The organism is Neobacillus sp. S1227 (genome assembly GCF_055385255.1).
The window spans coordinates 2,784,127-2,841,797 of sequence record NZ_AP038276.1 but is presented as its reverse complement, the minus strand read 5'-3'; the positions used below and the strand labels follow the sequence as shown (position 1 = coordinate 2,841,797).

Genomic DNA, 57,671 nt, shown 5'->3' with positions numbered 1-57,671 from the left:
CTATTAAAAAGGGTGTTTTTTCGAAAACGGTTGGTCACGTTAAGGCAGTAGATGGGGTCGACTTTTATATTAACGAGGGTGAAACACTCGGATTGGTAGGAGAGTCGGGCTGCGGGAAATCAACCATCGGGAAAACGCTTGTCAGGCTGGAAAATGCCTCAGAGGGTAAGGTGTATTTTCAGGAGAAAGAAATCACCACTGCTAACAGAGATACGATGAAAGGTCTGCGCCGGGACTTGCAAATTATTTTTCAAGACCCATATTCCTCTCTGAATCCAAGGAAAAGAATCAAGGATCTCCTTGAAGAACCGATGAGAATTCATCAAGTAGTTGAAAAGGGAAAAATTCCTAAACGAGTAGACGAGCTTTTGGAACTGGTCGGTCTGCCGAAAAGCTATAAAAATCGCTACCCGCACGAATTCTCCGGCGGCCAGCGGCAGCGGATCGGAATTGCCAGAGCCTTGTCCCTAAATCCAAAACTAATCATTTGCGATGAGCCGGTATCTGCATTGGATGTATCCATTCAGGCACAAATCCTAAATTTATTGAAGGATCTTCAAAAGGAATTTAACCTTACTTATTTGTTTATTGCTCATGGATTAGGAGCTGTTAAGTATATCAGCGACCGGATTGCAGTGATGTATTTAGGAAGAATTGTCGAGGTTGCAAAAACGGAAGAAATTTTCAAAAATCCGCAGCATCCTTATACAAAAGCGTTGTTAAGCTCTTATCCGATACCGAACCCTGAATTAAGATCGAAAGAAAGAATCATTATAGCTGGCGATGTGCCAAGCCCAGCTAACCCACCGAGCGGCTGCAGCTTTCATACCCGATGCCCGATTGCAACGGCGATTTGTCGGGAGCAAAGACCTGTTCTCAAAGGAAAGGAACATAGTATTGCTTGTTTTGCTGTTAACGATGCATAAATTTTAGTTTTTGAAAGAGGGTGAAAATTTGGTTCCCTATATTATCCGCAGACTTTTAATTGCCATCCCCGTGTTATTTGGGGTTATGGTTGTCAATTTTATCATTATTAATATGGCGCCGGGAAACCCGGTTGATATGTATGTCGACCCCAATTCTTCACCTGAACTCTTGGAGATGAGGAAGGAACAGCTGGGCTTGAATGATCCGCTTTACATTCAATTTTTCCATTGGCTTGGTAATCTTGCACAAGGCAATTTAGGCTACTCCTTTTCAACCTATGAACCAGTATCAAAGATGATTTTCGAAAGGCTTGGCCCAACATTTGAACTAATGGGACTTGCCCTTCTAGTCGGGTTAATCATCGCCCTGCCGCTTGGGATTTTAAGTGCAGTCAAGCAATATAGCAAACTTGACTATTTGGCGACAGGGACCTCGTTCTTTGGAATTTCGATCCCTCATTTTTTCTTAGGCTTGGGCCTTATTTATATCTTTGCCGTCCAATTGCAGATTCTACCTGCAGGGGGCATGTCGACCCTCGGCAGTGAAGATAATTTCTTTGATAAGGTGCAGCATTTAATTCTCCCGGTGGTTGTGCTTGCAGTCGGAATTTCAGGACAATATGTCCGCTATGTCCGGGCAAGTCTCTTGGAGGTCCTTGGCCAGGATTATTTACGGACTGCGAGAGCAAAGGGATTAAAGGAATTTGTTGTTACCAATAAACACGCTTTAAAAAATGCTTTGATTCCGATTATTACGATCATCGGTATGGAGATTCCTTTCTTGCTTGGCGGGGCGGTCATCACCGAACAAATATTTCAATGGCCGGGAATGGGACAGTTGACCATTCAGTCGATCATGTCCAGGGATTATCCAACACTGATGGCTCTTAATCTACTAACAGCTTTTATGGTACTGTTTGCAAATCTATTAACAGATATTGTTTATTCGTTCGTTGACCCTCGCATTAAGTATAAATAGGAAAGGAGGAACAAGGGATGTCATTGCTTGAAACAAATCTCAAAAAAGAAGTAGAACCTCCCATTTCCCATCTAGAGACTGGGGGAGAGGAAACCCCCTTACAACTTATTGTCAAACGTTTTATGAAGCATCGTTTGGCGGTAGCAGGCAGTATTTTGATGTTATTAATCATCCTGATCGCGATATTTGCACCGGTTATTGCTCCAAAGGATCCGTATCAGGTTTATGACGAGTTCTCTGCACCGCCATCTGCTGAGCACTGGTTAGGAACCGACCAAGTCGGCCGAGATCTTTTCACCCGTCTTATCTATGCTTCAAGGGTCTCGATGGCAGTCGGACTAGGGGCAGTACTTATTTACACCCTTATTGGAACAATCCTAGGTGCGGTTTCCGGCTATTTTGGCGGATGGGTCGATATTGTATTAATGCGATTGACAGACGTCTTCATGTCATTCCCAGGATTGATGTTAATTCTTGTGGTAGTTAGTATTTTGGGGCCAAGCCTATTTAATATCATCTGGATTTTGGGACTCCTCGGCTGGCCAGCTGTTGCCAGATTGGTTCGCGGAACGGTACTTTCGCTGAAACATGTTGATTATGTCAAATCGGGCGTTGTGCTTGGGTTAAGTACACCAAGGATTTTATTCCAGCATATTTTACCGAATGCGATTGCACCGATACTTGTCCAGGCTACATTTGGCATAGCAGCAGCCATTATCGTAGAAGCATCTTTAAGCTTTCTCGGGATGGGGGTACAGCCGCCGACAGCAAGCTGGGGGAATATGCTTACAGATGCCCAATCTTTAACGGTATTAACCGACCAGCCGTGGCTATGGGTTCCTCCTGGGGTTATGATTGTCCTGGTCGTATTAGCCATCAATTTTATCGGTGATGGCCTGCGGGACGCTCTGGATCCGAAAACATTGAAGTAACTTTAAAGTATTTAGCGCATTAACGCAGTGGGGGTCATCCCCTCATCACATTAATGCGTTAAACAATTGGAGGCCTTGCCCCCAATGATATATCGCAATCCAATATCAAACGAGAAGAGGGACGTGAATGAAGAAGCTAAAAGGAAAATTTTTAACGGTTTTATCGGTTGCTTTATTATTATTTTTAAGTGCATGTTCAGGTTCTAATAATGCATCAAGTACAACGAAGGAAAATGGGAAGAGCGGCGGCTCAGGACAATTTGGTGATACCATTGTCGTAGGTGTTTCAAACGCTATTGGTGCGATCAATCCGATTAATACCCGTGACTTGGGTGCCATCACATTGGCAAATATTCTATTTGATCCTTTCTTTGAACCAGATGAAAACATGAAATTTCAAAATAAATTAGCAGAAAGCTTTGATACAAAGGATAACCAAGCGTTTACGATTAAAATCAATTCAAAGGCAAATTGGACAGATGGAAAACCTGTTACATCTGAGGATGTTAAATTTACGTTTGACCTGCTGGCAAATCCTGTCGTTCAAAGCTCCGGCTTGAAAACTCTTAATGTGATTGATGGCTTAGATGAAAATGGCCAGCTTCCTAAAGGAGAAAAGACAGTTAAGGGGATTGAAGTGGTTGATGACAAAACTTTTGTCATTCACACGAAGAAACCGACTGACCCGAACTATATAAAAGGGAGCTTAATCAATTTCCGAGCTGTACCAAGCCATATTTTGAAGGATAAAGATCCGGCAACACTTCATCAAGATCCATTTATGTTAAAACCAACGGTTTCCAATGGCGCCTATACACTCGTTAATTTCAGCGGGGAATCAAGTGTAGAACTTAAGGCCAACCCAGATTATTATCGCGGTGCACCAAAAACAGCAAAGCTTTTCTTTAAGGTGGTTCCGCAGGCAAATATAACAGCGCAGCTGCAGACCGGTGAAATTCATATCAACTATCCTTCTACCGGCGCAATTGCGATTCAAGATATTGAAAAAGTGAAAAATATGGCGAATGTCACAACAAATGATCCAAAGGGCTATGATTGGCAGGAAATCTACCTGAATACAAAAACCTTTGATCAGAAGATGCGCCAAGCGATCGCTTATGCGATTAACCGTCCGCAACTTGTTGAGAAGCTTTTAAAAGGAAAAGCAGAAATCATTGATGGACCGTACACAAGTATTCATCCATATTTTGATAAAGACATTAAGAATTACCAGTATGATCCAAATAAAGCTAAGAAACTTATTGCAGAATCCGGCTGGGATAAAAGCAAGCCAATTCGTGTCAATGTTCCAATCGGGAACCAGGTTCGTGAGCAATCCGCCGTTATTATTGCAGAAAATTTAAAAGCAGTAGGGCTGAACGTTCAGGTTCAAAAGTTCGATTTCCCAACGCATATGCAAAAAGGTGCTAAGCATGACTTTGATATTATGTTCCTAGGAATCCCGTACCAAATTGATCCGGATGTAAGTACATTCTATGCCACTGGTGCAACCTATAATTTTGCTGACTATAGCAATCCTGAGCTTGATAATTTGTTAACGCAAGGTAAATCAGAACCAGACCCAAAAAAGCGCAGAGTGATTTATGACAAAATCCAAGAAATCCTTCACGAGGATCTACCAACATTCTCACTATATTCTGACTACCTACAGGGAGCTGTAAATAAGAAAGTCAAAGTAGGACAACCAAAGCAATTCGGCATGTTCTATAATGTGCATGAATGGCAGATTGAAAAATAAAAAAAATAATAGACTTGGATTATTACAGCATCAGCCTTAGTGGCTGCATGCTGTTTTTTTTGCGCTGTTTCCCTAAACAAATTAGCAGAATAAATAAACTGAATAATCCGTCCCAGCCTATCATACACATTACTATCTTCCAAAATCCACAACAATTCACATGACATTCCACAACTTCATGCAATTTGGATATTTGTATTTTGTTGTTTTAATAAAAGCCCATTCAGATTTAAATGGTAAAGGAGCTGTTAAAATGTATAATTCATTGCAGGGTAAGACGGTAATCGTTACGGGTGGCAGCAAAGGGATTGGGAAAGGAATTGCCCGAGTATTTGCCAGGCATGGTGCGAATGTAGCGGTTGTGGCCCGAGACTTGGAGGCTGTCCAAGCGTGTGCAGCTGAACTTAGCGGTGAGAGTGTAAAGGTTGTGGCATTCCAAGGTGACGTCCAAAATCGTGATTCGATGAAGGCTGTAGCGAAAGAGGTCCATGAAACATTTGGCGGTATTGATGTTTTGTGCGCAAATGCCGGGATTTTCCCTTCCGCATCCCTTGAGTCAATGACAAATGAAGACTGGGATACTGTGATGAATACCAATGCAAAAGGGACATTCCATGCGGTACAAGCGTGTATCCCTTATCTGAAACAGGCGGAATACGGAAGGATTGTCATCACTTCCTCCATAACCGGTCCAGTTACCGGATATCCAGGCTGGTCTCACTATGCAGCGAGCAAAGCCGCACAATTAGGATTTATGCGGACTGCCGCGCTGGAGCTTGCGGGTGAGCAAATCACCGTCAATGCAGTGCTGCCAGGGAATATCCTGACAGAGGGTCTCGAAGGAATGGGGGATGACTACCTTGAAGAAATGGCCACCGCCATCCCAATGAAAAAGCTTGGCACTGTCGAAGACATAGGCTATGCGGCCCTATTTTTGGCCACCAAGGAAGCAGGCTTTATCACTGGGCAGACCATCATTGTCGATGGGGGACAAATATTACCGGAAAATTAACTTCCAGTTATTTTTTGCAAAACTAACACCTTTAAAAAAGAGGAAAGGTTCCAATTCTGTGCTTAGTAGGTGGTACTTGATATGTCTTTATCCTATGAAGAACGAAAAACAACCATAATGGAATCTTTAGAAAAAGAAGACAAGGTCCAGGTGCGCGTCCTGGCCGCTCTTCTCCAGGTTTCCGATGAAACAATCCGCCGTGACCTGGACCGACTTGAAAAGGAAGGATATTTGAAAAAAGTATATGGCGGTGCCATCAAAAATAAGATTCATAGCTGGGAACTGCCCTTTGATGAAAAAACAACGATTAACCAAAAAGAGAAACGGGCCATTTGTAAGGCGGCAGCAGACTTAGTGGAAGATGGCGACATCATTATGATCGGCAACGGGACGACCCCGCTCGACATGATCCCGTTCCTTTCGGATAAACAAGACATCACCCTGATTACTCACTCTGTTCCCGTCATGCTTGGAGCCATGGACAGTTTTAAAGGCCGAGTCATTTTTATTGGCGGCGAAATTGAAAGAAACCAGAAATATATGAGCGGCCCGCTCTCCGAACGGATGCTGGAAATGCTTCGCGCCGATAAAGCCTTTGTTTGTGCAGGCGGGATTTCCATTGCCAACGGAATTACCGATTATGATATCAGCGGATCAAGCATCTCTCGGAAAATGATGGACCGTGCTGAAGAAGTCATTGTTCTTGCTGACCATTCTAAGTTTGGAAATACGACGTTTGCTTATATGTGTTCCATTACAGATGCATCTAAGATTATCACGGATCAAAGCTGCCCCGAAGAATGGAAAAAAATAATCTCAGCACGGGGTGTTGAATTAATCGTGGCAAATGATGCTTAAGAGAGTACCCGAATTCCCAAAGTTAATGACATCATAACAGTCCTTTCAAAAATGTTTTAAAGAGAGATGAGGAGAAATCATATGATTGAATTTGGAAGTAAAAAAACCGTCCTTGACCGCTCCATCCAATGGTGGAACCCAGGGAAAACCAGCCAATGGCAAAAAGACGGCATTGACTTGGTGATGGGGAAACGGGAAGGGTATTACTTTTATGATATGGAAGGCAAAAAATTAATGGATGTCCATTTAAATGGCGGGACTTATAATCTTGGTCACCGCAATCCAGAAATTATTGCCACTTTGAAAGAAGCATTGGATGAATTCGATATCGGTAATCACCACTTTCCGGCCATGACTCGTGCACGCCTTTCTGAAAAACTCTCACAATGTACACCTGACAGCCTTCACTATTCCATTTTATCGGCAGGCGGAAGCGAGGCGATTGATGTAGCCTTGAAATGTGCCCGCTATGCAACGAAACGTAAGAAAATTGTTTCTATTATAAATGGCTACCACGGTCACACAGGCCTCGCCGTCTCATTGGGAAATGAACGGTATTCCCGAATGTTTCTAAGTGAGGGTGACCCGTCGGAATTTATTCATGTTCCCTTCAATGATTTGGATGCTATGGAACGGGCACTCGGAAATGAAGATGTCGCCTGTGTCATTATCGAAACCATCCCTGCAACCTATGGGTTCCCGCTGCCGGAACGCGGCTATCTATCAGCTGTAAAAAAGTTGTGTGAAAGATTCGGGACTTTATACATCGCAGATGAAGTACAAACTGGTTTAATGCGGACTGGTAAGCTTTGGGGGATTGAACATTATGGGGTCGAACCGGATATTCTCGTGACCTCTAAAGGCTTTAGCGGGGGAATTTATCCAATTGCTGCAACCGTCGTCAGCAAACAAGCCGGGAATTGGATGAATGAAGATGGTTTTGCACATATTTCGACCTTCGGGGGATCAGAATTAGGCTGTATTGTGGCCCTGAAGGTTCTTGAAATTTCGCATCGTAAAGAGGTTCAGCAAAACGTTGATTTTGTGGCCCGATACTTGCGGACTGGATTAGAAACCATTAAGAAACAGCATCCAGACTTTTTTGTCGGCATCCGTCAACTGGGTGTGGTGATGGGGCTTGAATTCAACCATCCGCAAGGTGCCATCTTTGTGATGCAGGAGCTGTACAAAAATGGCGTTTGGGCCATTTATTCCATGCTCGATAACAGGGTCCTTCAATTTAAACCTGGTTTGCTTTGCGATAAAGAATATTGTGATGAGTTACTGTCAAAATGCGAGGCCAGCATCAAACAGGCAGCGAAAATGGTCTATAGCTATAGTTAACTAATTGAAAGGAGTAATGATCATGAGCAGCTCCTCAATTGATCCATTACAGGAATCATTGGAAAAATTTAATCAAATTGCTAATGCCGCCATTCCTTCCTACACTTTTTTATCGCAGCCTACTATTCAACTATTAAACTATTCCGAAAATGCTACTTATCTTATTAGAGACACTGCAGCCAAGGAAAAATATATTTTGCGGGTGGGCCGCCCAGGGTATCACACAAAAATAGAAGTGGAAAGTGAACTAGAGTGGTTAAGGTCGATTGATCAACATTCGTCTATCCAGGTTTCTTTGCCGGTGTCCGGGGTGAATGGTGAATATATTCAAGTCGTCAACCATGAAAATATAGACTACCACTGTACACTTTTCAAGTTTTTAGATGGAGAGGCACCAAATGAAGACAACGAGGATGAGCTAATCGGCCAATTTGAAATGCTTGGTGCGATTACAGCCCAGCTGCATGAACACAGTATTGCCAATTGGGAACAACTCCACAAAATCCGAAGGCTTACTTGGGATTACGATTCCATTCTTGGCCAATCTCCAAAATGGGGCAGATGGCAGGATGGACTGGCGATGACGCCAGAGCGGGCAGAATTGTTCACTAAAGTGTCCGAAAAGATAAAAACAAACTTGGAGCGATTTGGTAAAGCCCCGACCCGTTACGGCCTCATCCATTCCGATTTACGGCTTGCAAATCTTTTAGTGGAGAGCGGCCAAATTAAGGTAATCGATTTTGATGATTGCGGATTTGGCTGGTATTTGTACGACCTTGCCACTTCATTAAGCTTTATTGAGCATAAGCCATATGTACCGGCACTCATAGAATCATGGTTAAAAGGCTATCGAAGTGTCCGTCCGCTCTCGGAGGAGGAAGAAAAGGAAATTCCAACCTTTATTTTGATGCGGCGGCTTCAGCTAATTGCCTGGGTTGGCAGCCGCGATAATGAGACAACACGAGAATTGGGTAGTGGCTTTACAGAAGATACCGATGAATTAGCAGAAAAATATTTACGAGATGGAAAAATATAAGAAACCTCAGGTAGTTTTAGGTGGTGAAACAATGGATGCTGAATTGGTAGAAAAGATTACCAGATTAGTTCTTTCGAAACTGGAAGAATACGCTGGTCCGTCCCAATCCAACGGTTGGAACACAAGTCCTCAGGAAGAAATCGAAAGACCGGATTATCCACCGTTGTCAGATTATGATTTAAAAAAATGGAAAGAAATTTCTTCGGCTATAGGTTTTTCTAAGGAAAGAACCCACCTCACTCCCCTGTCAGAGGAGGAAATCAACATTTGGAATAATATTTCCGCTTCAATTGGTTTTAACAGAAGACCACAGGCAGAAGCGGACCAGCTGTCTGATCATTCCCCCTTAACGGAGGAAGAACTATTAAGTTGGCAACGTTTAGGGTCTAAGACTCAAAGTTTGAAACAGGGACTAGGTCAGGTGAAATTTTTCCCGCATCATGATTAACAAGTTAGATGAAGGGAGGGAGTATGATTTTGAGATGGATACAGATTTGAATTCTATTCAGGAAATGAAGGAAGCTGTAAGCAGGGCAAAGGAGGCGCAAGCAAGGTTTCAGGAATTTACCCAGGAACACGTCGACCACATCGTCAAGCATACAGCGCAAGCAGCCTATCAAGCCTCTGAAAGATTAGCGCGAATGGCCGTTGAGGAAACGGGAATGGGGGTGGTTGAACATAAAAAAATTAAAAACGAATTAGGTTCAATGGGAGTCTATGAATCTATAAAAGATGAAAAAACGGTAGGTATCATCAGAACAGACAAAAAAGAAAAAATCACGGAAATCGCCTGCCCATTCGGGGTCATCGCCGGTATCATCCCTACGACGAACCCTACCTCGACAGCATTTTTTAAAACACTTATTTCATTAAAATCGCAAAATGCGATTGTCGTCAGCCCGCATCCTTCGGCGGTAAAATGTACGGTGGAGGCGCTTAGAGTTTGCCGGGATGCCGCCATTGAGGCAGGCGCACCTGAAGGGTTAATCGGCTGGATCAGCAGACCGACAATGGCAGCAACGACGGAACTGATGCACCATCAGGATATTCAACTGATTCTGGCTACAGGAGGCGGCGGTCTGGTCAGGGCCGCGTACAGTTCGGGTAAACCCGCCTACGGTGTCGGGCCTGGGAATGTTCCTGTTTATATTGATCGTTCAGCCAATATCAGCAAAGCAGTCAAGATGATTGTTGATAGCAAGACGTTTGATAATGGCACGATTTGTGCGACCGAACAGGCGATTGTTGTCCACAAAAACGTGAAAGAAATGACGATAAGAGAATTAAAAAACAATGGTGCCTACTTTTTATCTGGTTCGGAAAAGGCATTGGTCGAAAATGTGATTTCTCCGACACGTGGAAAATTGAATCCAGCCATTGTTGGAAAACCTGCCATAAAAATTGCCCGCATGGCTGGTGTGGAGGTTCCGAATGAGACACGGTTATTGATTGCCGAAGAAAGTCTGATTGGAAAGGAAATCCCTTTTTCGATTGAGAAACTTTCTCCAATTTTCGCTTTATATACAGCAGCTGATGTGGAGGAGGCGAAAAGAATCTGCCAGGAATTATTGAATATTGGCGGCAGGGGGCATAGCCTCGCCCTTCATACGAATGACGAGAGTACTGCCAGAATGTTTGGCCTCGAAATGCCCGTTTCTAGAATTTTAGTAAATACGCTGGCTTCAATCGGGGCTGCGGGGGCAACGACAGGATTGACCGCCTCGCTTACATTAGGGTGCGGGTCATACGGCGGAAACATTACCGGGGACAACATCACGGCACGGCATTTGATCAATATTAAACGAATTGCTTACGGAATAAAGGATGTCTCCATTCCCAAGCCCGTCCAATCGATTGAAAAAGTCGACAGCAGTGAGAAAATCGTCGAGCAAGTATTGAAAATGACGAGCAAAAACCGAATGGAAATAGACGAAGAAATGATTACTCAGTTAGTCAAGAGTGTATTAGAACAAAATCAAAAATCTTAGTTCATTTAGGAGGAAGATGGCATGGCAATAAATGGCGCACTTGGCATGATTGAAACTAGGGGATTAGTAGCTTCATTGGAAGCAGCGGATGCGATGGTTAAGGCTGCCAATGTAAATCTTGTGGGAAAGGTCCATGTTGGGGGCGGAATTGTGACTGTATTAGTAACTGGTGATGTTGGAGCAGTTAAAGCTGCAACAGAAGCAGGCAGTGAAGCAGCGCAGCGTGTGGGCGAACTTCTCTCAGTTCATGTCATTCCAAGGCCGCATACTGAACTGCAGCTGGTATTACCGAAGATTGAGGGATAATTCCAGAGATGAAAAAATGAGGTAAATAGGATGAAGGAAGAACTTACACAACGGATTGTTGAGGAAGTGATAAGGCGGCTGCAGCAGAAACCTCATGAGGTAGCCAGTATTCCTATTGGTGTATCGGCACGGCACTGTCACTTACAGGAAAAGGATTTGGAATTCCTATTTGGCAAAGGTTTTCAGTTAACGAAAAAGGCTGCATTATCACAACCCGGGCAGTTTGCCGCTTCCGAAACCGTGATGATTGCTGGCCCGAAGGGGAGTATTGAAAGAGTTCGGGTTCTTGGGCCATTACGGAGGGAAACACAGGTAGAGGTAAGTCAAACTGACGCGATAAAACTTGGATTAAAGCCTCCCATACGAGAATCAGGGGACTTGGAGGGATCTTCGCCGGTAACTATTATCGGCCCGAATGGCAGTCTATTTTTAGAAAAAGGATTGATCATCGCCCAGGCACATATCCATATGCCATTAGAGCAGGCAGCCCAATTTGGTGTGGAAGATGGGGAATATGTCGCCGTGGAAGTTGATCATCAAATTCGGCCTATCAGATATGAAAGGGTGCAGATTCGAGTTTCACCAAAATATATTTTGGAAATGCATATCGACACAGATGAAGCGAATGCCGGATGTATTGTAAGCGGGCAGACAGGGAAATTGGTAAAAAGAGATGGGGAAGAGGTGAGGCGAGTTGGCAAAAGCTTTAGGAATGATTGAAACTAGAGGGCTCGCTACTTCCATTGAAGCATTGGATGTGATGGTAAAAACCTCATTTGTCCAACTTGTCAAACAAAATATGGTCGACCCGGCCCTCGTGACAATAGTGGTCGAAGGGGATGTCAGCGCGGTAAAGGCAGCAGTTGATGCAGGGGTAGAAACTGCCAGAAAAAAAGGAGCGTTAATTGCCTTTAATGTGATCCCCCATCCTGATGGAAGCCTGCCGCAGCTATTAATGGAACAGCCCATTACTAGAAAACAAGAAGCTAAAATAGATTCGAACTTAGAATCAAAAACGGAGTAGATAAGACCGTTGAGTAAGGAGGTCATGTATGTCCTTCACACGGAAAAAGTTTGCAGTCATAGGAGCAGGAAATACTGGTACGACAATCGCTCTCATGCTTGCGCAAAAAGAATTGGGGGACATTGTCTTATTAGATATCCCTGGTCAGGAAAATCCAACAAAAGGGAAAGCATTGGACCTTCTCCAAGCAGGTCAGGTCCAGAAATATGATTCTATGATAATAGGATCCTCTGATTATGGGGATATAAAAAATGCTGATCTAATCATTATTACAGCAGGGGTCGCCCGTAAGCCCGGCATGAGCAGGGATGACTTGGTTATGATCAATGCCAAAATTATCAGGGAAGTGTCTGAGCAAATTGCCGCTTATGCTCCTAACAGCTATGTTTTAGTCCTGAGCAATCCAGTTGATGCCATGACCTATGTTTGCAACAAAACTACCGGGTTTCCTAAAAACAGGGTGATTGGGCAGTCGGGAGTGCTCGATACAGCCCGGTTCAATACCTTTGTTGCACAGGAATTAAATGTTTCAGTGGAGGATATATCCAGCTTTGTCCTGGGCGGGCATGGTGATACGATGGTTCCCTTGGTCCGTTTTTCGTACGCAGGTGGAATCCCCTTAGAACGTATTCTTTCTGCTGAAAAAATTGCCGAGATTGTAGAACGGACACGCAATGGCGGCGGCGAAATTGTAAGTCTCCTTGGCCAGGGCAGCGCTTATTACGCACCTGCTGCGGCCATTGTACAAATGGCCGAGGCAATCGTGAAGGATAAAAAAAGAATCCTCCCTTCCATTGCTTATTTGGAAGGGGAATATGGGTATAAGGACATTTACTTAGGAGTCCCTGCGATTCTTGGCGGAAAGGGTATTGAAAGTATTATAGAATTGCCGCTCACAGCTGATGAAAAAGCAGGCATGGACGTTTCCGCTCAAGCCGTAAAATCGCTGATAAAATTGTTAGATTAATTTTTTCAAGAGGAATTTAATCTCAAGGGGGTGACTGCCAGGAAGATCCTCTTTTCTCAGGAAACAAGTCGTCTTTGATGTGGATAGGTTCGCCACTGTGTTTTTCTAATATTTTGGCTCTTTTCTATATTTGCCGCTATTGGGAGTTCGCAAATAAAAGTGATAGATTCGCAAATTCAATCTAAAAACCCTCCGAAAGAAGTATAAAATTATCCTTTTTAAAGCCAGCTCTCAAAGAAATCCGCAGCAATATATAAAAACAGCCGATATTTTTAAGGAAAGAAGGGTGAAACGATGTCTAAAGCAGGTCTAGCATTGTTTGAACAGAAGTCAACAGGTGGAATTGCCAGGCAGATCAGTCCAATTGACACGATGATTTATTCCGCTGCCAACCCGGGATTGATGTTCGCACTCGTGTATATAATGTGGGCACCATTTTTATATCCTGGTGCTCATATGGTATGGGCGATTTTGACGGTAGCGCAGATGTTTATTATCGCCGGCCTTTATTGGCTGCTTTCAGTCTCGATGCCGCGCTCGGGCGGAGAATATATTTATATAAGCAGGATTCTGCATCCGTCGCTTGGGCTGATGGCAAGTTTTATGATAACGTTTACATCGATTTCTTGGACTGGAATTCTGTTGAATTGGATTATCAAATGGTCGATCGTTGAATTCTTCTATTCGATTGCACTCATCAACGGAAATGACGAAACATGGCTGGGACTGGCCGAGTTTTTCAACGGTAATATCATGCATGCGATTATTGGAACTCTTCTTTTGGCGTTCATTTACTTTATCTATTATAAAGGAACCAAATGGATGGTGAGGCTGGCATATTTAACTCTCGGAGCAACGTTGGTAGGAGCCGTCGTCTTTATCATTGCCAACCTTATTACCGGGCAGGGAACATTTGCGGCCAATTTTACAGAAATGACAGGATTGGCCTATGGCGATGTGATCAAATTAGCGGCTGCAGACGGCTATACAACGAAATTCCTATTTGGGGCTACTGTGATGGCCGGTTCTACCTACATCATTCTCAATACACTTGGTTCTACCTTTGGCGCTAACCTCGCTGGTGAAGTCCGTAACGTGCAGAAATCACAGCTTCTAGCCTTATTTGGCTCGCTAGCAATTTTAATGGTAGTTTGGGCAATTTTCTATGCGATGTCTTATATTAACTTCGGGGATATTTGGTCGAATAGCTTGTATTATCTTTACAATGCCGGCCATGAGGCCTATCCGTTTAAGGGATATGATCCATTTATCACCATCATGATTGGAATTATGACGAAGAGCCCTGTGTTTGTCTTTTTGATTGCTATCTGTTTCGCAGTGGCGACCTTTGGCTCAGCGGCGGGCCTTGGATTCGGACCTTCACGAAATATTGTCGCGTGGTCATTTGACCGCTTGATTCCCAGCAAATTTATGGAACTCAACAAGAAAACGAATTCCCCAACCTACGCCTTAAGAACGGTCATCATCGGTGCCTGGTTTTTCTTAATGCTCGATATTTTCATGCCTTCTTGGACGGCTAATATCGCGTACACCATTTTCACTTGGTTCTTAGCTTGGATTTTCCTAGGGATTTCCGGAATTGTCTTTTCAACCCGCAAGAAGATTTTGTTCAACTCCTCACCGCCAATTGTAAAAACAAAATTTTTAGGAATGCATTTAATCACCATTCTAGGCTGGTTAACCCTGGCAATCAGTGTATCAATTTGTTACTATCTTCTGATTCCGTTTTTAAGAGGCGACTTGCCATTCACCATGATTGTAGTATCGCTCTGCTTAATGTTTATCCCAATTATCGTCTATTTCGTGATGAAGCGGTCCCATGCGAAGAAGGGAATCGATATCGATATTCAGTTCCAGGAGATACCTTCGGATTAAATAAACATTTAAAAAATGTAGCGGGGTGAGGTATGTGAAAGTTTTTTATGCGGCAGATCTGCATGGCGCTGAAACAGCCTTTCGAAAATTCACGAATGCCGGGAAGTTTTATAAAGCTGACTTAGTCATTTTCGGAGGGGATTTTACCGGAAAAATGGTTGTTCCGATTATAGAAAAATCCGGCGTTTATACTTGCCGGTATTACGGCTCAACCGTCAAAGTGAAAAATGAGAAGGAATTGCCAGACTTGGAGCGAAATCTTAGGGATGCCGGATTCTATCCCTTCTTAGTTTCAGAGGAAGAATTGAATCGTTTAAACGAAAATGATGCCGAGCAGATCATCAAAGAAAAGCAGATTGAAGTCCTGCAGGAGTGGATTCGCTTGGCAGATGAGCGATTTTCAGCTGCGGGAATTCCCTGCATCATGATTCCTGGAAGTGTCGATGATTTTTATTTAGATGAACAGATCAACGCGGGAAGTTTTATCGCAAACGGTGATGGAAAAATTATTGAAGTAAACGGGTTTGAAATTCTCTCTGTGGGCGGCGGAAAGCCTAGTGTGTTTAAGTACCCGCGTGAATTTAGCGAGGAAGAATTGGCAGCGAAAATCGAACAATTGGCCGCGCAGGTGAAGGACATGAATCGCTGCATTTTTAATATTCATATCCCTCCTTATGATACTGACTTAGATCAAGGAACTTTATATGATGATGAATTAAAGCCAGTGCTTGATGGGGATTCCCTGGCAACCGGTCCAACAGGTAGTAAAGCGGTGCGCGAGGCGATAGAAAAATACCAGCCGCTCTTATCCTTGCACGGGAATGTTCATGAAAGCCGCGGTGTGACGACATTAGGGAGAACCATTTGCATTAACGCCGGTACGGACTATGATCAAGGCTTGCTCAGGGGTGCTTTGGTCGATGTCGATACTGATGGCAAGGTATCTTATACGCTGACAGCAGGTTAATTTTAATAGGGGAGTTGTAATGATGGAAATAATTCGCAAGGAACAAGCGGTACTGACGATGTCAGCTAAGAATCCGCCTGTTAAAAAGGTGCAGCCGGGCAGTAAAGTTGTGTTTGAGACGTACGACTGCTTTAGCAATCAAATACAAAGGGAGGACCAGCTTTTCAGCTCAGTCGGCTGGGAACAGATCAACCCTGCCACAGGTCCTTTGTATGTAGAAGGGGCAGAACCAGGGGACATCTTAAAAGTGGAAATAATGGATATTAAAATCGAGCAAAAAGGTGTCATGACGACGACGCCTAAGCTTGGTGTTTTACGGGATTACGTGTCGGGGGAAACGACAAAAATTATTTCAATCCAAGACGGAAAGGCTATTTTTAACGATAAAATTCATATTCCTATCAAACCGATGATTGGTGTGATTGGTACAGCGCCTGTAGGGGAGGAAATCCCAACCGGTACACCGGGTGAACATGGAGGAAATATGGATTGTAAACAGATCATCAAAGGCTCGACTCTTTATTTACCGGTAAATGTCCCGGGCGCCCTTCTATCGATGGGCGATCTTCACGCCGTGATGGCGGACGGGGAGATTGTCATTTGCGGTTTGGAAATACCAGGGGAAGTAACCGTCAAGGTGGATGTTTTAAAAGAGGAATCTTATCCATTGCCAATGCTCGTAAGCGAAGAGAAGTTAATTGCCATCGCTTCGGCAGAAACTTTAGATGATGCCGCGAAACAGGCTACTGTCAATATGCATCAGTTCTTAGTTCAGCAGCTTGGAATTGATGTTGATGAAGCAGGCATGCTTCTATCCTTAGTGGGTGACCTTAGAATTTGCCAAATTGTTGACCCGCTCATGACTGCCAGGATGGAGATTCCACAGTGGATCCTGGATAAATACGAATATAAAATAAAGTAAGAACAAGCTGAGGGGGCCGCTGCACTCTGTAAATCTTAATGAGTGGATTGAGCCCTCTTTTGTTCGCAGTAAGGAGAGTTGTAAATATGAGAAAAAAGCGTGCTCGTGATCTCGGCCTGCCATTCCCAGGTGTGACAGGAGAAAATAATGCTTTGACCGATGTACCGGGAGTAGAAGTTGGTTTTACAACCATTATTGAAGGGGAAGGGCCGGTTCAAATCGGCAAAGGCCCTATTCGTACTGGAGTGACGGCCATCCTGCCCCGCGGAAAAAAAGATACGATGCAGCCAATTTGGGCGGGTTTTTACAGTTTAAATGGAAATGGTGAAATGACGGGAGTTCATTGGGTGAATGATGCCGGATATTTCTTAAGCCCAATTTGCATCACCAATACTCATTCAGTAGGTATGGCTCATCATGCTGCGACAAAATGGATAATCAACCATTATGGTGATCAGTTTAGCAATGAACATTTATGGGCTATGCCCGTCATTGCCGAAACCTATGATGGTGTCCTAAATGACATTAACGGACAGCATATTTCTGAAGAGCATGTACTTTCGGCAATTGAAAAAGCAAAATCGGGACCCGTTGCCGAAGGAAATGTTGGCGGGGGAACAGGGATGATTTGCTACGGGTTTAAAGGAGGTACAGGTACTTCCTCTCGAATTGTTACCATCAACGGCCAGACATATCATATAGGGGTTCTTGTCCAAGCCAATTTTGGTTTACTTGAGTGGCTTACAATTCTAGGTGTCCCGGTTGGAAAACATATGATGAAGGACAAACTATTTGATAAAGAGCAAGGCTCCATTATTGTCATTATTGGGACTGATATTCCGATGCTTCCCCATCAGCTAAAGCGGATTGCCAAACGAGCAGCGATTGGGATTGGGAGAAGCGGCAGTCCTGGGGGAAATAGCTCAGGTGATATATTCTTAGCATTTTCCACAGCAAATGAAATGGAGATTCCTCAATCATCACCGGAAAAGCTAAAAATGGAGTTTGTAAATGACGAAGTATTGGACCCCACCTATGAGGCCGTATGCCAGGCAGTTGATGAATCTGTCGTAAATGCCTTAATTGCAGCCGAAACAATGACAACCGTTAAACCTTATGGAAAAAAGGTCGAAGCAATTGACCATCAAGAGCTATTGCGGATTATGAAGGAGTATAATAGAGTCCAACCAACTTAAAGTGGAATGCTGATATTTTGATCTATGTGCTCGAACCTCTGATTTTTTGGAGAGATGGGGCACGTAGAAAGGTTCTATCTCCCTGAACTTTTGATTTTTGGGAGCATTGGGGCACGTAGAAAGGTTCTATATGCCTAAACCTTTGATTTTTGGGAGCATTGGGGCACGTAGAAAGGTTCTATTTGCCCGATCCTTTGATTTTTTGGAGAGATGGGGCACGTAGAAAGGTTCTATGTGCCTAAACCTTTGATTTTTAGAAGCATTGGGGCACGTAGAAAGACTCTATCTGCCCGATCCTCGGATTTTTCGGAGAGATGGGGCACGTAAAAAGGTTCTATCTGCCCGATCCTCGGATTTTTCGGAGCGATGGGGCACGTAGAAAGGCTCTATCTGCCCGATCCTCGGATTTTTTGGAGAGATGGGGCACGTAGAAAGGCCAGCGGAAGTCAGACCTTCGCTGCTTTAATTTTTTATAAAAATTGTACTTCCAGCCATTTTCTTACACTGTTGATAAACCAGACCTTTGTGCATTTTTCAAGGTCAGCAGTGGTTAACTTCTTTTCTTGGATTTCACCATTTTTAAGTAGTTCATTTCGAAATGTGCCTGCCAATAAGCCGCTATTAACCGGGGGAGTATATAACACTCCGTCTATTTCTAGTACAACATTCCCGTTTGTAAATTCTGTTAGCTCACCGTCCTCGTTCCAGAGAAGTACATCAAAAGCTTCAACAGGCTTCCTAGTTTGGAATTGAGTATAGATATCGCGACTGGTTGTTTTATGGTACAGGAAAATATGATCCCGGTTCACTGGTTTATCAGCAAGGACCGCATTCACAAACGGCCCCATTTGATTTATAGAAACCCCTTCAATTATTATCTGCCCGCACTTATCCAATAGAACTCGAACCTTCCATTGACCACTATTATGCCTGTTTGCAAAATCATCCAAAGACTTTTGGACGACATCCCTATCAATCTGGAAACCGAAGTATTCCGCTGAATTTTTCAAGCGGGTAAGATGCTCATCTAACAAAAAGTAAACTCCATCCTCTAATAACAGGCTTTCCAGCAATTGAAACTCCGGACTGTCCGCTTCAAGCAAACTTGATTTAGCCAGAATTTCTTCATACTCGCCATCAGAAGTAGAATCCCAAGTGATTCCACCGCCAACTCCGTAGGTCGCCTTACCCGAAAGATGTTCAATCAAAACAGTTCTGATCGGAACATTAAAAATTGCCTCCTTGTGCGGGGTGATATAACCGATCGCTCCGCAATAAACATCACGTGGTTCTGTTTCTAAGTCAGAAATGATTTTCATTGTGCTTATCTTAGGTGCACCTGTTATGGATCCGCATGGAAAAAGGGCCTTAAAAATATCATAAACATTGATAGTATCAACAACCTTTGCCGTTATCGTGGAAGTCATTTGATGGACAGTTGGATAACTTTCAATTTCAAAAAGCTTGGGTACTGATACAGTACCCGCTTCCGCGATCATTCCTAAATCATTTCGCAACAGGTCAACAATCATGAGGTTCTCGGCCCGGTTTTTTTCCGAATGAAATAGCCAGTTCGCGTTCGCTTTATCCTCCTCAAATGTTTTTCCTCTTTTTATCGTTCCTTTCATCGGTCGGGTAGTGATACTACTGCCCTGCCAGTGAAAAAACAATTCAGGAGAGGCTGATAAAATACTATGTTCACCGGTATTTATGTAAGCACAATAATTTGAAGACTGGGCCTTTTTTAGCTTTTCAAAAAAAGCAAGATCATCTCCTTGAAAGTTTGAGCTTAACCGAATCGTATAGTTGGTCTGGTATGTATCTCCGCATTCAATCGCTTGTTTTATGAAATCTATTGCTTGATAATACTGGTCCATATTAACGGAAGGGACCCAGTCAGTATGTGTATAAGTACTGTTACTGCTATACTGCTGATTTAACGGCTCTTGAAATATTCCAAACCAAAGCAATGGAAATGTGCTTGCATTGGTTACCTTAAAAGCAGAATCGAAGGCGGGTGCACTTTCGTAAGAAAGAAACCCTGCTGCATAATAGCCCTTGTCAACCCATTCTTGCAGGCGTTGAAAGTTGGATACCACTTCGTCGATGGAATGAGCCGAAATCACTTCCAATGGCTTTTGAAATGTATATGGCTTAATGTTTCCGGATGAATCCGCAAATTCGAAGGTTAAAAGAGGAGCTTTATGTTTCATTTATCTTTTCCTTTATAAAAAAATTTTGCAGCATTTCCATTCCGTTTTCCGTCATAATGGATTCCGGATGGAATTGAACGGCTTCCACTTTATATTCCTTATGGCGAAGGGCCATAATTTCCCCGTCCTCACTTCTGGCACTAATCTCTAAGCTGGAGGGGAAGGAGGATTCTTCGACAATTAATGAATGATATCGTGTGACTTGAAATGGTGAAGGCAGTCCTGTGAAGACACCACGTTTATCATGCCTGATGAAGGAAATTTTTCCATGCATGGGTTTAGCCGCTTTAATAATGTTTCCACCAAATGCTTGGGCAATGATTTGATGCCCGAGGCAGACACCTAATATAGGAATGTCCTGATGAAATCTTTTTACAACATCTAAACAAAGACCCGCGGTATCAGGATTACCTGGCCCTGGAGAAATCAAAATAGAATCCGGCTTCATCAATTCTATTTTTTCCAACGTTAGCTGGTCATTGCGAATCACGACTACGTCTTCGCCAATATTTCGTATGTATTGGACTAAGTTAAATGTAAATGAATCATAGTTGTCGATAACTAAAATCACTGTATTTACTGTCACCACCTAAATTTATATCATAAGTACATTTCAAATAAGAGTATACAGTCACAATAAGGAATTAGTAAACATGTCCTGTTTTTTCAGCGTAACCTAAAAAAACAATTTTCAACTTCTTGCATGAATTGAGTATTTTACCAATATTGAAATAAGCAAATAGTCCTATTGGCGCAAGAAATCGTCATTTTGCTTTGATGCACCTTTGTTGAAAGTTAAATTTATTATACCTATAATCTTTTAAGTAAACGTTTTTAAATTAGATAAAGAGGTGTGTGACTGGAAAATGAAATTCGTAGCAATTGTGGGAAGTTTGCGAAAAGGTTCTTATAATAGGGGTTTGGCGGAAACGATTAAGGAAAGGTTTACTCAAAATTTTGAACTAGAGATTCTTGAAATCGGACAACTTCCGCATTATGACCAAGATGCTGAAAATAATCCTTCTGAAGCAGTAATTGAGTTTAAAAGGAAAGTTAAAGAAGCAGATGGTGTTATTATCGTTACTCCTGAATATAACTGGTCTATTCCTGGCGTGTTAAAAAATGCGCTTGATTGGCTGTCTCGCGTTGATAAAGTATTGATTGGAAAACCGGTTATGACTGCCGGCGCAGCTACTGGCATAGCTGGAACGCTGCGTGCCCAATTGCATATTCGTCAAATCTTGACAGCACTGCAGGTGAAACTGCTGCCACCTGCTGGAAACGAAATTATTATCAATTTGGCTGCATCTAAATTTGATGAAGAAACTGGTCTTCTAAAAGATGAAGCAACACTGAAATTTGTCAGCGATGTCGTAGAACGATTCGTTGCTTTTGTAAAAGAATAAGCTCATTTAAACAGTTTACCGCCGGGGACGAAACCCCCGACGGTTGATTTAGACACCAAAAAAATACTGAATAATGGTTATTCCGGAAAGAAACGCAAAGTTATAAATGCTGAATTTTATTAAGTATTTCTTGTTTTCCTCCGGAAACTCCCTAATGAATAGTTTATATGAAATGACGCTTGCCAGCGATGCAATAATGGTGCCAAGTCCTCCAATGTTGACCCCCATTAATAAAGGCTGCCAATCCATCGTAAATTTTGCAAGAAGGAGGGAGGCAGGGACGTTGCTGATCACTTGGCTTAAAATAATAGAAGTAAAGAAAACAGAAGGTGAACTGTCGAGAATTTGATTAGCAAAACTGTTTACAATACTTGTATTGGATATATTTCCTATGAAAACAAAAAAGCAAATAAACGTAATAAGCAGGGTATAATCTATTTTTCTCAATAAATGAATATCTAGTAAACAAACTGCAGCTACCGTCAAGAGCAATGCAAGTTTGTCACTAACCAAACCAAAGATAGATGCTATGATGACAGCAAACACTACTCCCCAAATCACAGCTTTTTTTCTGCCCTCTAATGTGGAAGACGGGAACACAACATTTAATTCTTTCCCTTTTAGCCTTATTAAAAGAATTCCAAGCATAACGCTCCCAAAGACAGCTAATAGAAAAATTGCCTCGAAAAACTGCATTGGTTTTATTCCGAAATAAGTAAAAATGAAAAGGTTTTGCGGATTTCCCATTGGTGTTAGACTGCTGCCTAGATTAGCCGCGATGGTCTGCAGGACAATGGTTTCCATCATGTTCATCTTCGTCTTTTTGCTAATAATCAGTGTCAACGGTACGAATGTTATTAAGGCAACATCATTGGTAACGAACATCGAGCAAAAGAAGCATAAAAAAACAAGAATCACAGATACTTTTTTGCTAGTATTGCATTTATTTAATATCGAAATTGCGAATTTGTCTAATAGTTTCAGTTCCTCAAAAGCCTTAATGACTAGCATAAGGTTAAATAAACATATAATAACCTTGAGATTAATATATTCAAGTTTTGGAGGATGCAGAAAGCAGCTTGATAATGCTAATATAAGTGAAACTGTGAATACGATGTCTTTCTTTAAAAAAGTAACGGGTAAACTTAGTCTATTCTTTTTTCGAACAACAACAAATTCTTTCATAATGATCACCAATGAGGTTAGGATTTTTTCAACAAAGATAACATTATGATTAAAAGCGAATCCTGTCAATGAAATATTTAAGGTGAAAAGAAACGGGGGACTGCCTCCCAAGGTGAGAGACAGCCCCCTATAAAAAACATCACTTTATTCTACTGTAACTGATAAGGACTTAATTAGCAGGGACGGCGAACCAACTGGTGAGAGTGGGAAGGTAAGGTCGGATCCTATTTTCTCCACATCCGCCAAAAGCTGGTAAAAATTTCCCGCGATCGTCATAAGATTTACCGGAAATTGGACTTTTCCATCCTTAACATAAAACCCATTAGCGGCAACCGAAAAGTCACCTGAGATTTGGTTTGCTCCAGAATGTAAGCCGGATAAACCGGTAATTAACACGCCTTCGTCCATCGCAGAGACCAACTCTTCCAAAGATGATGCTGAAGGAACAATATAAAGATTGGAAGGCCCAACCTTGACGGCACCTTTATAGGAATCTTTCTGGGCATGGCCGGTTGTGACGGTTTGGTCCTTTTTCGCTGTTTTTAGATTATGGAGGAAGGATTGCAAGACACCCGATTCCACCAAGGTAAGTTTCTCCGTTGCTACTCCTTCACTGTCAAAATTCCTGCTGCCAAGCCCATCTTCAAGGAACGGGTCATCGACGATAGTCACTATCGAACTCGCAATTTTCTTACCCAGTTTATCTTTAAGCGAAGATAACCCTGCTTGAGTGTTTTCCGCAGAAAAATTATCGGAAAAAGCAGCCAGCAGGCTGGCGGCCGCATCATTACGTAACAGGACAGGGTAATCCATGCTCGTAATATTTCTTGAACCCAACTGTGATAAGGCTTCCTCAGCTGCTCTTTTAGCAATTTCCTTGGCATCCAAACTATAGAAATCCTTTGTTACTTTAAATTCAAAGGATGTCTTTGTTTCCTCGCCATCCTTCACAATTGCTTCCACCATCACATACAAATAATTCACCTGATCACGTAAGGACAATCCTTTATTATTAGAGAGGCTTTTGGTTACCGATGTAGTACGAATCAAACAATAATCTGTCGCCACAATTCGCGGGTCCACTGCCAGCAGTTCACTTTCCACATGTTTGATAAATTGAATCTTTTCCGGAATGGTTACTTCATTTAAGGCTCCGGAATAAAAGTTCCGGTTCTCATAAAAGCTGCTGCCAGCAAATATTTCTTCAACATCTTCGTCAGTCATAGACTCAGCATTTTCTTTAGCATTTTTTAATAGGAAGGGGATTGAGGCATCATCTAATTTTTCCGTATAGGCGTAGCCCATTTTCCCGTCAATGGTACCACGGAAAGATACCCCGCCATCTTCCGCGATTTCGTATTGGTCGATTTCGCCTTTAAAAATTTGGCAGCCAAAAACTTCTTTCATTTCATAGTAAACCTCAACATCTGTAAAACCAGTTGAGGCGGATTCATTAAAAAGTTTCACCTGAAAATCCTGAATCTTCATCTTTTATTCCCCCTTTGTCCCGCCAACAGTGATTTCACTTACCCGAATCATTGGCTGGCCGACGTTCACCGGGATACTGCCGCTCAAGGAACCGCACATTCCCGCACCATGGCCAAGATTGTTCCCGACCATATCGACAAGCTGCAGGGTTTTCGGGCCATTCCCAATTAAAGTGGCACCTTTTAATGGCTTTCCGATTTTTCCGTTTTTTACCTGGTACGCTTCCATGACGGCAAAGTTGTAATCGCCTGTTGCTGGGTTGACCTGGCCGCCGCCCATGTACTTGGCATATATTCCATTTTCAGTCGCCGCGATGATTTCTTCCGGTCTTGAATTGCCTGGAGCGATATACGTATTGGTCATCCTTGAGGTAGGGGCAAACCGGAAGGACTGCCTTCTGCCGGAACCGGTAGATTCCATTCCCATCCGGCGAGAATTAAATTTATCAATTAAATAGCCTGTTAAAATCCCATTTTCGATTAACACATTTTTTCTTGCCTTTTCACCCTCATCGTCGATGTTAATGGATCCCCATTCATTCGGAATTGTGCCATCATCAATGTACGTAACGATTTCCGGAGCCACTCTTTCCCCGATGCGATTAGCGAAAACAGAATTATTTTTCGCAACGGCGGTAGCCTCTAAGCCATGTCCGCAGGCCTCATGAAAAATTACACCTCCGAACTCATTATCAATAATGACAGGGAATTTGCCGCTCGGGCACGGGCTGGCATCGAGCATGGTTACGGCAATCCGGGCAGCTTCGTTGGCATAAAGATCAAGATTTAAATTGTCGATAAATTCAAACCCACTATGGGCACCAGGTCCGTAAAAGCCAGTTTCCATTTTATTGCCGCTGACAGCAACAGCTTGTATCGCGAGTCTTGAGCGGACTCGTTTGTCTTCGATATATTTTCCTTCAGAATTGGCAATAAGCACATTTTGCTCCTCATCCATTACACGCACGGTTACCTGAGAAATACTAGAGTGATAGCTTTTAGCCATATCTGAAGCATTTTTCATGACCGCAATTTTTCTAGATTTAACTACCTCTTGCGGCAGCAATTGGATCGGGTGGAGTGTACCATACGACTCTTGGACAAATGGGGCAGGGGAGATGACAGTGTTTCCTTTAATAGCTTGTGCCGCATTTTTCGCAGCCTTTACCAGACCCGCCTTGCTGAAATCGGTGGTATAGGCATAGACACTTTGCAATCCTTTAAATACACGGATCCCAACCCCAAAATCACGTCCGGAGAGAGCGGCTTCAATTTTGCTGCTTCTAAGGGTAATATTATTGGTAAACCGATCCTCTGCGAAAATCTCAGCAAAATCGCCGCCAGTGGATAAAGCTGCTGTCAGTACGTCTTCAATTAATGATTGGCTTAGCATGATGACCTCCTATGTATTTTATTTTTCTACCTTAATATTTAAACTACAATGTAATAGTCGGAAGAGGGCATGTCTTGGTTTCGCATTTAAAATGTTTTTTTATCGACAATTATTTCAATTTTTGTTCAAAAAAATCTGTTTACAAAACTAATGGAATTTTGTGAAAATTTTAAAATATCTATTGGATTTACCAAATAAAAATGATACTATGTTTTTGTGGATTATAACTGCTTAATTTACGAATAAACTATGTTGAGTAAAGGTAGATAGTTTTATGAACATTTAAGTGTCGACAGACTACAGAAGGTGGTGACGGATAATGGATTCATTTTCCATTGAAAAACCTGTCCGATATTATGATCAAGTCTATAACACGCTTAGAGAAATGATTGTTCAAGGGGACTTAAAACCTGGTGATAGCATATATGAAGCGAGAATCGCCAGAGATTTAAATATCAGCAGAAGCCCTGTCAGAGAAGCGGTACGAGCCTTGGAAAAAGAGGGGTTATTAGCCATTGATGAAAAGTCAAGAATCACTGTCTATAAACCAACTTTGAAGGATATCGTGGATATTTACGAGTGCCGGATGGTCTTGGAGTCCTTGGCTGCTAGATTGACAACAAGACTTGCCACAGCCCAGGAACTGCAGAATATCGAAAAAACAGTCATTGATTCGAAGCAATATTTGGACGTAGAAGGGGAGCGGAACAGACAGGCTTTGATTGCCGAAAATGGACGTTTTCACGAATTAATCATTAAATACAGCCAAAATAGAAGATTAAAGAAACAGCTGAGAGATCTTCATTCATTAAGTCACTATTTCAGAACCCTAAACTTCCAAGGTGAGAATAGGGAATGGATTGTATACAACGAACATCAGGATATTTTATCGCAAATGAAAAGGAGAGATGAAGACAAGGCGGCATTTATGATGAACAAACATCTCGAAACCGATTTGGAGCATCTGAAGGAAATTTTCTCTAAATACACTAATGAATAAAAAATAAGAAGGTCATCACAAGGATAAATGTCTCATAAATTAAACTGTCGACAGACTACAGATAAGGGCTTATTGCTCTATGCACATGCGATTGAATCTGTCGACAGGCGACAGATTTATAAAAAATCCACACGAAAGGATTGAAGACAAGTTGAAAACCATTATTCAAAATGGAACGATCGTTACCGCAACAGACATTTATAAGGCAGATATCCTTATTGAGAACGGGGTGATTTCCGGAATTTCAAGCCATTATGCAGCAGACCCGGATGCCAATGTTATTGATGCAAGCGGGCAATATGTTTTTCCCGGAGGTATAGATGTACATACTCATCTTGCTTGGCCATTCCAAAGCACTGGAACAGCAGACGATTTTGTAAGCGGAACCAGAGCGGCGGCGGCAGGCGGGATTACCAGCATTATTAATTTCACCAATCCTAAAAAAGGCCAGACACTCTTGGAGAATTTACAAGAATGGAAAAAAAAGGGGAAGTCGTCGCTAATCGATTACGGTTTTCACTCCATAATTAGCGAATACAACGATCATGTTTTGGAGGAACTACCAATCCTCGCAGATAAAAAAGGTGTTACGTCTATTAAACTATTTATGGCCTACAAGGGCGAGCTGATGGTGAATGACCGTGAAATGTATAAAATTTTGAAAAAAGCGGGGGAAGCAGGAATTATCACAAATGTCCATGCCGAAAACGGCGATATTATTGATGAATTGATTACGGAGTCTCTCGCAAATGGAAATACCGAACCAATCTATCATGCCTGGACAAGGCCGCCGATTACTGAATCAGAGGCAACCGGAAGAGCACTTGCCATCGCAGAAGCAGCCAATGCTCCAATTTACATCGTTCATGTTAGCTGTGCTGATGCACTTCAAAAAGTAGCAGAAGCAAGAAAACGCGGGGTGCAAGTAACCGCAGAAACATGCCCTCATTATTTAGTCCTTGATGAAAGCTATTTAAAACTTCAGGATTTTGAAAGTGGAAAATATGTCTGTTCCCCTCCGCTTCGTGAAAAATGGAATCAGGAGCATCTTTGGAAGGGTATTGCCGCCGGTCAAATTTCAACGGTAGGGTCAGACCATTGTCCATTCCTTTTTGAAGGACAGAAGACTTTGGGAAGGGACAATTTTGCAAAGATTCCTAACGGTGTACCTGGCCTAGAGGATATTTTCTCCATCGTTTATCACTTCGGGGTTAATGAGGGAAGAATATCACTCCAAAAATTTGTTGAGGTTATCTCCACTGGGCCTGCCAAAACATTTGGTCTCTATCCGAAAAAAGGAAGTATAGGAATTGGTTTCGATGCTGATCTTGTTCTATTTAATCCGAAAGTTTCAAGGGTCATTACCCATAAAAAACAATATCAAAATGTTGATTACAACCTTTATGAAGGTACAGAGGTCAAGGGAACCATTACTCGGGTGCTGTCACGCGGCGAGGAAATTGTCCGCGACGGATATGTCATTGGGGAACAAGGCCGAGGAAAGTTTTTGTTTAGAAATAAAATCTCAAAAGTTCAGTCAATTGTATCTGCAATATAAAACTTATTAATAACCCCCCCTAAGATGTGTTATCGAATATGAAAGGAGGTGAGGGCTGACAAGTAATTCGATAGTCGCAAAACACATCGTACATTGGTTTCGTTTTTTGTGGAAAAATGAATGAAATCTATTAAAGGGGGATTTTTATGCAAGGTGGAACTGGTCTTAAAGTTTCCAAAAATCCAAATGCGGCACTCGCAGCCAAACCAACGAATGTCCGTTGGCGCGTATTTATTATGCTTTTAGCACTTGTCACGATCAACTATGTGGACCGAGCAGTTCTATCGATTGCCATGCCGGCTATTCAAAAGGACCTTGCGCTGGACCCTGCTATCGTCGGAGTCATCTTAAGTTCTTTCTTCTGGGGTTATGCCCTCATGCAAATTCCATCCGGCTGGCTGTCTGACAAAATCCGTCCTGATAAAGTCGTGTTCGGGGCAGCGCTAGGCTGGGGTATTGTCCAAACATTAACAGGTTTCATCAATGGACCGAAAATGCTGATGACGCTCCGTGTGTTATTGGGAATAACAGAAGCACCTGTTATGCCAGGATCATCAAAATTGCAGGCTATTTGGCTGAGCAAAAGCGAACGGGGCCGCGGCGCAACCATTATTGATAGTGGTGCACCGCTGGGAACAGCTGTAGGCGGACCGATTATTGTTGCCTTTATGGCATGGTTTGGCGGCTGGCGAGGTGCATTGATTGGCGCCGGTATTTTAACCATCGTGGTTGCCTACCTTGTCTGGAGAGTTATTAAAGGTGGACCTAATGCCAACCCAAAAGTAAATGAAGCAGAGCGCGAATATATCAGAAATGCACTTGAAGAAGAATACGAAGAGCATAAGCGCAATGCCACTGGCATAAAAATTGGTCCAAAGGACTACTTGGCCGCAAGGAATTTCTGGTGCATGTGCCTTGGCTGGTTTTCGTTTAATACCGTTTTCTATGGGCTGATGACTTGGGGACCATCCTATCTGGCGCAAACACAAAACCTGGATATTAAAGCGATTGGCGGATCGATTTTAATTATTTTTGGTGCCGGGTTTATTGGTGAGATTATCGGTGGATTGATTACAGATAAGTGGCGCGAAAAAGGTGGAAATGACAATACTGTTATGCGAACCATGCTTTCTATAGCTGGTATTATGACTGCAATTTCGATTTTCCTATTATCGAAGTCAACTTCCGTAACCATGGCGATTACGACGCTTTCCTTTGCGTTGTTCTTCCTGCGCTGGGGTGGTTTATATTGGAGTGTTCCTGCAGCCATTTCGCAGCGCGAGCATGTCGGAACTGTCGGTGGATGCATGAACTTTGCTGGGAATATTGCTGGCGTCATCACTCCTATTTATATTGGGATAATTGTATCGACTACAGGTTCCTATTTCTTAGCTCTAATGGTGTTTGTCTTTGCTGGGATTCTCTTGGCAACCGTATCAAGCTTAATTAACTACAATAAGAAAATTGGCACAATCAATTAATGAAGGAGGAAAAAGTATTATGTCAGAACCAAAGAAAATCGGAATGCTCACTCCGTCATCCAATACGGTTTTAGAGCCAATCTGCTCAAGAATGTTATACAATGTACCTGAAGTGACCTGCCATTATGGCCGTTTTGAGGTAACAAAAATCTCACTGGAACAGGATGCTCTCAGTCAATTTAACTTTGAACCAATGCTGCAAGCAGCAGAACTGTTGGCCCATGCGGAAGTAGATGTGATTGCCTGGAACGGAACATCTGGCGGATGGCTTGGCTTTGATATGGATTATAAACTTTGTGAAGAAATTACAAAAAGAACAGGCATCCCAGCAACAACGTCTATGCTGTCACAGGTTAGAGCATTCAAAGAACATAATATAAAAACGATCCACATGGTTACGCCATATATCCCAGAAATCAATAAATTGATTGTTGAACAATATAAAAAGCATTGTAATGTAGAGACGGTTAATGTTTCTGGACTTGCCCAAACTGTCAACCGTTCTTTCAGTCAAGTTTCACAGGAAAGAATTGAGGAGCAGATTAAGGAAGTGTGCGTGACGCCTGCAGATGCACTAAGTGTGGTGTGTACAAACTTCCCTGCGGTAGGAAAAGTAGAATACTATGAGGAAAAGTATGAAATCCCCTTGTACGACACAATAAACGTGCTAATCTGGGAGTGTTTAAAAATGGTCAATGTCGATCCTGCCAAAGTAAAGGGTTGGGGAAAACTGTTTTCAAGGGTAACAGTAAACAACTAATACTTTTTCATGAGCATTTCAACCTGGCGGGGTTGGAATGCTTTTTATTTATAAAGAAGCAATTGGGTGCCGCATGGTGTTTTTTCGTCTTCACTGACGACTCCATACATTTTACGGGACAGAAGTTTGGCGCCCCAACCCCGATGTATACCACTTTCAATGACAGTACCAATATAAATTATACAATAATAAAGAACACTTGAAAATTTTTTGGAAAATAAATTCTATTATTACAAAAACGGAGGGAAGGCAATGATCTCGTTAACTTTTTATAAAGGAGAAAAGCTGTACCTGGGTATTAAGACAGAAAGAGGAATCTTGGACGTAGAGGCAGCCGCTAGTAAACACCCCCATATTCAATCAGCGCCGAAAACAACAGCTGAACTAATTGCTTTTGGAACAGAAAAGATCCGTGAGTTATTAGATTGGTCCAACAAGGAGGATTCCCTGCACTTAGACGAGGAGTCATTGACAGTTGGCCCTTGTGTTACTGAACCGCAAAAAATCATTGGTGTTGGACTTAATTACAAGGATCATGCAGCAGAGTGCGGGCTCTCATTACCGCCTGTCCCAATTATCTTCAGCAAATTTAATACAGCCATCCGGGCCCACGGGGAAGACATCTTGTTGCCAAAAAATACAAAGCAAGTGGATTATGAAGGTGAAATAGCGATTATTATTGGTAAAAAGGCCAAAAATGTGAAGAAGGAAGAAGCCCTTTCCGTTATCTATGGATATTGTATTACCAATGATTTAACAGCCCGTGATCTTCAAAAAGTAACCGGACAATGGCTTTTAGGCAAATCCTGCGACGGATTTTGCCCGCTTGGCCCATATCTTGTTAGTAAGGAAGAAGTAACAAATCCCAATAATTTAAGGATTGTTACGAAGCTTAATGGGGAAATTTGTCAGGATTCTAATACTTCCAACATGATTTTCCCATGCGAAGAACTCATCAGTTATTTATCAGACCACTTTACCCTTCAACCTGGGGACGTCATTTTGACCGGTACACCAGCAGGAGTCATACTCGGTAAACCTGAAAAACAGCAGGTTTGGCTAAAGGATAGTGATGAAATATCAATTGAAATAGACAAGTTGGGCACTTTGAAGAATAAATTTAAATCTGAAGGAAATAGCAGTTCCATAGTAGAATAATAATGTGAATGAAATTGAATTGTTGGAAAATTTATAAATAAATATTGAATATAGTATCTGAAAATGCTAATCTTTAATTGTGTAATATAACAGATTAAATAAATAATCTCTGTATTAATAAAGGTTTCTGTAAATATATTTTCGTATTTAGGTTGTTAATCCAAACATTTATAGTTTAGGATTTTAAATAACTACTAGTTTTAAGGAGGAATTATAGCATGTCCAACTATGTTAAGGCGGGGAATTTACAGGTTGCAGAAATCCTTTATCGATTTATCAATGAAGAGGCGCTTCCGGGTACCAATCTTGAAGTTGATGCATTTTGGTCCAATTTCGAACAAATTATCGAAGACCTGGCACCAAAAAATCGCGAATTACTTGCCAAGCGGAATGTAATCCAAGACAAAATTAATAAATGGCACAAGGAAAATAAAGACTTTGATGCCCAAAGTTACAAACAATTTTTAAAAGAAATTGGCTACATAGAGCCTGAAGTGGAAGATTTTCAGGTTACAACTGAAAACGTGGATGAAGAAGTTGCACTAAAAGCGGGCCCTCAGCTAGTGGTGCCGGTGGATAATGCCAGATACGCCCTTAATGCGGCAAATGCCCGTTGGGGAAGCCTTTATGATGCGCTGTATGGAACAGATGCAATTAGCGAAGACGGCGGGGCAACACGTGAAGGAAGTTATAATCCTGTTCGTGGTGAAAAGGTTATTACATTCGCACGAGAATTCCTTGACAAGTGCGTTCCTTTAAATGGCGGAAGCCACAGAGATGCCGTTCAATATGCAGTTGAATCAGGGAAATTAGCTGTATCTTTAAGCAATGGAACTACTGTTGGTCTTCAAGATGAAGCTAAATTTGCGGGCTATCAAGGAAACTCAGTTGCGCCATACGCAATCCTATTGAGAAATAATGGCCTTTATTTTGAAATTCAAGTGGACCGCAGCCATCCGGTCGGTAAAACTGATAAAGCAGGAGTCAAGGATATCCTGTTAGAATCAGCATTAACCACCATAATGGATTGTGAGGATTCGGTAGCAGCGGTTGATGCAGAAGACAAGGTTGGCGTTTACAGAAATTGGCTTGGATTGATGAAAGGGGATTTAACAGCAAGTTTCCAAAAGGGAGATAAGATACTCACTCGCAAATTAAACCCTGACAGAGAATATACTTCACCAGATGGAAAAATCATCACACTTAAGGGTCGTTCCCTAATGTTTGTAAGGAACGTGGGCCACTTAATGACAAACAACGCGATCCTGGATAAGAACGGCAATGAAGTTCATGAAGGCATCATGGATGCAGTAGTGACAAGTTTACTTGCAAAGCATACATTGCTAGGGAACGGTACCTATCAAAATTCCAGCAAAGGTTCCATTTATATTGTAAAGCCGAAGATGCATGGATCCGCAGAGACAGCGTTCGCTAATGAACTTTTTGAACGCGTAGAAGAAATTCTCGAACTTAAAAAGAATACCTTAAAAATTGGTGTAATGGACGAAGAGCGCCGTACCTCTTTAAATTTAAAGAATAGTATTTATGCAGTAAAAGAAAGAATCGTCTTCATTAATACAGGCTTCCTGGACCGAACAGGTGATGAAATCCATACTTCGATGGAAATCGGTCCAATGATCAGGAAAAATGAGATGAAATCATCGCTATGGCTGCAAAGCTATGAAAAGTCAAATGTCTTTAATGGCTTAGCTGCAGGACTGCAAGGCCGCGCGCAAATCGGTAAAGGAATGTGGGCAATGCCAGATTTAATGGCAGAAATGCTGAAGCAAAAAATCGGCCATCCGAAAGCCGGCGCAAATACTGCATGGGTTCCGTCGCCAACAGCTGCCACCCTGCATGTGCTGCATTATCACCAAGTGGACGTTACGAGTGTTCAGGAACAATTAAAAAGTGAAATTAAGGATTTACGAAACGATATTTTAGAAATTCCTGTCTCGCATAGCCGTAATTGGACAGCTGAGGAAATCCAGCAGGAGCTCGACAACAACGCTCAAGGCATCCTCGGATATGTTGTCCGCTGGATTGACCAAGGGGTTGGCTGTTCTAAGGTTCCGGATATTAACGATATAGGTTTAATGGAAGACCGTGCGACGCTGAGGATTTCTAGTCAGCATATCGCCAACTGGCTTCATCATGGAATCTGTAAGAAAGAGCAAGTATTAGAAACACTTAAGCGAATGGCAAAAGTGGTAGATGCCCAAAACGCTGGTGATGCTAACTATTCCCCGATGGCCGACAATTATGAGGAATCAGTTGCCTTCCAGGCCGCCTGTGACCTCGTTTTTGAAGGATACAACCAGCCAAACGGTTATACCGAACCGATCCTTCACCGCCGCCGGCTGGAGTTAAAAGCGAAATTATCCGTTAAAAATTAATCTGGGCGTTATGGTCCCTCAATGTGAATAAATGAAAAAGGCTGCCCAATGTGTGTATGGGCAGCCTTTTTGCATGAAATCAAAGGTTATTGGCCTTGTTGATTTCGTAATGCTTGCTCAGCGTAAGCAACGAGACGTTTTGTCATTTCGCCGCCGACTGAACCATTGGCTCGTGCGGTCGTATCAGCACCAAGCTGCACTCCAAACTCGTTGGCGATTTCTTCCTTCATTTGATCCAGAACATTGCCTGACCCAGGAACCAATAGTTTGTTTCTAGCCATGATACATCACTCCCGACGATAGTTTTGAGCAATAAAAATTGCTCGTATATAATGTATCCAATTTGATAAAGCTAATTCGTGGTGCCAGCCGCATCTCAATGTAAAAGGCCTGCCCCCTAGTCCTTTACAATCGTAAAGTAAGGGTCAGGCCGGCTTTTCCTTTGATTATTGTTTATTTTTGGCTGACTAATTCCTTATTTGAAACCACGTTCGCCTCGGCTAAATAATCATGAACTACCTCTGTGCGCGGGAGAGATAGGTCAGTAAGAATATGGGATGCTGAGACAACTTCCAGCACAGGAAAGTCAGCCAGCGGTGCAAGAGCATGGGCAAATAATTGCAAGCGGGCAGGGGATGTCCAAGCACCCTTGATCGTAATGTCCTTGATCTCACCACGGACAAGCTCGCAAATACGCGGTTTTCCATTCTGCCCTCGAATTAGCTTAAGCATATAGTATGGCTTACAAATTTCTTCACGAGCAGCTTCCAAATCGATTTGTTGGTGCTTATATCCCATCGTAGCGGTTGCTACTCGTAAGGCACCATAATCCAATGTACCTACAAGCGTGTCAGAATCTATGTATAAACTTGGTTTACCCAGCTTCTTTGGATACGCTCCGACTTCACGGCCTGCAGCAATGGCAGGATGATTATCCACATACATGCAGTGTACATAGTCACCTTTTTCACCATTGTAATTAACCTGAATGACTTGACCACATTCCGTATAAGAGCCTAGACCGGTAACATCTGGCATCTTGATCACTTCAAACTTCACAAGCGGCTCTTCGATTTCAAGCGGTTCTGGTACTACCTTTCTCAATGCCTCAATATCTGTACGGTAGACAATGTTTAAGTATTCACGATTATTAAATCGATATGGCCCGCGTGGGAAAGCAGGAGCGTCCAGCGGAGTGGAGATTTGTTTTGCAACTTCTTCTAACTTCATTTCAATCATCCTTCCAACAATTAATAGTAATGAAAATTTGTAAATTAAAATAATAAAAACCTTTTAGAAATATAAAAAAATGAATAATAATACAATTTTTATTGTACATGCTAAAATAGCTTTGTCAACACAATTTGCAGATTAGTCTAAATTTTTGGAAATATGTCGAAAAAACTCGAAAATGTTGTATTATCAACGTTTTGTTCAATACTTATTTTTAAAATCTTAATCTTCCAATATTTCAATGGAGTAGATTTACGATAAAAAAATATTATTCTTAAAAGATAAAAAAATTATTAAAAAGCCAATTGACAGAAAATTGATTCTTGTCATATTATTTAAATGATAACATACCAACCGGTTGGTATAAATGATAACATACCAACTGGTTAGTATAAAAGCAAAATATTAGTAATTCAGAGGGAGCATGGATGATGAACGATACGATTGAACAGATTCAAACGAAAGTCCAGTTTTTAAATGCCGAGGAGGCAATCGGGCAAATTCCAGAAGGATCCAGCATTATGGTAGGGGGATTTGGATTTCCCGGTATGCCTCGTCAACTTTCCAGAGCATTAGTTAAACGGGAAGACCTCACTAATCTAACTTTAATTACAAACAGTCTTGGAAGTGTATCCATACTAAATGATTTGTTTATCCAAAACCGCATCAAAAAAGTGGTAGGGAGCTTCTTTTCAACGAATAAAGAACTAGTAAAAGCCTATCGTGAAGGAAGCGTTGAGATTGAATTACTGCCGCAGGGAACATTTACTGAAGCAATTCGTTTAGGCGGAGCGGGGATTCCGGCATTTTTCACCCCAACTGCAGCGGGAACAGACCTTGCACGCGGGAAGGAAACTCGTATTTATAACGGCAGAGAGCATGTCCTAGAGCAATCGCTCACTGCTGATGTGGCCATCATTCGTGCTCATAAGGCTGATAAAGCGGGCAATCTCGTTTATAAAAAGACAGCCCAAAACTTTAACCCAGCCATGGCAACTGCAGCTAAATTAACAATTGTTGAAGTAGATGAAATTGTTGAAATTGGTGAATTAGATCCAGATAAAATTGTAACACCATTTATTTTTGTTGATATTGTTGTTAAAAGGGAGGAAGTAAAATAATGAGTGACTCTGTAAAACGCTATATCGCATGGCGCTGTGCACAAGAATTATCAATGGGGTGTGTAAATCTCGGGATTGGAATTCCAACCTTGGTGGCTGATTATTTACCAAAGGGACTTGTTACTCTACATTCCGAAAACGGTATTTTAGGCGCTGGACCAGAACCTGGACCTGATTTTGTTATTGATCCTGAGAACATGGATTTAGTTAATGCCTCAGGCGTTCAGCCAATTACCGCATTGCCGCATGCTTCATACTTTGATAGTTCTCTTTCATTCTGTATTATGCGCGGCGGTCATCTTGATGCGACTGTTATCGGAGCACTGCAGGTCTCCGAAACCGGTGATCTTGCCAGTTGGGCCGTACCGGGTAAAGACGTTCTTGGTGTAGGTGGTGCAATGGACCTCGTTGTTGGTGCAAAACGAGTCATTGCTGCGATGACACACCTATCGCCTAAAGGAGAGCCGAAAATTCTTCCGGAGTGTACATATCCTTTAACTGTAAAAAATCGCGTCGACACAATCGTAACGGAGTATGCTGTCTTTAAATTCCGAGAAGGGAAGCTTTATCTGGTAGAAATGGTAGATGAACTTACTTTCGAACAAATGAAGGAAATGACACCGGCTTCCTATGAAATTGCAGATGATTTTAAATGGGTAAATAGGAATTCCGTTACTGAAGAGGAACTTGTTTTAAAATAGAATTGGTATCTTAAACATTATCATATTAATAAAATACGAACCTTCAAAGGTTCCTTAGATTGCCGAGAAAGTATTTTTCTCGGCAATTTTACATTTTGTCTAAAGCATTATTGCAAGTTGATTTCCGCTCCGGACACTCTCCTTTACGTGGGAAATCCACGAAAATCACTCGAAAAGGAAGAGGAAGTGTCCGAACCAGGGGAGCCTGCGGACAAAATCGCTTGAAAGAGAGGAGAAAGTGTCCGAACCAGTGCCGCCTGCGGACAAAATCGCTTGAAAGAGGAGAAAGTGTCCGAACCAGTGCCGCCTGCGGACAAAATCACTTGAAAGAGAGGAGAAAGTGTCCGAACAAGTGCCGCTTTCGGACAAAATCGCTTGTGATAGAAGAGAAAGTGTCCGAACCACAGTTATACAGAAGTTTATCCAAACCAAGTAAAATAAAAGGCCATCGAAGTTTACTCGACAGCCTGAGAACCCTCTTGGATTCCTTTATAGTAGTGCCATACCTGCCCGGAATATAATTAATGGGGGGAAATGGGTTATTTTGCATAAAAGTTTTCTGTATAGTAAGGTTGCGACTCATTATTAAATGCGACGCCTACACCAAGATAGCGATATCCTTCACGCAGAATATTTTCCCGATGGCCGAGTGAATTCATCAGCCCTTCATGGGCGAAAATACTGCTGAATTGACCGTAAGCAAGATTTTCTCCGGCCAAGTGAAAAATAGTATGATCCTCTTTCATCCGATCAAACGGAGATTGTCCTTTCAAATTTGTATGGTCAAAATAGTCATTTACAGCCATATCCGTGCTGTGCTTTCGTGCTGTCTCCCTGACATGCTCATCCCATGTCAGAACAGGCAGCTGATGGGTGACCCGTATTGCGTTGGTTAAATCAAATAGCTGGTATTCAAACCCCTCTTTTAATGCAGGGCTTGCTTGTGTGTAAAAATCTGCTTTTCGCTGCTCCATATCTTTTCTAATGATCTGCATTGCAGTTACAGTATTTCCCTCATGTTTATCATAAAAAATGGTCACATAGGCATTATCCTTTAAATACACATCATAATCCCTGTCAGCTTCAAACTGATAAACATACCGTCCCTTTTGAATTTGCTTTAGAGGATTGCCCAGGATTGTATGAACCTCGTCCTTTGTGCTTCCGTGCTTAATCCCACTTGAAGAAGAGATTAAATCTTGATCCGTATATACTCCAGAAGCTTTATTGTTTTCATCGTACATCACCATAAAAAAATTATGGTAATTATTGTGGTAGGCGTACCAATCGCTCCCATACTCATTAAGGGAAGACCGTTTGGCTGCTCCTGCATTCATTTCTATTTGTTCCTTTGTCTGGCCTAGTTCAATATTTGATATAGAAAATAATTGTTTCTCTGGTGTTTGCAGCTTAATTTTTTCAATAGGTTCTTCTTTTATTGGTGTCTTCGGAACTTCCTCTAAATTTAGGTTTAACTTTTTCAGTAACTGTTCAACTTGGGCAAACATTTGACCAATCGTTGACATGATTTCCGGAATATTGACCTCTGATTGGATCTTATCAACTGCTTGAACCTTGTCAGTATGATCTAATTTTTGTTCAATAAGCGGGGCTGAATAATTAAATAAAAATAATAATGAAATAATAGCTAATATTCGTGTCAAATTTTCCCACCTCCATCACTTTCACATTCTCGCCAATCCTGCTGTAATCTATAAGTGTCTCTATGGGTTTAGTTCCTATTTTAACAGAAATTGTTGCAAATTAGCTTATTCTTAATTTTTTGGTACCTTCATATCATAAAAATAAAAAGGTCGGACAAGGTGATTACTATATTTGAGAAATTTTTTGCTACATTAATAGGAAGTATGCTGCTAGGTATTGGGGTAAATGGGTTCTTCATTCCTAATCATTTAATCGATGGCGGTATTTTAGGAATTGCCCTCATTATTTATTACTTTTTTAAATTTCAAACTGGAATTTCGATGATTTTATTAAGTCTCCCAATTTGTATACTGGCTTTGATAAAAGAAAAAGCCTACTTTTTAAGCAGCATTCAAGGATTGCTTGTTTCATCTTTATTTATTGATTTGCTTGCGCCGCTTAGAGACGAATTTTCCGTTTCGAGTTTGACGGGTGCGCTGGTAGGAGGAGTCATCATCGGAATTGGTGTAGGACTCATGCTTCGTCATAAAGCTAGCACAGGGGGTACGGATTTACTGGCTAAACTTATATCAAGAAGCTTTTCTACCAATCTTGCACTAACTATTATTTTCCTGGATGGGCTGATTGTATTGGCAGGATTCACCGTTCTCGATGTTCATCACTTTCTTTATTCTTGTCTTGCCATAGTAACGGTTGGCATTATCACATCAATAATTGAAGGTTATTAACTTTATGTTAATTGATGAATGCTGAATCAAAAAAGGCTAAAAGCGAGAACTTAATAATAATTAGCTTAGCAAAAGGAGAAAATGTCATGAACGAAAGTAAAGAAACACCGCATATCAAACCGAACGGGGTGGAAATTGCGGAAACCATCCTTTTACCTGGTGACCCATTACGCGCAAAATTTATTGCGGAGACGTATTTGGAAAATGCTCAGCAATTCAATTCCGTTCGGAATATGTTTGGATATACTGGAACCTATAAAGGGAAGAAAATTTCCGTCATGGGGACAGGAATGGGAATGCCAAGCATGAGCCTTTATTCCTGGGAATTGATACATATTTTTGGAGTGAAAAATTTAATCCGGATTGGAACCTGCGGAGCCATTCAGGATCATATGAATTTATATGATCTTGTACTGGCGATGGGAGCATCAACTGACTCTCGATATGTCCACCAATTCAATTTACCCGGAGAATTTGCCAATATTGCATCTTTTGAATTATTGGACAAAGCAAAGAAAGCGGCCGATCAAAAAGGGCTCCCAGTGCATGTTGGAAATATCCTGACCAGTGATATCTTCTACAATGCTGACCCAACCGCACTGGAAAAGTGGCAGAAGATGGGGATTCTCTCAGTAGAGATGGAGACGGCCGGACTTTATCTGAACGCAGCCTATGCAGGGGTGAATGCCCTGACGATCCTAACAGTCAGTGACCATATTCTTCGACGTGAACAAACAACCCCCGAAGAAAGGCAGACTGCTTTTACGAACATGATGGAGGTTGCGCTGGAGTTGGCATAATTAAATGTAGAAATTTTCCATATTGTTGAACTATAATATATTTAATAACAGGAATCCAAGGAGATGAGGGGAATGAACATAGTAAGGCCACCTTGTTAATCCAAACAACTTAAAATCCGTCCACCACCTTTTCTATTTGTAAAAACAAATTACAAATAGTGGAGGAGAGGTTAACTGGGTTATTCTAAAAATGTTCATAAACTGTATTTCATTGTATTTTTTCGGAGTCTAATACCTGCGTATGTAATAGAAAGGTTGTTTTGGCAAGAACGTGGTATGACGGTATTAATGGTGGTTTTCTGTGAAATCATTTATGCCGTGACCATTGTCATTTTGGAAATTCCAACAGGGATTGTAGCTGATAAATTTGGCAGGAAAGCACTACTAGTGGTTGGTTCCTTTTTATCGATGCTGGAATTTATCATCCTTCTGTTTGCCTTCAGCTTCTGGACGTTTGCCCTTGTTGTGTTTCTTGCCGGAATTTCAAGCGCCTGCCGGAGCGGTTCATTGAATGCTCTTTTATATGACACGCTTAAGGTGACTAACGAACATAAATCCTTTGAAAAAATAGTTGGAAGACTGAATTCGCTTGATTTTTTCGGGGCGATCCTTGCAGCACTTTCAGGGAGCGTAATGGCAAAATATTATGGATTTGAGGTCAACTATATTCTATCTGCGGCAAGGCAAGCATGTTAATTGCTTTTGCAATGACTGTTGTTTTAAGTGAACCCCCGTCCAAAAAGCTGCTCGTGGAAAAACAGACCAAAACGGTTGGATGGCGTGAATATTTTGTTAGCTCGATAGCTTTTTTTAAAAACAATCCTAGATTACTTTTGATTATTACAAATGCTATGGCCATTGCTGCCTGTGTGAAATACCTGGATGAGTTTTGGCAGCTGTATTTAGATGATATCGGCTTTTCTGTTTTATTTTTTGGATTGTTTTCTGGATTGATTTCACTTGCAAGGATTCCTGGGAATCTAATGGCGGGTTATTTAAAATATTATCTTAAGACGGAGACCATCATTCTTACAGTTCTTGCTATCACCGCCACTGGACTTATGTTTAGCGCCATGTTTCCGGGCTGGGTGGGTGTTACAATGATAGTTTTTGTATTTCTGGCCAGCGGAGTGATGGAACCGGTTGTGACAGGATATCTTCATCACAATGGTTCTTCGGAAATTAGAGCAACAATTGAATCATTTCAATCATTGATCGAGAGAGGGATTACATTCATCGTCGGTATTGGCTTTGGTTTGATCTCATCAAAAATTTCCGTCATAGCAGGATTCAGCTTTCTAGGAGCTGTTATCTTCATGTTTTTTCTTCTATTTTTTTTCAAAATAAGAAAAAGGCTGTCTGCATAGGCTGACTTTCCAATCATATAATAATATTATGTTAACTTAGAATTTGATTGTAATAAATTTTTCCATAATGTAGCACCCTAAAAGTGGAGGTGAAATTTATGGAAAAAGAAAATTACCAAATTGCCGAGAACCAGACGAATGAAACAGATAATGAAGCAATTATGAATAGAGTAAATCAAACCTTCGATAAAATTTCCCAAGATGTTAAAGAAATGATTAATGAAAATAACAACCAATTGTCATAAGAAGCGCCAGAAATGGCGTTTTTTTTGTTATTTTAAGTCCTCCTAATAATACCGGAGGAAACCGTACCGGACTGACCGTAGGATTGGCGACTACGGACAAAACTGGTGAAGAATCAGACGGAAATGTCCGCAGGATTAGCCTCTATGGACAAAACTGGAGGAGAATCACGCCGAAATGTCCGCAGGATTGGCTGCTTCGGACAAAACTGGTGTAGAATCACGCCGAAATGTTCTCAGGATTGGCTGCTTCGGACAAAACTAGTGAAGAAACAGGCCGAAATGTCCTCAGGATTGGCTGCTTCGGACAAAACTGGTGTAGAATCACGCCGAAATGTTCTCAGGAAAAAGTCCTTTAGAAAACAAAATCAATGAGAATCCCTTAAAATGGACTGCCAAACAAATTTATTACCAAACCTCACATTACATTGTTAATAAGTGTTAACATCCCCTTGAATGAATATGATAAATTAAATTTACAAATAAATTTTCCAACCCCGTATCTTTTCGTCTCCCAATATACGTTTATAGTGTAGAGAGTGCAAAAAGGAGTGAAAAACATGCTACACAAGTTTAAACCGAAAGACAATGACCATGCATATTCATATTGGCAGGAGCAGTATCCAAAACTCAAGCAGTATTGTCACTTTCTTACTCAAAACGCGTGGGATGGGGATGATGTTGCACAAGAAACTTATCTAAAAGCATTGAAATATGAAAATCAACAGCAAAGGGTAACACCCGCTCTGTTAAATAAAATCGCATATAACCACTGGGTGGATGTAATTCGCAAAAGAAAAAAGGAAAGCATTCAAGAGGAAACTGAATTTACCTGTAAATGTCTGAACGAGGCTCGGAATGAGCTATTTAATACTGTTGAGATACTTATCAATCATTTCACCCCAAAGCAATCAATAATCTTTTTATTAAAAGAAGCTTTTCTATATCAAATAAAGGAAATCGCCGAAATACTAAACACCTCTGAAATGGCGGTAAAGGCCAACTTGCACCGAGCAAAAAATCGGCTGGAAAAACTAAAGGATGAAGACCAGTCCCTAACCTCAGAAACATACTGGGATATCGATGAACGGGAGCAATTATCAGAACTCTTTTATGAGGCATTAAAGAGCGAAGATCCATCAATTCTTATTGAAGAAATAACTTCGTCTTTCAGCAAAATTCCAAAAGCTGATTCTATTCAAAGCTTCTCTCCTTCAAGCACTCTCTGCATGGCTGCCTAGCCAAAACTGCTTATAAGGAGACGATTTTAAATGAATACCATTCCATACGTGATTGAACATACAAATCGCGGCGAGAGGTCCTACGATATATATTCCCGCCTGTTGAAAGACAGAATTATTATCATTGGCGATGAAATCAATGACCATGTGGCTAACAGCGTGGTAGCGCAGCTTTTGTTTTTAGCTGCGGATAATCCGGAAAAGGAAATCTCACTGTATATTAACAGTCCAGGGGGTTCGACCTCTGCAGGTTTTGCCATTTTTGATACCATGCAATACATTCAGCCGGATATCAGAACCATCTGTACCGGAATGGCTGCGTCATTCGGGGCCTTGCTGCTCTTGGCGGGTACGAAAGGAAAGCGTGTCGCCCTACCAAATAGCGAAATCATGATCCATCAGCCGTTGGGAGGGGCAAGAGGGCAGGCAACGGAAATTGAAATATCCGCCCGCCGTATTTTAAAACTTCGAGAACACATAAATCAAATCATTTCAGAACGAACAGGGCAGCCTCTTGAAAAAGTGGCAAGGGACACAGACCGCGACTTCTTCATGAGCGCAGAAGAAGCCAAAGATTATGGGATCATAGATGAGATTTTATATCCTAAGATATAAGAAAAAACCTCTCGGATGTGTAATTATCTGGTCACTTTAGAAGTGCAGACAATCAATTAACAATGCAAAACACATGGTCTTCGCATCCGAAATCACGAAGTATTCCTAAACGTTGAAATAATTATTCGAGTGTCTACGAGTTGGGATTGATTTTTAATGTGATTTAAGAGGACGATTATATTGTGGGAATTTTTTTAATTCATATCAGAGTAGCCTATGTCAATCATTGGCTACTCAAGATACTTTTGGGTCAAACACTTTGGGCAGCCTAAAAAAATGGTTACCCAAAATGCTCTGCTTCACCCATTTCGGTCGCTAACAACCTCTATTGGCTACTCAAATTACTCTGCTTCACCTATTTCGGTCGCCAACAACCTCTATTGGCTACTCAAATTACTCTGCTTCACTCATTTCGGTCGCCAACAACCTTTATTGGCTACTCAAATTACTCTGCTTCACCCATTTCGGTCGCCAACAACCTCTATTGGCTACTCAAATTACTCTGCTTCACCCATTTCGGTCGCCAACAACCTTTATTGGCTACTCAAATTACTCTGCTTCACCCATTTCGGTCGCCAACAACCTCTATTGGCTACTCAAATTACTCTGCTTCACCTATTTCGGTCGCCAACAACCTCTATTGGCTACTCAAATTACTCTGCTTCACCTATTTCGGTCGCCAACAACCTTTATTGGCTACTCAAATTACTCTGCTTCACCTATTTCGGTCGCCAACAACCTTTATTGGCTACTCAAATTACTCTGCTTCACCTATTTCGGTCGCCAACAACCTCTATTGGCTACTCAAATTACTCTGCTTCACCCATTTCGGTCGCCAACAACCTTTATTGGCTACTCAAATTACTCTGCTTCACCCATTTCGGTCGCCAACAACCTCTATTGGCTTCCCAAAATGCTCTGCTTCACCCATTCCGTGCATCAACAACCTCCATTGGCACCCAAGGTAGATAGTTAATGGTAATTTCAGTCGTCAATCCCATATTATTAGGAATTAGCAGTGAAAAATCTTGCGAATAAGTCAGTGAATTGTCCTGTTTGTTTACTTTATGCACCTTAAAAGGGGACCCGTTAATTTGTAATCCAGGCGTTTTTTCATGAAAATGGCACACCATTATGCTTGTTGACTTCAGCAGAGCGTTCCTTTTTGATTCCAACCCAAACAAAAACAGACCCAAATACTACAAACAACGGCTCCAGCCAATTGGCTTCCGGTCCATTGGTAATCCGGTGCAACTGAAAAATCCAATGAAAAACAACAATATCGAAGCTCAAGAACAATCCGGCCGCAACGGTAAACCCATTGAAGAAGGACTGTGAAAAGAACCGGTAAAAGATAGCCATCAAGATCAATAGCACCAGCAGCCCTAAAAAGACGGCACCAATCCGCTGTGCTTGTGTTTCTGCCTTCAACCCCATCGCCAAGGCATCAATTAAATGAAAGAAAAAATCTGTTACAAAGAAAGCTGTAATCGCTCCAAGAATCCGCAATTGATATTTCCCCTTTTAGAAAAAAATGAAATCACTTTTAAAATTATATTCTAATAGACAGGCTTCGTTAAACTTTTTTTGAAAAAGAAATATATACATGAACCGCCACATTTTGGTAATAATGAAATAGGTAGTTAATCATAGCCAACAAAATGGAGGTATAATCATGTATACATCAATCCAAGAATTCGTACAGGAATGGAATCAAGAGTCGGGGTCTACACAAAAGATTATGGAGGCTTTGACTGACAATTCACTAAATCAAATGGTTACAGCTGATGACCGATCACTCGGGAGAATTGCCTGGCATGTTGTCACAAGTACACCAGGAATGCTGCATGAATTCGGTATCAATGTCGCCCAAGTTGAGAATGCAGGAACAGTACCCACATCAGCAAAAACCATCGCTGACGAGTTTCGCAAGGTAAGTGCTGATACAATTGAAGCAGTCCAGCAACAGTGGACCGACGACTCCCTGAAAGAAATGAAAAATGTTTTTGGGATGAACATGCCAAAAGCGGTCACCCTTGACCTTCTTATCAAGCACATCATCCATCACCGCGGCCAAATGACAGTACTAATGCGCCAGGCTGGGCTCCAAGTGCCAGGTGTTTATGGTCCTGCCAGGGAAGAATGGAGCCAAATGGGAATGGAAGCACCTGCCATATAATCATTTTCTGAGCACGCTAAAAAATAGCGTGCTTTTTCAATTTGAAAAAGGAAGGGAAATTAGCTAGACAAGTTGAATATAGATGTAATCAAGAAAAAAAGAAAGGTGGTACAAATATGGAGGTTACACCAAGACCGGCGTCCACGGTCGTTTTATTGGATCATCAGAACAGAGTTTTCTTGACACAAAGGCCGAAAACGATGAAATTTATGGGGGGGTTTTATGTTTTTCCCGGGGGAGCGTTAGATGGAGGCGATGAGGCTCACGACGACGAATATATTAGCAATGAAAAACGGGATGTGTCCTTCAGCCAGTCATATTATATCGCTGCGGCACGTGAATTATTTGAAGAAGCCGGGATTCTCCTATGTCAAAAAGACGACGGTTCAACAGCCATTTTGGAAGAGGAAACCGCTATAGAATACCGCCGTCTTCTAATAAAAGGTGACATTTCTTTTTTACATATGTTAAAAAAGGAAGCGCTTTATCTAAATCTAGAAAACTTAACATATTTTGGACGAATTATTACACCAAAATTGAGCAAGATTCGCTTTGATACAAGATTCTTTCTTGCTAGGCTGCCTGAGGGCCAAACTCCAAGACCTGACGAAATTGAAATTGATGATTCCTTATGGATTACTCCTCAAGACGCTCTAACCCAATATGGAGAAGAAAAGATATCTTTAGCTCCGCCGACAATTCATACCTTGAAATCGATTGCTGAATATGTAAAGGGCGGTCCTCTTACGATGCCGGAGTTTAATGTATCAGACTATAAGATTGTTTTTTAAAGAATAAACTTCTTCTTGCTGCGTGACGGATTCCTCTTTTATTAATTTGATTAAATGTGCCTCGGTTGTTCTTTTTGCCACTTCAAACACACTGGGATGGATGGAATCTTGATAAATGATATTTGTTAACTCCACAGAAGTTAAGCTCGTATGTTCTTTCAATAAATCCTTAATTTGGTTTTCTCGAAACAGTCTTCGGTTCAATACGAACTTTATGTGCTGATAAGGCGTTGTGACCCATTCCCCATGGCCAGGACCGATTTTACTGATTTTTAATTGCTCAAGACGATGAAGGGTCGTAAAATAATCGCTCATGTCACCATCCGGAGGGCCAATCCAGGATGTTCCTTCCGCAACAATATTATCTCCGGCAAGGAGAATTTGTTGGGAAGGAATATACAGGTTCAACTGGCCTGCCGTATGGCCTGGGGCATGTAGAATATGTATTTCCTCACCAGCGATACGCAGGATGTCCCTGTCATTTAAATAAGAAATATTGCTCCAAGGTGAAATAGCTGATTGGGTTTCCTCTTTTTCAAGGTGATGACAGTACACAACCGGATTCCAGTCGATCAGCTGACAAACACCTGGAGCATGATCAGGATGAGCGTGTGTAAGAATAATCGTTTCTGGGACAGCGATTTCATTTTCAACAAGGGCTTTTTCTAATTCACTTCGCGTTTCCGGCTGGTCATATCCAGCGTCAACCAAGATGCTTTCCTGTGCGTTCCCAATCAAATAGCAATTTGTTGTCATATGGGGCAGCAAAGTAGGGGTAGGAATGGGAACACGAATTATTTTTAGTTCATTTACATTTTTCACAAAAAACATCCTTTCAACCTTTTTCGGCAAATTTCTATTTAATTACTAATTTATTCATCGTGCTAATGAAAAAATCCTGCTGAAAAATAGAGAAAAGGGCGCACAGTCATTTTACTTCGGCCATTTTTGAGTTAAGGAATGAATAAAGGTTTTCACATTCCGCTTTTCTTCCATAATCGGTGAGTATACATAGGAAAGGGTTCGGTTAAAAGTTTGATTTTTTACATTAATGATAGATAGTAGTCCTTGCTTGACATCCCTGTCAATGACACTGCGGGACAAAAGTGACAGCCCCATCCCGTTGATGAGCGTTTCTTTTATTCCTTGGCTGCTGCTGATGGTTAAAAAGGATTTAACCTTCAAGCCATTGGAACGGATGACATGGTTTAAATACTCGCGGGTTCCGGATCCATTTTCCCGTGTTACCCACGTTTGATTCTGCAGATCAGCTATCGTGACTTCCTTTTTTTGCGTAAGCTCATGAGTATTTGATGAAACCACGAAAAGCTCGTCTTCCATAAACGGATGGACCGATAATTCCTTTTCATTGGTGTGACCCTCAATTAATCCAATATCCACTTTATACAATTTTACCGATTGTGCGATTTCCTCGGTATTGCCGATAACCACATGAAGATCCAATTCTGGATATTCCTTTTGAAGCTCGATTAGCAAAGCTGGGAGGATGTACTCCCCAATCGTAAAACTGGCCCCGATGATTAATTCTCCTTTTATGGAATCTTGATGTTCAAGAATGTCCAGCCTAGTTTGTTCGTAAATGGTAATCATTTGCTTAGCTCGTTCGTAAAGGATCTCACCCGTCGGAGTGATTTGCAGGAATTTTGGAGAGCGCAGAAATAATTTTGTTTGAAATTCTTTCTCTAGATTTTTGATATGTAAACTCACACTGGGCTGTGACATTAGCAGCAACTCTGCAGTTTTCGTAAAATTTTTAACCTCTGCCAGGGTGACAAAGGTTTTTAACTCTTCGTAATGCATAACCAACCCGCCTTATTATTAGAAATACTAATAGTTTTAATAATTAATATTTATTTTACTAATGTTCAGATATTCGGTAAAGTGAAAATGAAATAAATGCATGATGGTTTTTATTTAATTCCTACTTGACTTATAGGAATAGTAAAACTATTATAATAGTAATCAATTTTTCAATGAAAATGATGTCTTAGAGCAATTTCAAAAATGGCTTATTTTCCTTAGGGGAGTGATATTTTTTGCAACTTCAGGTATTGAACAGTCCATTTACAGAGGAGCAGGCAGAGCTCCTAAAACGTCTACTGCCAAGCTTAACGGAATCGCAAAAAGTCTGGTTAAGCGGGTACTTTGCTGCCTCTGCAAATTCAATCGTATTGGGAGCACCTGCAGGTCAGCCTGTGCAATCCCAAAGCGTATCCAAAGAGGTAACGATTCTTTATGGATCGCAAACCGGAAATTCCAAGGGTCTGGCGAAAAAAGCAAGTCAGGCACTTGAGGGGATCGGTTATAACGCAACCGTTTCGGCGATGAGTGATTTTAAACCAAACAATCTAAAGAAGGTTCAAAACCTTCTCATTATTGCCAGTACACATGGTGAGGGTGAGCCGCCTGATAACGCAAAATCCTTCCATGAGTTCTTATTTGGAAAACGGGCGCCAAAGCTTGACGGTCTGCAATTTTCCGTTTTGGCACTTGGAGACAGCTCATATGAGTTTTTCTGTCAAACCGGAAAAGATTTTGATAAACGTTTGGAAGAGCTTGGAGGAACTAGACTTTATCCACGCTTTGACTGTGATGTGGATTTTGACGAGCCGGCAGGTGAATGGCTGCAAGGTGTTCTTGGCAGCTTGAATGATGTTCAGGGTGGAAGTGGAGCACCAGCGCCAGTACCTGCACGAACAACTCAATCTGCTGAGTCTGTGTATTCAAGAACTAATCCGTTCCGTGCGGAGGTACTTGAAAATATTAATTTAAACGGCCGTGGTTCGAATAAAGAAACTCGTCACCTTGAATTATCGCTTGAAGGATCAGGTCTCAGCTTTGAGCCGGGTGACAGCCTAGGGGTTTTTCCAGAGAACGATCCTGCGCTAGTTGAGTTGTTACTTCAGGAATTAACTTGGAGTCCGGATGAGGCTGTTACTGTGAAACAAGGGGATGTCCGTCCACTTAAAGACGCGCTTACTTCTTATTATGAAATTACCGTGTTGACTAAACCACTGCTTGAAAAAATCGCTCAGGTTTCAACCAATGTTGAGTTGAATGAGCTTGTAGCGGCAGGCAATGAAGGTCAATTAAAGGCTTATATTGAGTCCAGAGATTTACTAGATTTAATCCATGATTTCGGTGCTTGGGGAGAATCTGCACAAGAGTTTGTATCCGTATTACGTAAAATCCCTGCACGACTTTATTCCATTGCTAGCAGTTTGTCAGCTAATCCGGATGAAGTTCATTTGACTATTGGCGCCGTCCGCTACGAAGCACATGGCCGGGAACGGAAAGGTGTCTGCTCAATTTTAACAGCGGAGCGTCTTGAAGCAGGGGATACCTTGCCGATTTTCATCCAACATAATGAAAACTTTAAACTCCCTGCTAACCCGGACGCACCGATTATTATGGTTGGGCCGGGAACCGGTGCTGCGCCATTCCGTTCGTTCATGCAGGAACGTGAAGAGGCAGGTGCAGAAGGTAAAGCTTGGATGTTCTTTGGCGATCAGCACTTCGTAACCGACTTCCTTTACCAGCTTGAATGGCAAAAATGGCTGAAGGACGGCGTGCTCACAAAAATGGATGTAGCGTTTTCTCGCGACCAGGCTGAAAAGGTATATGTCCAGCACCGCATGTTAGAGCACAGCAAGGAATTATTCGAATGGATTGAAGAAGGGGCTTACTTCTACATCTGCGGCGACGAGAAGCACATGGCACATGATGTCCACAGTACATTACTTGAGATTATTGAAAAAGAAGGCCAGATGAGCCGTGAAAAAGCAGAAGAGTATTTAGCCGAAATGCAGCAGCAAAAACGCTATCAGCGTGACGTATATTGATTTGGTTTTGAAAGGAGTCTTTTCAACATGGTGAACTCAATTTTAAAAGCACCGGATGGTAAGCCAAGTGATGTCGAGCGAATAAAAGTAGAAAGCGACTATTTACGCGGCACGCTGAAGGAAGTAATGCAGGACCGGTTGAGCGCAGGTATTCCTGATGATGACAACCGTTTGATGAAGCATCATGGCAGTTATTTACAAGATGACCGTGACCTTCGGAATGAGCGACAAAAACAGAAACTAGAACCAGCTTATCAATTTATGCTCCGTGTCCGTGCACCAGGCGGTGTGGTAACACCGGACCAATGGCTGGTATTGGATAGGCTTGCCGATAAGAACGCCAACGGCACCATCAAACTGACAACTCGTCAGTCGTTCCAATTTCATGGCATTTTAAAATGGAACATGAAAAATACGATTCAGGAAATTCATAACACTCTGTTGACGACGCTTGCAGCATGCGGTGATGTCAACAGAAACGTAATGTGCAACCCGAATCCATATCAATCAGAAATCCATTCGGAAGTTTATGAATGGGCAAAGTATTTAAGCGATTATTTATTGCCGCGTTCAAGAGCCTATCACGAAATTTGGCTGGATGAGGAGAAGGTGGCTGGAACTCCAGAGGTAGAAGAAGTGGAGCCATTATACGGTCCAACTTACCTCCCGCGTAAGTTCAAGATCGGGATTGCTGTACCTCCATCGAATGATATCGATGTCTTTTCCCAAGACCTTGGTTTAATTGCGATTGTAGAAGACGGAAAGCTTGCTGGCTTCAACGTAGCTATCGGCGGCGGGATGGGAAGTACACATGGCGACAAAGCAACATATCCACAGGTTGCGAAAGTCATCGGATTCGTTACTCCTGACAAAATCGTGGAGCTAGCTGAAAAGACTATTTCGATTCAGCGCGATTACGGAAATCGCTCTGTCCGTAAAAATGCACGTTTCAAGTACACAGTAGATCGTCTTGGTCTGGAGACAGTTAAGACTGAATTAGAAAACCGCCTAGGCTGGAGCTTGGATGAAGCGAAACCATATCACTTTGATCATAATGGCGATCGCTATGGATGGGTGAAGGGCGTTGGCGGCAAGTGGCATTTTACCTTGTATGTTGAAAATGGACGTGTGAAAGATTATGAAGATTACAAGCTGAAAACAGGCTTAAAGGAACTTGCCAAAATCCATACTGGTGATTTCCGTTTAACACCAAATCAGAACCTTGTGATTGCCAATGTTTCAAGCCAGAAAAAGAAGAAGATTAGCGAGTTAATGGAGCAGTACGGGTTAACTGATGGAAAGCACCATACGGCACTGCGCCGAAATTCAATGGCATGTGTTGCGCTGCCAACATGCGGCTTGGCGTTTGCTGAAAGTGAACGCTACTTGCCAAAGCTAATTGACAAGATAGAAGAGATTGTAGATGAAAACGGTCTTCGTGACGAGGAAATTACGATCCGCATGACCGGCTGTCCGAATGGCTGTGCCCGCCCGGCGCTGTCAGAAATCGCGCTAATCGGGAAAGCGGTCGGTAAGTACAATTTGTATATCGGGGGCGCTTTTGACGGCAGCCGTATGAACAAAATGTACCGTGAAAACATTGGTGAAGCGGAAATTCTAAATGAATTGAGCGTCCTGCTTGGCCGTTATGCGAAGGAACGTAATGATGGAGAGCATTTCGGAGACTTCGTCATCCGTGCTGAAATCATTAAAGCTGTAACAGACGGAACTAATTTCCACGACTAATTAATAAGAAGGGGCATGAGGCCGCTGTGCATTAAGCAGTGCGGCTCAAGCCCCTTTTCTTATTTGGAGTTTGATAGGTTGCAAGAACAGCGCCTGTGATGGTTATGATGCCGCCTAGCAGGGTTGCCAAGGATACGCGCTCTTCTAATAACAATACACCAAATACAACGGTCCAAACAGGCAGCAAATTGATAAAGGGTGCCGCAAGTGCCGGTCCGACCATTTCAACTCCCGCGCTCCAGGAGAAGAAGGCAACAACAGAAGCTAATGTACTAACGTAGACAACTGTAAGCCATGTGGAGCCAGTCATGTGAATCATTCCCGTATCAACTGTGCCGACACAGCTTAATGCGCTTAGGAGGGTGCCGTAAAAGGATGCTCCGGCCGTCATGGTCAGTGGATCTATACTTTTCCCATATTTTTTGCCGAGAACCGTATACATTCCCCAAGCCAAGCAAGATAACAGAATCTCAACTTCTCCGATTAGGGAACCGTGGGACGCCCCACCTTGTTTTCCCTGAATTAAAATCATCACGCCAATCACAGAAAGGACAGCGCCAATCCACGATTTAGCATGAATCTTATCTTTTAAAACAAACGGAGTAAACAGCAAAATGGCAATCGGAATTCCCGCAGAAATCATACCGGCGTGCGAAGCGCTTAAGGACCTTAATCCTAAGTAATTTAATGTAGAAAAGGCAAACACTCCAAAAAATCCAAGAATCAAAAATTCCTTCCATTTTTTTATGATTGGGAAATCCTTCTTATTAAAAGTAAGAATCCCCCAAAGGAGTATGGTCGATATTCCCCAACGTATCGTATTTAGCAGCGTTGCCGGCAGAGCCGGTGCCAGGAAACGTCCGCATATGTAGTTACCGCCCCAAAGAATGGTGGCTAAGATTAATAGTGCAACACCTTTTTTCATGTAGATTACCCTTTCTAGTTGGTCTCAAAACACTCTGTTTATTCTATTAAATTATAATACTACTTTAAAATTATTTAGGAAAGCGAATGGTTTTAATTTTTCAAAACATTTAGAAATAAATTCTTGCATCTAAGGATTTTATATTATACTATTTAAAATAATATCAATCTTCAATTAGATGCTTTAGTAAAATAGCATTATATTGAACTATTTATTTTTCAAAAAAGGAAGCGACTAACATTGAATTATCCATTTGCATCTCGAACTCAAAGCTTTGAATCATCTGCCGTGAGGGACATCCTAAAGGTAACGCAGCAGGCTCATGTCATTTCATTTGCAGGAGGACTGCCTGCCGAGGACATATTCCCAGTGGAAGCGGTAAGAACTGCCTACGATAAAGTTTTTTCCTCTGGAAACAACGCTTTACAATATGGTTTAACTGAGGGCTTTATTCCGCTTCGTGAAATGATTCAAGTAAAAATGGAGCGTAAGGGGATTAAATCTGCCCCTGAAAATATATTGGTTACAACAGGATCCCAGCAGGTAATTGATTTGTTCTCAAGAATCATGCTGAACGAAGGAGATGTCGTGCTTACCGAGGATCCTACCTATCTATCAGCCTTGCAGGTGTTCCACTCATACGGAGCAGAGGTAATTGCTGTCCAAAGTGATCAGGAGGGAATGGACCCTGAGGATTTAAAGAATAAACTGGAACAATACCAGCCTAAATTTGTTTATGTCATTCCAACTTTCTCAAATCCAGACGGAAAAGTTTGGAGCGCGGAAAGACGTCAGCATTTATTAGACCTTTGCTATCAATATAATATTTTTATATTAGAAGACGATCCATACGGGGATATTCAATTCCATGAAGACGAGCATTACCAGCCGCTGGCATCACTTGATGAGCAATCTACCCATGTCGTTTATACGAGTACCTTTTCGAAATCCGTTGTTCCAGCACTGCGTACAGGCTGGGTAACCGGCCCGATTGAAATCATTCAAATGATGGCGAAAGCCAAGCAAATGAACGATTTGCATTCGAGCAGTCTAGATCAGCAGGCACTTTATTATTTGCTGCGTGATTTTGATTTGGATTCTCATATCCAGACAATCCGCCGCGAGTATTATCATCGAATGACGATTATGCGGGATTACATTGCGAAACTCGGCACTGACTTGTTCAAATGTGCCGAACCGAAAGGCGGCATGTTTATGTGGGTCGAGGCCAATGCAGAGATCAATACCACTGCATTGCTTCACCAGGCAGTTGAAAAGGGTGTTGCCTTCGTGCCCGGCGCGCCATTCTATGTTGGTCGACCTAAATACAACACCTTCCGCTTAAACTTCAGCCATTCTTCACCTGAACGGATTCAGGAGGGAATGGACCGGTTGGTAAGTGTTCTACTGAAGCCGGCACATTCTAAATAAATTTAGGTAAAATAAGTGTTAAGGATTAATATTTTAGGTCCCGGGGCTGTCGAAATACTTTCGATAGCCTTTTATTTCATTCGTTACAGTTAGCAATTCAACGTACTAATTGTTGAAGGCTTTTAACAGTCTGTTTATCTCAGCTAATATGTATATTAGTGATCTATGCTGATGAACGGGGAATCTTTTCAAGAATTCGGGTGGATATAAGCGCCCTATGCTACCAAACTGGCTATCGTTTCAAAAGTACGGGTGTTTATAAAGGCCCTATGCTACCGAAACGCCTATCATTTCAAAAATACAGGGGTAAATAAATGCTCTATGCTACCGAACTGACTTTCGGCTCAAAAGTACGGGCGTTTATAAAGGCCCTATGCTACCGAAACGCCTATCATTTCAAAAATACAGGGGTAAATAAATGCTCTATGCTACCGAACTGACTTGCGGCTCAAAAGTACGGGCGTTTATAAAGGCCCTATGCTACCGAACTGACTTGCGGCTCAAAAGTACGGGCGTTTATAAAGGCCCTATGCTACCGAAACGCCTATCGTTTCAAAAGTACGGGCTTATACAAAATCTCGGCTATTTATAGTGTTAAGGATTAATTTCCTTAGCACTTTTTTATGAGTTAATATCACTCAATGGTAAATTTCGACAACATTTTTAACCTATATTTGTTATGATTTCAGTCGTAAACGAAAAATGTCCAACCTATACCTTTACGGAAAAGGGATAAATAAATGAACCGCAGCCATTTGCGTATTATTGATTTAAGTGTTCCATTGGATATTAGAGCTAAGGAACCGTTCCCTCCTGAAATCATCTATGAATCACACGAACAGGGGGCGGAGCAGGCAGCTAAAATACTAGGCTTAAAGGCAAGTGATTTTCCGAACCGTGCTGCCTGGGCGGTGGAAACGGTCACTCTGACTACACATACCGGAACACATGTTGATGCGCCTTGGCATTACGCTGCCAAAACTGCCGGGGAACCCTCTAGGACAATTGACCAGCTTCCTCTCGAATGGTTCTATGGCTCAGGTGTTCTCTTTGATTTTAGCGACCGGCAGCCTGGCTATGAAATCCAAATAGAAGATTTGGAGACACAACTGCAAGAAATGAATTATCAGCTGAAACCTTATGACATTGTGTTGATAAGAACAGATGCCGATAAAAAATATTTCGAAGAAAACTATGCTGCAGTTCATGCAGGGGTTTCCGCGGATGCAACACGCTGGCTTATCAAAAAAGGAGTTAAAGTCATGGGAACGGACGGCTGGGGGTGGGATATTCCACTCTATCATCAGGCGGCCGATTATAAGCAAAATCCCCGTGATGGTGTCCTGTGGGCGGCCCATTATGTTGGCAAGGAAGCAGAATATTGCCAAATTGAAAAACTGGCAAACCTTGAGATGCTGCCTGCCAGACATGGCTTTAAAGTAGCGGTTTTTCCGGTGAAAATAACAGGGGCAAGCGCTGGTTGGGCTAGACCAGTTGCCATTTTTGATTAAAGGAGATTATAAGGAATGAAATTTATAACATTTATTGATGCAAACGGCCGCCAAAAAGCTGGCTGGCTGAAGGATGAGAACGTCTATGATATAAATCTTGTCAGCAACGGTGAACTGCCAGACAATCTATTAGAATTAATTAAGAACTATTCCGGATATTTGCCAGTTCTGAAGAGTTTGAAAGAAAAAGCGGAGCCATCCTTTAAGTTAAACGAAGTTAAACTAACAGCACCGCTGCCGAATCCGCCAAGTGTAAGGGATTTTATGGCTTTTGAACTTCATGTATTGAATGCCAGGAAACTGACTGGCCGCAAGGTACCCGAGGAATGGTACGAAATACCTGCCTTTTATTTTACAAACCACTTAGTATTGTCGGGCCACAATGAAAAAATCGAACGCCCGCCCGGTTGTTTGGCTTTGGATTATGAACTGGAGCTGGGCTGCATCATCGGTAAGGAAGGGAAAAACATCAAGGCTGAGAACGCCGAAGACTATATTTTCGGCTATACCATATTAAACGACTGGTCCGCCCGTGATCTGCAGCAGAAAGAGATGAAAATCGGGCTAGGGCCGGCGAAGGGTAAGGACTTTGCTACAACCATCGGACCTGTCATCGTTACAAAGGATGAACTTGAAAAATATCGCTCCGGCCGCGGCTTTGACTTAGCGATGACGGCCACGGTAAATGGAGAATTGCTATCGAAGGGAAATGCCAAGGATCTATATTACTCATTTGGGCAAATGATCGAAAGGGCATCAGCAGGAGTCACGCTCTACCCGGGAGATATCCTTGGATCCGGTACAGTTGGAACAGGCTGTCTTTTGGAACTTGGGCAAGAGGAACATCGGTGGTTAGAACCGGGTGATACAGTAGAACTAGAAATCACAGAGATAGGTAAATTAAAGAACCAGATTATTTAATTCTTGTTTGAGACATGTTCTATTTTTTCAAAGTGTTTTGTTTTCTGAAGCCGCCCACAAATTTGTGGGCGGCTTTCTTAACCCCATAAGTGCAGCTACGCCTCTGTCTTCGCCCTTAAGGGCTCGCCAATCGGCGAGTTTTCCTTATACCACTTATAGCAAAAAATAACAACAATAATTAGGTCAATTGCATCGCCTCCATAGTACATTAACATGCCCCCTAACTCAGCCTGCTCAGCAGGAACTCCTGCAGGCGGATGGGCATAAATGTACTTGGATAGGATTCCGTGCCCGGCAAACGCCGCTGCCATTACAATTCCACGGTATATAAAGGTTCTTCGACGAGGTACCGGATCAATATAAACAAGCGCGGAGGTAAATAGATATCCTCCAAGAAAGACGTGCAAATGTACTGCCGCGTAAAGAAGAGTATGTTTATGCA

Annotated in this window: 55 protein-coding genes (2 of these 55 only partly in view); 42 read left to right on the top strand and 13 right to left on the bottom strand. The window is 42.0% G+C overall.

Annotation, left to right across the window (positions count from 1 at the left end):
- The 18 genes from ACZ5AE_RS14325 to ACZ5AE_RS14240 form a co-directional block, all read left to right on the top strand.
- Positions 1–926, top strand: partial view of an ABC transporter ATP-binding protein gene (locus tag ACZ5AE_RS14325; RefSeq protein ID WP_464573389.1) — the 3' portion only. The gene continues 67 nt to the left of window position 1, outside the view; 926 of the gene's 993 nt are visible here — the last part of the coding sequence; the start codon falls outside the window, past its left edge; the stop codon is at positions 924–926.
- A 28-nt stretch (positions 927–954) separates the two neighbouring features.
- Positions 955–1,905: an ABC transporter permease gene (locus tag ACZ5AE_RS14320; protein WP_464573387.1), complete on the top strand. Its 951-nt coding sequence runs from the start codon at positions 955–957 to the stop codon at positions 1,903–1,905.
- 17 nt (positions 1,906–1,922) lie between these two features.
- Entirely contained in the window at positions 1,923–2,837 is a 915-nt protein-coding gene (gene opp4C, locus ACZ5AE_RS14315) for an oligopeptide ABC transporter permease (protein ID WP_464573385.1), read from the top strand.
- A gap of 127 nt (positions 2,838–2,964) precedes the next feature.
- On the top strand, positions 2,965–4,596 hold the full coding sequence (locus ACZ5AE_RS14310; RefSeq protein WP_464573383.1) for an ABC transporter substrate-binding protein: 1,632 nt from the start codon (positions 2,965–2,967) through the stop codon (positions 4,594–4,596).
- 253 nt (positions 4,597–4,849) lie between these two features.
- Positions 4,850–5,608 carry a 3-oxoacyl-ACP reductase FabG gene (fabG, locus tag ACZ5AE_RS14305; protein WP_464573381.1) on the top strand — a complete coding sequence of 253 codons (759 nt, stop codon included), beginning with the start codon at positions 4,850–4,852 and terminating at the stop codon, positions 5,606–5,608.
- Between the two features lie 81 nt (positions 5,609–5,689).
- On the top strand, positions 5,690–6,466 hold the full coding sequence (locus tag ACZ5AE_RS14300) for a DeoR/GlpR family DNA-binding transcription regulator (RefSeq protein ID WP_464573379.1): 777 nt from the start codon (positions 5,690–5,692) through the stop codon (positions 6,464–6,466).
- An 81-nt stretch (positions 6,467–6,547) separates the two neighbouring features.
- Entirely contained in the window at positions 6,548–7,810 is a 1,263-nt protein-coding gene (locus tag ACZ5AE_RS14295; protein ID WP_464573377.1) for a class-III pyridoxal-phosphate-dependent aminotransferase, read from the top strand.
- A 22-nt stretch (positions 7,811–7,832) separates the two neighbouring features.
- Complete coding sequence (locus tag ACZ5AE_RS14290; protein ID WP_464573375.1) at positions 7,833–8,846, top strand: phosphotransferase enzyme family protein; 1,014 nt, start codon at positions 7,833–7,835, stop codon at positions 8,844–8,846.
- Positions 8,833–9,294 (top strand): hypothetical protein, encoded by a 462-nt coding sequence (locus tag ACZ5AE_RS14285; protein ID WP_464573373.1) that lies wholly within the window; start codon positions 8,833–8,835, stop codon positions 9,292–9,294. The genes ACZ5AE_RS14290 and ACZ5AE_RS14285 overlap by 14 nt, the downstream gene beginning before the upstream one ends.
- Entirely contained in the window at positions 9,287–10,834 is a 1,548-nt protein-coding gene (locus ACZ5AE_RS14280; RefSeq protein ID WP_464573371.1) for an aldehyde dehydrogenase family protein, read from the top strand. The genes ACZ5AE_RS14285 and ACZ5AE_RS14280 overlap by 8 nt, the downstream gene beginning before the upstream one ends.
- A 21-nt stretch (positions 10,835–10,855) precedes the next feature.
- On the top strand, positions 10,856–11,140 hold the full coding sequence (locus ACZ5AE_RS14275) for a BMC domain-containing protein (protein ID WP_213115508.1): 285 nt from the start codon (positions 10,856–10,858) through the stop codon (positions 11,138–11,140).
- Positions 11,141–11,170: 30 nt separating this feature from the next.
- Positions 11,171–11,860, top strand: coding sequence for a phosphate propanoyltransferase (pduL, locus tag ACZ5AE_RS14270; RefSeq protein ID WP_464573369.1), 690 nt, complete (start codon positions 11,171–11,173; stop codon positions 11,858–11,860).
- The gene (locus tag ACZ5AE_RS14265) at positions 11,835–12,164 is read left to right on the top strand and encodes a BMC domain-containing protein (RefSeq protein ID WP_464573367.1); all 330 of its coding nucleotides are present in this window, start codon (positions 11,835–11,837) and stop codon (positions 12,162–12,164) included. The genes pduL and ACZ5AE_RS14265 overlap by 26 nt, the downstream gene beginning before the upstream one ends.
- A 28-nt stretch (positions 12,165–12,192) precedes the next feature.
- The gene (gene mdh / locus ACZ5AE_RS14260) at positions 12,193–13,131 is read left to right on the top strand and encodes a malate dehydrogenase (RefSeq protein WP_464573365.1); all 939 of its coding nucleotides are present in this window, start codon (positions 12,193–12,195) and stop codon (positions 13,129–13,131) included.
- A 294-nt stretch (positions 13,132–13,425) separates the two neighbouring features.
- Positions 13,426–15,027 carry an APC family permease gene (locus ACZ5AE_RS14255; protein ID WP_464573363.1) on the top strand — a complete coding sequence of 534 codons (1,602 nt, stop codon included), beginning with the start codon at positions 13,426–13,428 and terminating at the stop codon, positions 15,025–15,027.
- Between the two features lie 34 nt (positions 15,028–15,061).
- Positions 15,062–15,994, top strand: coding sequence for a metallophosphoesterase family protein (locus ACZ5AE_RS14250; RefSeq protein ID WP_464573361.1), 933 nt, complete (start codon positions 15,062–15,064; stop codon positions 15,992–15,994).
- A 22-nt stretch (positions 15,995–16,016) separates the two neighbouring features.
- Entirely contained in the window at positions 16,017–16,916 is a 900-nt protein-coding gene (locus ACZ5AE_RS14245; protein WP_464573633.1) for an acetamidase/formamidase family protein, read from the top strand.
- An 86-nt stretch (positions 16,917–17,002) separates the two neighbouring features.
- On the top strand, positions 17,003–18,112 hold the full coding sequence (locus tag ACZ5AE_RS14240) for a DmpA family aminopeptidase (RefSeq protein WP_464573359.1): 1,110 nt from the start codon (positions 17,003–17,005) through the stop codon (positions 18,110–18,112).
- Positions 18,113–18,582: 470 nt separating this feature from the next.
- Here the strand turns inward: ACZ5AE_RS14240 and pabB are convergent, their stop codons facing one another.
- On the bottom strand, positions 18,583–20,325 hold the full coding sequence (gene pabB, locus ACZ5AE_RS14235) for an aminodeoxychorismate synthase component I (protein ID WP_464573357.1): 1,743 nt from the start codon (positions 20,323–20,325) through the stop codon (positions 18,583–18,585).
- Complete coding sequence (locus ACZ5AE_RS14230) at positions 20,315–20,896, bottom strand: anthranilate synthase component II (protein ID WP_464573632.1); 582 nt, start codon at positions 20,894–20,896, stop codon at positions 20,315–20,317. The genes pabB and ACZ5AE_RS14230 overlap by 11 nt, the downstream gene beginning before the upstream one ends.
- Before the next feature lie 295 nt (positions 20,897–21,191).
- Here ACZ5AE_RS14230 and ACZ5AE_RS14225 point away from each other — a divergent pair, with 295 nt between their 5' ends.
- A complete protein-coding gene (locus ACZ5AE_RS14225) occupies positions 21,192–21,731 on the top strand; it encodes an NADPH-dependent FMN reductase (protein WP_464573355.1) in 540 nt (179 codons plus the stop codon).
- A 48-nt stretch (positions 21,732–21,779) separates the two neighbouring features.
- Here the strand turns inward: ACZ5AE_RS14225 and ACZ5AE_RS14220 are convergent, their stop codons facing one another.
- The 3 genes from ACZ5AE_RS14220 to ACZ5AE_RS14210 all read right to left on the bottom strand — a co-directional run bounded on the left by ACZ5AE_RS14220 (position 21,780) and on the right by ACZ5AE_RS14210 (position 25,796).
- Positions 21,780–22,916, bottom strand: coding sequence for an SLC13 family permease (locus ACZ5AE_RS14220; RefSeq protein WP_464573631.1), 1,137 nt, complete (start codon positions 22,914–22,916; stop codon positions 21,780–21,782).
- A 144-nt stretch (positions 22,917–23,060) separates the two neighbouring features.
- Complete coding sequence (locus tag ACZ5AE_RS14215) at positions 23,061–24,404, bottom strand: TldD/PmbA family protein (protein WP_464573353.1); 1,344 nt, start codon at positions 24,402–24,404, stop codon at positions 23,061–23,063.
- A gap of 3 nt (positions 24,405–24,407) precedes the next feature.
- The gene (locus ACZ5AE_RS14210; RefSeq protein WP_464573351.1) at positions 24,408–25,796 is read right to left on the bottom strand and encodes a TldD/PmbA family protein; all 1,389 of its coding nucleotides are present in this window, start codon (positions 25,794–25,796) and stop codon (positions 24,408–24,410) included.
- Between the two features lie 319 nt (positions 25,797–26,115).
- On the opposite strand from ACZ5AE_RS14210, the gene ACZ5AE_RS14205 reads away from it, so the two are divergent.
- The 6 genes from ACZ5AE_RS14205 (at position 26,116) to ACZ5AE_RS14180 (ending at position 34,149) form a co-directional block, all read left to right on the top strand.
- Entirely contained in the window at positions 26,116–26,796 is a 681-nt protein-coding gene (locus ACZ5AE_RS14205; RefSeq protein ID WP_464573349.1) for a GntR family transcriptional regulator, read from the top strand.
- An 85-nt stretch (positions 26,797–26,881) separates the two neighbouring features.
- Complete coding sequence (gene hydA / locus ACZ5AE_RS14200) at positions 26,882–28,354, top strand: dihydropyrimidinase (protein WP_464573347.1); 1,473 nt, start codon at positions 26,882–26,884, stop codon at positions 28,352–28,354.
- A 146-nt stretch (positions 28,355–28,500) separates the two neighbouring features.
- Positions 28,501–29,835, top strand: coding sequence for an MFS transporter (locus ACZ5AE_RS14195; RefSeq protein WP_464573345.1), 1,335 nt, complete (start codon positions 28,501–28,503; stop codon positions 29,833–29,835).
- Between the two features lie 19 nt (positions 29,836–29,854).
- Positions 29,855–30,595, top strand: a complete 741-nt coding sequence (locus tag ACZ5AE_RS14190) for a maleate cis-trans isomerase family protein (RefSeq protein WP_464573343.1) — start codon at positions 29,855–29,857, stop codon at positions 30,593–30,595.
- Positions 30,596–30,847: 252 nt separating this feature from the next.
- Positions 30,848–31,753: a fumarylacetoacetate hydrolase family protein gene (locus ACZ5AE_RS14185; protein WP_464573341.1), complete on the top strand. Its 906-nt coding sequence runs from the start codon at positions 30,848–30,850 to the stop codon at positions 31,751–31,753.
- 218 nt (positions 31,754–31,971) lie between these two features.
- Positions 31,972–34,149: a malate synthase G gene (locus ACZ5AE_RS14180; protein ID WP_464573339.1), complete on the top strand. Its 2,178-nt coding sequence runs from the start codon at positions 31,972–31,974 to the stop codon at positions 34,147–34,149.
- An 86-nt stretch (positions 34,150–34,235) separates the two neighbouring features.
- Here ACZ5AE_RS14180 and ACZ5AE_RS14175 read toward each other — a convergent pair whose 3' ends face one another.
- Both ACZ5AE_RS14175 and ACZ5AE_RS14170 read right to left on the bottom strand, forming a co-directional pair.
- Positions 34,236–34,430, bottom strand: a complete 195-nt coding sequence (locus ACZ5AE_RS14175) for a small, acid-soluble spore protein, alpha/beta type (RefSeq protein WP_464573337.1) — start codon at positions 34,428–34,430, stop codon at positions 34,236–34,238.
- Between the two features lie 172 nt (positions 34,431–34,602).
- Positions 34,603–35,385, bottom strand: coding sequence for an acetoacetate decarboxylase (locus ACZ5AE_RS14170; RefSeq protein WP_464573630.1), 783 nt, complete (start codon positions 35,383–35,385; stop codon positions 34,603–34,605).
- A gap of 428 nt (positions 35,386–35,813) precedes the next feature.
- On the opposite strand from ACZ5AE_RS14170, the gene ACZ5AE_RS14165 reads away from it, so the two are divergent.
- Together ACZ5AE_RS14165 and ACZ5AE_RS14160 are read left to right on the top strand one after the other, a co-directional pair.
- Positions 35,814–36,503, top strand: coding sequence for a CoA transferase subunit A (locus tag ACZ5AE_RS14165; protein ID WP_464573629.1), 690 nt, complete (start codon positions 35,814–35,816; stop codon positions 36,501–36,503).
- Entirely contained in the window at positions 36,503–37,204 is a 702-nt protein-coding gene (locus ACZ5AE_RS14160; protein WP_464573335.1) for a 3-oxoacid CoA-transferase subunit B, read from the top strand. The genes ACZ5AE_RS14165 and ACZ5AE_RS14160 overlap by 1 nt, the downstream gene beginning before the upstream one ends.
- 539 nt (positions 37,205–37,743) lie before the next feature.
- On the opposite strand, the gene ACZ5AE_RS14155 is transcribed toward ACZ5AE_RS14160, so the two are convergent.
- Positions 37,744–38,868, bottom strand: a complete 1,125-nt coding sequence (locus tag ACZ5AE_RS14155; protein WP_464573333.1) for a CAP domain-containing protein — start codon at positions 38,866–38,868, stop codon at positions 37,744–37,746.
- Positions 38,869–39,027: 159 nt separating this feature from the next.
- Here ACZ5AE_RS14155 and ACZ5AE_RS14150 point away from each other — a divergent pair, with 159 nt between their 5' ends.
- From ACZ5AE_RS14150 to clpP, 8 genes are all read left to right on the top strand, one after another.
- Positions 39,028–39,597 (top strand): YitT family protein, encoded by a 570-nt coding sequence (locus ACZ5AE_RS14150; RefSeq protein ID WP_464573331.1) that lies wholly within the window; start codon positions 39,028–39,030, stop codon positions 39,595–39,597.
- A gap of 86 nt (positions 39,598–39,683) precedes the next feature.
- The gene (gene deoD, locus ACZ5AE_RS14145) at positions 39,684–40,397 is read left to right on the top strand and encodes a purine-nucleoside phosphorylase (RefSeq protein WP_464573329.1); all 714 of its coding nucleotides are present in this window, start codon (positions 39,684–39,686) and stop codon (positions 40,395–40,397) included.
- Positions 40,398–40,571: 174 nt separating this feature from the next.
- Complete coding sequence (locus ACZ5AE_RS14140; protein WP_464573628.1) at positions 40,572–41,093, top strand: MFS transporter; 522 nt, start codon at positions 40,572–40,574, stop codon at positions 41,091–41,093.
- Positions 41,094–41,104: 11 nt separating this feature from the next.
- On the top strand, positions 41,105–41,764 hold the full coding sequence (locus ACZ5AE_RS14135; protein WP_464573327.1) for an MFS transporter: 660 nt from the start codon (positions 41,105–41,107) through the stop codon (positions 41,762–41,764).
- Between the two features lie 98 nt (positions 41,765–41,862).
- Positions 41,863–42,009 carry a hypothetical protein gene (locus ACZ5AE_RS14130; protein WP_464573325.1) on the top strand — a complete coding sequence of 49 codons (147 nt, stop codon included), beginning with the start codon at positions 41,863–41,865 and terminating at the stop codon, positions 42,007–42,009.
- A 144-nt stretch (positions 42,010–42,153) separates the two neighbouring features.
- The gene (locus ACZ5AE_RS14125; RefSeq protein WP_464573323.1) at positions 42,154–42,381 is read left to right on the top strand and encodes a hypothetical protein; all 228 of its coding nucleotides are present in this window, start codon (positions 42,154–42,156) and stop codon (positions 42,379–42,381) included.
- 164 nt (positions 42,382–42,545) lie between these two features.
- The gene (locus tag ACZ5AE_RS14120; protein WP_464573321.1) at positions 42,546–43,247 is read left to right on the top strand and encodes a sigma factor-like helix-turn-helix DNA-binding protein; all 702 of its coding nucleotides are present in this window, start codon (positions 42,546–42,548) and stop codon (positions 43,245–43,247) included.
- Between the two features lie 30 nt (positions 43,248–43,277).
- Positions 43,278–43,862, top strand: coding sequence for an ATP-dependent Clp endopeptidase proteolytic subunit ClpP (gene clpP / locus ACZ5AE_RS14115; RefSeq protein ID WP_464573319.1), 585 nt, complete (start codon positions 43,278–43,280; stop codon positions 43,860–43,862).
- A gap of 1,113 nt (positions 43,863–44,975) precedes the next feature.
- Here clpP and ACZ5AE_RS14110 read toward each other — a convergent pair.
- On the bottom strand, positions 44,976–45,371 hold the full coding sequence (locus ACZ5AE_RS14110; protein WP_464573317.1) for a DUF2243 domain-containing protein: 396 nt from the start codon (positions 45,369–45,371) through the stop codon (positions 44,976–44,978).
- Between the two features lie 166 nt (positions 45,372–45,537).
- Here ACZ5AE_RS14110 and ACZ5AE_RS14105 point away from each other — a divergent pair, with 166 nt between their 5' ends.
- Positions 45,538–46,041: a DinB family protein gene (locus ACZ5AE_RS14105; protein ID WP_464573315.1), complete on the top strand. Its 504-nt coding sequence runs from the start codon at positions 45,538–45,540 to the stop codon at positions 46,039–46,041.
- A 116-nt stretch (positions 46,042–46,157) separates the two neighbouring features.
- Positions 46,158–46,832, top strand: a complete 675-nt coding sequence (locus ACZ5AE_RS14100; protein ID WP_464573313.1) for an NUDIX hydrolase — start codon at positions 46,158–46,160, stop codon at positions 46,830–46,832.
- Here the strand turns inward: ACZ5AE_RS14100 and ACZ5AE_RS14095 are convergent.
- Together ACZ5AE_RS14095 and ACZ5AE_RS14090 are read right to left on the bottom strand one after the other, a co-directional pair.
- Complete coding sequence (locus ACZ5AE_RS14095; protein WP_464573311.1) at positions 46,809–47,654, bottom strand: MBL fold metallo-hydrolase; 846 nt, start codon at positions 47,652–47,654, stop codon at positions 46,809–46,811. The two genes, ACZ5AE_RS14100 and ACZ5AE_RS14095, sit on opposite strands and share 24 nt — an antisense overlap.
- A 111-nt stretch (positions 47,655–47,765) precedes the next feature.
- Complete coding sequence (locus ACZ5AE_RS14090; protein ID WP_464573309.1) at positions 47,766–48,653, bottom strand: LysR family transcriptional regulator; 888 nt, start codon at positions 48,651–48,653, stop codon at positions 47,766–47,768.
- Between the two features lie 236 nt (positions 48,654–48,889).
- On the opposite strand from ACZ5AE_RS14090, the gene ACZ5AE_RS14085 reads away from it, so the two are divergent.
- Positions 48,890–50,695: an assimilatory sulfite reductase (NADPH) flavoprotein subunit gene (locus ACZ5AE_RS14085; protein WP_464573307.1), complete on the top strand. Its 1,806-nt coding sequence runs from the start codon at positions 48,890–48,892 to the stop codon at positions 50,693–50,695.
- Between the two features lie 27 nt (positions 50,696–50,722).
- Positions 50,723–52,441 (top strand): assimilatory sulfite reductase (NADPH) hemoprotein subunit, encoded by a 1,719-nt coding sequence (cysI, locus tag ACZ5AE_RS14080; protein WP_464573305.1) that lies wholly within the window; start codon positions 50,723–50,725, stop codon positions 52,439–52,441.
- A 31-nt stretch (positions 52,442–52,472) separates the two neighbouring features.
- On the opposite strand, the gene ACZ5AE_RS14075 is transcribed toward cysI, so the two are convergent.
- Positions 52,473–53,366, bottom strand: a complete 894-nt coding sequence (locus ACZ5AE_RS14075) for a DMT family transporter (protein ID WP_464573303.1) — start codon at positions 53,364–53,366, stop codon at positions 52,473–52,475.
- A gap of 240 nt (positions 53,367–53,606) precedes the next feature.
- Here ACZ5AE_RS14075 and ACZ5AE_RS14070 point away from each other — a divergent pair, with 240 nt between their 5' ends.
- From ACZ5AE_RS14070 to ACZ5AE_RS14060, 3 genes are all read left to right on the top strand, one after another.
- A complete protein-coding gene (locus ACZ5AE_RS14070) occupies positions 53,607–54,797 on the top strand; it encodes an aminotransferase-like domain-containing protein (RefSeq protein WP_464573301.1) in 1,191 nt (396 codons plus the stop codon).
- A 740-nt stretch (positions 54,798–55,537) separates the two neighbouring features.
- On the top strand, positions 55,538–56,308 hold the full coding sequence (locus ACZ5AE_RS14065) for a cyclase family protein (RefSeq protein ID WP_464573299.1): 771 nt from the start codon (positions 55,538–55,540) through the stop codon (positions 56,306–56,308).
- A gap of 15 nt (positions 56,309–56,323) precedes the next feature.
- Positions 56,324–57,229 (top strand): fumarylacetoacetate hydrolase family protein, encoded by a 906-nt coding sequence (locus tag ACZ5AE_RS14060; protein ID WP_464573297.1) that lies wholly within the window; start codon positions 56,324–56,326, stop codon positions 57,227–57,229.
- A gap of 95 nt (positions 57,230–57,324) precedes the next feature.
- On the opposite strand, the gene ACZ5AE_RS14055 is transcribed toward ACZ5AE_RS14060, so the two are convergent.
- Positions 57,325–57,671: the final stretch of a cytochrome c oxidase assembly protein gene (locus tag ACZ5AE_RS14055; protein WP_464573295.1), read on the bottom strand. It continues 457 nt past the right edge of the window; 347 of the gene's 804 nt are visible here — the last part of the coding sequence; the start codon falls outside the window, past its right edge — the gene reads right to left on this strand; it ends in the stop codon at positions 57,325–57,327.

Coding starts and splice junctions, on each gene's coding strand:
- ACZ5AE_RS14210 (WP_464573351.1), bottom strand. CDS start 25,796: ATGCTAAGCCAATCATTAATTGAAGACGTACTGACAGCAGCTTTATCC.
- ACZ5AE_RS14065 (WP_464573299.1), top strand. CDS start 55,538: ATGAACCGCAGCCATTTGCGTATTATTGATTTAAGTGTTCCATTGGAT.
- hydA (WP_464573347.1), top strand. CDS start 26,882: ATGCGATTGAATCTGTCGACAGGCGACAGATTTATAAAAAATCCACAC.
- ACZ5AE_RS14185 (WP_464573341.1), top strand. CDS start 30,848: ATGATCTCGTTAACTTTTTATAAAGGAGAAAAGCTGTACCTGGGTATT.
- ACZ5AE_RS14195 (WP_464573345.1), top strand. CDS start 28,501: ATGCAAGGTGGAACTGGTCTTAAAGTTTCCAAAAATCCAAATGCGGCA.
- ACZ5AE_RS14100 (WP_464573313.1), top strand. CDS start 46,158: ATGGAGGTTACACCAAGACCGGCGTCCACGGTCGTTTTATTGGATCAT.
- ACZ5AE_RS14225 (WP_464573355.1), top strand. CDS start 21,192: ATGAAATTCGTAGCAATTGTGGGAAGTTTGCGAAAAGGTTCTTATAAT.
- ACZ5AE_RS14060 (WP_464573297.1), top strand. CDS start 56,324: ATGAAATTTATAACATTTATTGATGCAAACGGCCGCCAAAAAGCTGGC.
- ACZ5AE_RS14175 (WP_464573337.1), bottom strand. CDS start 34,430: ATGGCTAGAAACAAACTATTGGTTCCTGGGTCAGGCAATGTTCTGGAT.
- ACZ5AE_RS14215 (WP_464573353.1), bottom strand. CDS start 24,404: ATGAAGATTCAGGATTTTCAGGTGAAACTTTTTAATGAATCCGCCTCA.
- ACZ5AE_RS14240 (WP_464573359.1), top strand. CDS start 17,003: ATGAGAAAAAAGCGTGCTCGTGATCTCGGCCTGCCATTCCCAGGTGTG.
- ACZ5AE_RS14280 (WP_464573371.1), top strand. CDS start 9,287: ATGATTAACAAGTTAGATGAAGGGAGGGAGTATGATTTTGAGATGGAT.
- pduL (WP_464573369.1), top strand. CDS start 11,171: ATGAAGGAAGAACTTACACAACGGATTGTTGAGGAAGTGATAAGGCGG.
- ACZ5AE_RS14245 (WP_464573633.1), top strand. CDS start 16,017: ATGGAAATAATTCGCAAGGAACAAGCGGTACTGACGATGTCAGCTAAG.
- ACZ5AE_RS14180 (WP_464573339.1), top strand. CDS start 31,972: ATGTCCAACTATGTTAAGGCGGGGAATTTACAGGTTGCAGAAATCCTT.
- ACZ5AE_RS14090 (WP_464573309.1), bottom strand. CDS start 48,653: ATGCATTACGAAGAGTTAAAAACCTTTGTCACCCTGGCAGAGGTTAAA.
- ACZ5AE_RS14160 (WP_464573335.1), top strand. CDS start 36,503: ATGAGTGACTCTGTAAAACGCTATATCGCATGGCGCTGTGCACAAGAA.
- ACZ5AE_RS14255 (WP_464573363.1), top strand. CDS start 13,426: ATGTCTAAAGCAGGTCTAGCATTGTTTGAACAGAAGTCAACAGGTGGA.
- pabB (WP_464573357.1), bottom strand. CDS start 20,325: ATGAAACATAAAGCTCCTCTTTTAACCTTCGAATTTGCGGATTCATCC.
- clpP (WP_464573319.1), top strand. CDS start 43,278: ATGAATACCATTCCATACGTGATTGAACATACAAATCGCGGCGAGAGG.
- opp4C (WP_464573385.1), top strand. CDS start 1,923: ATGTCATTGCTTGAAACAAATCTCAAAAAAGAAGTAGAACCTCCCATT.
- cysI (WP_464573305.1), top strand. CDS start 50,723: ATGGTGAACTCAATTTTAAAAGCACCGGATGGTAAGCCAAGTGATGTC.
- ACZ5AE_RS14275 (WP_213115508.1), top strand. CDS start 10,856: ATGGCAATAAATGGCGCACTTGGCATGATTGAAACTAGGGGATTAGTA.
- ACZ5AE_RS14075 (WP_464573303.1), bottom strand. CDS start 53,366: ATGAAAAAAGGTGTTGCACTATTAATCTTAGCCACCATTCTTTGGGGC.
- ACZ5AE_RS14205 (WP_464573349.1), top strand. CDS start 26,116: ATGGATTCATTTTCCATTGAAAAACCTGTCCGATATTATGATCAAGTC.
- ACZ5AE_RS14125 (WP_464573323.1), top strand. CDS start 42,154: ATGGACAAAACTGGAGGAGAATCACGCCGAAATGTCCGCAGGATTGGC.
- ACZ5AE_RS14285 (WP_464573373.1), top strand. CDS start 8,833: ATGGAAAAATATAAGAAACCTCAGGTAGTTTTAGGTGGTGAAACAATG.
- ACZ5AE_RS14105 (WP_464573315.1), top strand. CDS start 45,538: ATGTATACATCAATCCAAGAATTCGTACAGGAATGGAATCAAGAGTCG.
- ACZ5AE_RS14300 (WP_464573379.1), top strand. CDS start 5,690: ATGTCTTTATCCTATGAAGAACGAAAAACAACCATAATGGAATCTTTA.
- mdh (WP_464573365.1), top strand. CDS start 12,193: ATGTCCTTCACACGGAAAAAGTTTGCAGTCATAGGAGCAGGAAATACT.
- fabG (WP_464573381.1), top strand. CDS start 4,850: ATGTATAATTCATTGCAGGGTAAGACGGTAATCGTTACGGGTGGCAGC.
- ACZ5AE_RS14165 (WP_464573629.1), top strand. CDS start 35,814: ATGAACGATACGATTGAACAGATTCAAACGAAAGTCCAGTTTTTAAAT.
- ACZ5AE_RS14295 (WP_464573377.1), top strand. CDS start 6,548: ATGATTGAATTTGGAAGTAAAAAAACCGTCCTTGACCGCTCCATCCAA.
- ACZ5AE_RS14135 (WP_464573327.1), top strand. CDS start 41,105: ATGACTGTTGTTTTAAGTGAACCCCCGTCCAAAAAGCTGCTCGTGGAA.
- ACZ5AE_RS14290 (WP_464573375.1), top strand. CDS start 7,833: ATGAGCAGCTCCTCAATTGATCCATTACAGGAATCATTGGAAAAATTT.
- ACZ5AE_RS14130 (WP_464573325.1), top strand. CDS start 41,863: ATGGAAAAAGAAAATTACCAAATTGCCGAGAACCAGACGAATGAAACA.
- ACZ5AE_RS14310 (WP_464573383.1), top strand. CDS start 2,965: ATGAAGAAGCTAAAAGGAAAATTTTTAACGGTTTTATCGGTTGCTTTA.
- deoD (WP_464573329.1), top strand. CDS start 39,684: ATGAACGAAAGTAAAGAAACACCGCATATCAAACCGAACGGGGTGGAA.
- ACZ5AE_RS14190 (WP_464573343.1), top strand. CDS start 29,855: ATGTCAGAACCAAAGAAAATCGGAATGCTCACTCCGTCATCCAATACG.
- ACZ5AE_RS14220 (WP_464573631.1), bottom strand. CDS start 22,916: ATGAAAGAATTTGTTGTTGTTCGAAAAAAGAATAGACTAAGTTTACCC.